We start from the raw sequence: 57,671 nt of genomic DNA on the forward strand, positions 1-57,671 counted from the left end.
TCGTCATATCTGAGCAAGCTCTTCAAATCAGTTGGACCACAAAGCGTTCGACTTGCATGTATTAGGCACGCCGCCAGCGTTCATCCTGAGCCAGGATCAAACTCTCATTTTGTACTTACTCCATAAATGAAGAAAGGTTTCAAAAGCTTGATATTACTCAATTTTTCTTTTTGTTGTTTAACAGATTGTTAAACGAATTTACTAGCGAATTGACTTCGCAAATGTTTGCACCAAATAAATTTGGTGACCCTACACATTTGTTTATATCGAAACGATATTCAGTTTTCAATGATCTACTTTTTCGTTAGACAAGAGGTGTTAACCTCTCACGACCCAACTTGATTAAGTATACTGTATTCAGTAATCAAAGTCAACACTTTTTTAATTTAAATTATCGTGTAACTCTTATCGCTCAAGTAGAGAACTCAGACTATATTACAGAACCCCAGGGGGTTTGTCAATAAAAAAAACAAACAAATTGAATTGTTTGTTTTCGTCGTTTTTAGTCACGTAACGTATAAGGTTGTTTAATCTGATCAAACAACTCTGCCACTGATAATTGATAGAGTTCTTTGAAGAATTCAGCACGTTGACTCTCGTCTTCGGGTGCAGAAAGCACAAAGCTATTTTGTCCATCTTGTTTGGTAACACCAATATAAGCTTTTTGGTTAGTTGTCTCATCCAAAAGGTCAATATGCTTAATATTGAAAATTTGATTAACCGTCAAACGTAGTTGACGTTCTGAAAGGACCGGCGTTAATGTTGCAAACTCCTTGGCATTCAACAATGGTAGATTCATCTTAGCCATTTGTTCATCAAATGTCGTGAAGGCCGCAACAACGGCACGGTGTAATCCAAGCGCATTGACAATTTTTTCAGGTTGCATGGCCTCTAGGATTTTATTTGCGGCGGCCCAGGCAACTGGATATTGGTCCATTAGTTCTGTCTGCTTGGCTTTAATTTGGTTTGGATCAAGCACACTAAACAAAACTTGTGTGTCCAATAGTAACATAATGCGCAATGCAGCCTGGCTTTGCTCATCATCTGGAGTTTCAGGTGTTAGTTCTGCCTCAACGCCCTTAACATAGGCATCAACAACATCATCGGTAATCAAACCATGTTGCTTTTGTTCCTTATAGATGATGGCATGTAAGGCTGGACGATAAAGATAAGTTGACATCACAATCATTTGTTCAGTCAAATCATCATTATCTGCTACCTTCAATTGGAAGAAGACTTGGGGAAACCCGCCTAATCCAAGCATCATATGTAGCAATTCGTGTGTTGCCGTAAAGTCAGGGGCCGTTGCATCAGTGACTTGAATGGCTAGACGTTCTCCTAAGACATCCGTTGTTACTTGTTCATGGTTAATGATACCTGATGCTTCTCCATTACCATGTAAAACAATTGAACCTGGATATAGCTGATTGACTTGATCAAGTAACTTTAATGTATCTGCTGAAAATTGCATAACGTACTACCTCTTCTCTTTTCTGATATTTGCCAATAACGCCTGCGCAGAGGCTTGATTAATTTGTTCTGATTTTTCTAGGGCAGCCACCAGCAATGGGACTTCTGCGACCGTTGCTCCTACCTGTAACGCCAATGACTTAGCTTGCAGCGCCATATGGCCCGCTTGGATACCGCTTGAAACTAGCGCTCTGAGGGCAGCCAAATTTTGGGCCAAAGCGACACCAGCCACGATGGCGCTCAATGTTTGGGCATCTGGATTCCCCATAATTTGTTGGTTTAATTGAACTGCTGGGACAATCCCAATCGATCCACCAACAACTCCTAGCATAAGCGGCATTTTAATACTTCCATTCAAAAATTGACCATCATCCGAAACAGTCCATTGTGCCAGCCCCTTATATTGACCTGACTCCGCCGCATACGCATGCATCCCCGCGTTCACAGCTCGAGTATCATTGCCACTCGCAAGGACTACCGCTTCAACACCGTTCATGATGCCTTTATTTGCTGTAACAGCTCGATATGGGGTGAGTTGCTCCATATAACTCGCTTGCGCAACGCGTTGCGCAACATCTGCTCCAGCCATACCTTGCTTTGTTTTCAAAGCTGCTACTGGAATCGCAACATTTGCTTCAATGAGCGCTTCTGTTGCGTAATTCGACAAGATACCCATTAATATTTCAAAGCCAACTGAGCGTAAATCTTGTGCCACGGCTTCAGCCATGGTATTCACTACATTGGCCCCCATCGCTTCACAAGGATCAACTAGAACATCAACGGCAACTGTTTTTTCATCTAGAGGCTCAATCACAATATCCTTGGCACCACCACCACGCGCTTCCATGCTAGGATGTGCGTGATTGGCTACAGCTAATAATTGAGCTGTATGCTTTTGCACATAATGTTGGAATGCCCCAGTATCATCAAGGTTGATGGCAATGACTTGGCCGCGAATTAGGCGTTGCTTAAAGGCAGCGTGTACACCATCCCCTTGATTCAACATCCGGGCACCATTATTGGCTGCAGCAATGACACTAGGTTCTTCGGTTGCCATTGGCACAGACTTGTGTTCTCCATTAATTTCAATATCAGTTAGCAAACCCATTGGTACGCCAAAATTATACAGATAATTTTCGACCTGTTGATCACCAACTGCACTGTAATTTTCAGCCATCAGCTTAGCTTGCGTTGCATCAATCACATGGTTCTCAACTAAATATTGAATACGGTCTTGCCAATCTAATTTATAGTAACCTGACCATTTCATTTATTCACCCTCTGCTCGTACATGATAATGAACCTTTTCATCTTCATCAATTGACGCCCACAAACGCGTCTGCGCTTCTTCATCAAAAGTTCCTAGATCCACCATAATTTCACCATCGACTTCTTCAATTCCCCGAACAGCATGTCCAATAATCGTATGAATCTTTTTGAACATTTCCAAAATTTCATCGGTCTTAGCCACGGCTGCTTTTAGTGTATAGCCTTCATCCAAAAAATATTTAATTGATTGGACTTTATGAAAAGCTTCATAGTTATAGACACGCGCATCTTGATCCCCCTCCCGTGGTAAGGGTCGGATAATCGCTTTGCTTTCCCAATAACGTAACTGCCGAGTTGAAACACCTGTCATTTTTGATAGCTCCCCGATTCTAAACTTAAAGAGGTCGGGTTTAAATATGCTTTCAATCACTTCTCTTTTATCTAAATATGCCATTGATTCACACCCGTTGTTTCAAATAATTTTACTTACCAAGATTGTTAACCTATTTAACAGGCATGTTCAATTTTACTAAATTCCCATTAAAAAAGCCAACCGACACATGGTCAGCTGGCTTTTTACTTCACCCTTATGGATTAGGCTTATCGTTTCCACCATCAGTGGTATCCCCTTGATCAGGGTTTACTTGCTGAATTCGGGAAGTATTTGATTTAGGCTCATCCTTTTCAGGTGCGTCCGTCTTATACAATGGCTGCGTTGATTTATTCCCGTTAATTGTATACAAGTCACGTGAACTTGATTTACGTTGTTTCTCGAGATTCTTCAACTTCTCCAAGCCGTTCGAATAATTGTATTCCTTCGCATCAACTGGCTTAAAGCCCTTTGGTGTGTAGAAACGCAACAAATCCTTTTGATTGATAGCATCCGATACACGCAGTTGTTCATGCGCAGCATCTGTTGCCTTCTTTTCTTGTTCCAACTGTTTCTTAGTTGGATTATCAATCGGCTTATCAGTCTTATTATCATACATAACTGAATTAATATAGCTATACTGTGGCGTAATAACATCCCCATCACGCATAGCAACAATTTGTTGACGCTTATTACTCAACAAATCTTGTCCCAATTCAACGTATTTCTTGGTATCCGTCACACCTAACAAATGCAACAATGTTGGCATCACATCAATCTCACCACCATACGTATGGTCGATGAAGCCACCTTGGTAACCAGGAATATGAATCATAAATGGCACACGTTGCAATTGTGCATTGTCATTGGCGTTCCAATCATCAGGATTCTTCCCTAAAATCGGCGCTAATGCCTTATTTTCAGAATTAGAAATACCATAATGATCACCGTACATCACAATAATTGAATTGTCGTACAAACCAGAACTCTTCAAATAATCAAAGAATTCATGAATCGACTGATCCATGTAATGGTTCGTTTCAAAGTAACCATCAACGACCTTTGAACCACTATCTGTTGTTTGGAAGTTAGGATCCTTGTCCTCACTATCTAAACTATACGGGAAGTGATTCGTTACTGTGATGTACTTCGCGTAGAACGGCTGTTGGAGACGCTCTAGGTATGGAATTGAATCATAGAATAAGAGCTTATCTTTCAATCCGTAACCTGTGGCTTTGTCTCCAGACGTATCATAGTAACTGGCATCAAAGAAGTACTGGTACCCCATGTTTTTGTACACGTTATTTCGGTTCCAGAAACTGGCAGTGTTCCCATGGAAAACGGCTGAAGAATAACCTTGCGTTTGCTTCAAGATACTTGGCATCGCTTGGAAAGTATGATCACTTCCTTGCGTGGCAAATAATGAACCTTGTGGCAAACCGAATGTTGACGTCTCCAACATATTTTCCGCATCGGACGTTTTCCCTTGTCCAACTTGATTGAAGAAATTATCAAATCCAATGGTACTCTTTGAATGATAAATACTATTCAAGAATGGGGTTACTTCTTGCCCATTAACTTTTAAATCAAGCGAGAACTGCTGAGTTGATTCAAGATGAATCACAAAAACATTACGTCCTTTTGCAATTCCAGCATACTTCGCATTCGCAGGCACATTATGGTTACGAATGTACTTCTGCACTTTTTCAATATCTGATTTCTTAGCGCTACTCTTCAATTCTGAAACTTTTTGGGCGCGCACGGCATCTGAAAAAGTATAACTATCTAATCCCAAATAACGCACCATCATTTTGCTATCAAACTGACGGGTAATTAATTGAGGACGATCCATTTCACTTAACATCAACACGAGCATTGAGCCTAGAATAGCAAAACTTGTGATACTAAACGCTTTGAACTTGGCTACTGCTGGTGCATTTAATCTAATTTTCCTAAAGATAACAAGGACTAGCAGCACGACCAAATCGAGCCAAAAGAAAATATCATGGACATTACTTAAGGCAAATCCGGACGCACCCAGGCCTTGGTTAACCTTGTCGTACCCCAACATAACTGAGACCGACATAAAGTCAGAAAATTCACGATAATAAATAACGTTTAACTGAATTAACGCGATATTTGCAATATATATAATTAATGAAATCGGATAAAATAGTTTAGGTGATTTAAAATATAAAGCAAAACTTAGTAATAATAGTGCAATTGGTATTGGATTCACTAAGAGGGTTATCCATTGAACCGGGGTAGCACCCTGATACAATTTGAAATCCATAATATTGGCCATCTGTGTTTTAGCCCAGAGTAATGCGACTAAAATCATAATAAAGCCAACTCGTGATTTAAACCAATCAGAAAGACGACTCTGCTTCATAGATTATTGGTTCCTTTGTAATTTTTTAACTATTCTCCATTATACGATAAATTCGGACCGTTGTGTCCATCGTTATAACCTATAAATTGTATTAAAAGTAATTTAAACTAGCCATAAGGAGTGTGTTAAACATGTCCAATCGTTTTAATATCCTTTGCAGACGTGGTTTTTCGGACGTTCAAATTGATGCCTTTAACATCCGTCAAACTGTTTTTGTAACAGAACAAAATATTGATGCTTCAGATGAATTTGACTCATTTGACGAATCGGCGTTACATCTTGTCGGTTATTTAGACGCCATTCCGGTTACAACCGTCCGCTTAGTGGTAACTGATTATGTCGTTAACATCCAAAGAGTCGCGACCTTGGCGTCATATCGTGGGCAACATTTTGCGACGCAATTATTGCAGTATGTTCTATCAGCCTTCGACCAACAAGACGACATCAGACAATTCGAGTTAGATGCACAATGCTCAGCTCAATCATTTTATGAAAAGCTCGGGTTTACCCCAGTCGGTCATCCGTTTGAAGAAGTCGGCATCCCCCATATCCATATGTTGAAACTAAAACAATAAAAAAAGCTTATCCAGTCAATTGAACTGAATAAGCTTTTTTATTTTATTCTAAATCATCTTCAGCGCGATCAAGCAATGCTTCTACTTGTTCCGCTTGTGAGTTAACAGCTTCAGCTGGTGCATCAGTGACTTCAACTGCAACTGCTTCGACATCTCCATCGACATCGGCTTCTGCATCAGGTTCTGGATCAACTGTTGTAAACGTTGCAACCTTTGAATCACCATCTAAACGAATCAAACGCACACCTTGCGTTGCTCGGCCAGTTTCAGAAACAGCATCAACACTGAATCGAATCATGACTCCCATGTTAGTTGTCAACATGATGTCTTCATCATTATCAACAACTGCGATTCCAGCAACTGGTCCGTTCTTCTCAGTGATTTGGGCTGTTTTGATTCCCTTACCACCACGACCCTTAATTGGGTATTCGCTGACTGGTGTCTTCTTACCGTAACCATTTTCCGTAATGACCAAAACGTACTTATCATCTTCAAGTGCTTGGGCACCGATAACGTAGTCATCATCACGCAAATTGATTCCACGGACTCCAGCAGCAGTTCGTCCCATTGAACGGACTGCGGTTGAATTAAATGACACGGCGTAACCATTATGCGTACCAATGAGAATGTTACTCTCACCATTGGCAACCAAGACATTAATTAATTCATCTTCATCACGCAAATTAATGGCACGCAATCCGCTCGTGCGGATATTTCCGAAATCAGAAACCGGTGTGCGCTTTACAACACCGTGACGGGTTGTAAAGAAGAGATAATCTTCACTTTCAGATGCATCTCCTTGCACACTAATCACCGTTTGGATTGATTCATCTGAATCAAGACCCAAAAGGTTCACGACTGGAATTCCCTTAGCTGTTCGGCTATATTCAGGAACTTCATAACCCTTCAAGCGGTAAACACGACCTGTGTTCGTAAAGAAAAGCAAAGTATCGTGGGTAGATGATGAAACCATTTGATCAATAAAGTCATCATCGTGCACGCCCATACCTTGGACACCACGACCACCACGGTTTTGTGAACGGAATTCACTTTGTGCCATACGCTTGATGTAACCACCACGCGTTAGTGACACGATGACGTCTTCTTCTTCAATCAAATCTTCATCTTCGATTGATGTGACATCACCAACTTGCAATTCGGTACGACGTTCGTCACCGAACTTATCTTGAATTTCCAATAATTCTTGATAAATAATCGCATCAATACGTTCAGGTTTTGCCAAAATATCCTTAAAGTCCGCAATTTTTGCGACCAATTCTTGATATTCATCCTCAACCTTGTCGCGTTCCAAACCAGTCAAACGAACCAAACGCATATCCAAAATTGCTTGGGCTTGCTTATCTGACAAGGCATAATCTGCCATCAATTGTGTTTTCGCAATTTCAGCAGTTTTTGAACCACGAATAATCGTAATGATGGCATCGATATGATCCAAAGCAATTCGTAATCCCTCAAGAATGTGGGCACGTGCTTCAGCCTTCTTCAAATCAAATTCAGTACGACGGCGAATCACTTCTTGTTGATGTTCAAGATAGGCAACCAAAATCTCTTTTAGACCAAAGAGCTTTGGCGCACCGTTCTGAACAGCCAACATGTTGAAACTAAAGTTTGTTTGCAACAACGTTTGCTTGTACAAGTTGTTCAAAACAACTGAAGCAGATACGTCACGGCGCACATCGATTGCAATTCGATAACCTTCCTTGTCGGATTCATCGTTAACACCGGTGATTCCTTCAATTCGCTTATCACGACCTAAGTCGGCGATACGTTCGATCAAACGCGCCTTGTTAACCATAAATGGCAACTCAGTGACGATGATCCGTTCGTGCCCGGACTTGTCGGTTTCAATATCGACTTTAGCACGCACCGTAATGTGACCTTTTCCAGTCTCATAAGCTTTACGAATTCCAGCCTTTCCCATAACGATTCCACCTGTTGGGAAATCGGGTCCGGGAACTGCTTCCATCAATTCAGCGGTTGTGACATCAGGGTTATCCATCAACATATGGATGGCTGAAATCACTTCCCCCAAATTATGCGGTGGAATATTGGTTGCCATTCCAACCGCAATTCCATTCGTTCCATTAACCAATAAGTTTGGGAAACGAGCTGGCAAAACTTCAGGTTCATGATCAGTTCCATCATAGTTATCGATGAAATTAACTGTATCTTTGTTGATATCACGCAACATTTCAACTGAGATTTTACTCAAACGCGCTTCAGTATAACGCATCGCGGCAGCTGAATCGCCGTCAATTGAACCAAAGTTTCCATGACCATCAACCAACATGTAACGATAACTAAAGTCTTGCGCCATACGAACCATTGATTCGTAAATCGCTGAATCCCCGTGGGGGTGATACTTACCCATGACGTCCCCAACTATACGGGCTGACTTTTTGTGTGGCTTATCTGGTGTCACACCTAATTCGTTCATGCCAAATAAGATTCGACGATGCACGGGTTTCAGTCCATCACGGACGTCTGGTAATGCTCGCGCCACGATAACTGACATTGCATAGTCCAAAAAGGACGTCTGCATCTGTTCGCCAACATTGGCATTGGTTATCCGACTATCATATTGTTCTTCAGACATTCTTGACCCTTTCTATATCTTTTGAAAATACGTCGAGACGGACGTATTAAATATCTAATTCGGCGTATTGCGCATTTTCTTCAATGAATTCACGACGTGGTTCAACCTTGTCACCCATTAACATTGAGAAGATACGATCGGCTTCAACACCATCATCTAATTGCACACGCAATAAGCGACGATTTTCAGGATCCATCGTTGTTTCCCAAAGTTGACTGGCATCCATTTCACCAAGTCCCTTATATCGTTGAATTGCTGGCTTAGGCGAAGCATTTAGCGTCGGCAACAAACGATTAAGTTCTTCTTCTGAATCCAAATACTGCACAAACTTACCTTGGCGTACTTGGTAGAGAGGTGGTTGCGCAATATAAACATATCCCTTTTCAAGGAGTGGACGCATATAACGATAAATCAGCGTTAACAACAATGTTCGAATGTGCGCACCGTCGACATCGGCATCAGTCATGATAATTAACTTGTGGTACTTGGCCTTAGAAACGTCAAATTCATCTCCAAAACCTGTTCCCATCGCAGTAAAGAGTGAACGGATTTCTTCGTTACCCAAAATCTTATCAATGCTTGCCTTTTCAACGTTCAAAATTTTTCCTCTAATTGGCAAAATCGCTTGCGTCAAACGTTCACGTCCCTGCTTAGCTGAACCACCGGCTGAGTCTCCCTCAACAATAAATAATTCAGAAATTTCAGGGTCTTTTGATGTATTGTCAGCTAATTTACCTGGCAAGTTTGAAATTTCAAGACCACTCTTCTTACGCGTTGCTTCACGCGCACGCTTAGCAGCCTTACGTGCCTTGTTGGCCAAGAGACCTTTTTCAACAATTTCGCGAGCTGTTGCTGGGTTTTCCAACATAAAGCGTGAAAATGTTTCAGAGAACATCCGATCAACGGCTGTTCGTGCATCAGAATTCCCAAGCTTTGTCTTGGTTTGCCCTTCAAACTGTGGATCTGGGTGCTTAACAGAAACAATTGCTGTTAGCCCTTCACGAACATCTTCCCCAGAAAGTGACTCATCCCCATCCTTTAACAAGCCGTTCTTACGTGCGTAATCATTAATGACACGCGTTAAAGCAGACTTGAATCCAGTCTCGTGAGTTCCACCTTCATAAGTGTGGATGTTATTGGCGAATGACATCATATTTGTGTGGAAGTCATCAGTATATTGAAGTGACACTTCAACTGCAATCCCATTTTCAGTTCCTTCAACATAGACAGGATCTGCAAACAAAACATCTTTGTTGACGTCAAGGTATTCAACATACTCTTTGATTCCACCTTCATAGTGGAATGATTCAGTTACTGGTTCTTCAGGACGGTTATCGGTAATCGAAATACGTAGTCCCTTATTTAAGAAAGCCAATTCACGAACACGATTTGTCAAAGTCTTGATATCAAATTCCGTTGTTTCCTGGAAAATATCAGGATCTGGCGTGAAATGTACAATTGTTCCACGTGAAACAGCAAGTCCATCTGGTCTCACTTCGTGAATTGTATCCTTCACATGTCCACGTTCAAAGTCCATAGCATAGGCTTTATCATCACGGACGACGATTACATCTAATTCAGTTGATAACGCGTTAACAACTGAGGCACCCACACCGTGAAGTCCTCCAGAAACCTTATAACCGCCGCCGCCGAACTTTCCTCCGGCGTGAAGCACCGTAAAGACTGTTTCAAGTGCAGATTTACCTGTCTTAGCTTGAACGTCAATTGGAATACCACGACCATTGTCAGTTACGGTAATTGAATTATCTTTTTCAACTGTCACAGTAATGTGATCCGCAAAGCCAGCCAAGGCCTCATCGATTCCATTGTCGACAATTTCCCACACTAAATGATGTAGACCTTGACTCGTTGTTGTTCCGATATACATTCCTGGACGCTTACGCACCGCCTCAAGTCCTTCAAGGACTTGAATCTGGCTGGCATCATAATCATCCGCTTGTGTATGCATTTGTGTATCTTCTTCAGCCATTATTTTCCCCTTCTAACATTCATTCATTTTCTTGCAGTGTTCCATTTTGGACATTAAAAATCTTTGGATCTTCGATTAATTGTTTGGCAACATCGCTCAATGAAGGTGTCGTAATAAACGTTTGCACCTTATTTTGCATTGCTTTCAACAAATGTGTTTGTCGACTTGCATCCAATTCAGATAGGACATCATCCAATAGCAGTACTGGATACTCACCGGTTTGCTGTTTCATAAGGTCAATTTCAGCTAGTTTTACTGCCAATGCAGTCGTTCTTTGCTGTCCTTGTGAACCAAATGTTGCCACATCAAATCCATTAACTAAAAAACGTAAATCATCACGGTGTGGGCCAACTTTCGTTACGCCTTCCGCAATCTCACGCTTTTGCACTCGCTCAAACTCTTGCGTTAAAGCTTGTTGTAATTCGGTGGGGTCCATATCGGTGACATCTTTAATTTGTGAAATATATTCAATTTCCAGATGTTCCTGACCCTGTGTAATGGCTTCATGGATTGGTTGGGCAGCCTGATTTAAGTCTTTTAAGAGCTTAATCCGGCGCTCGATTAATTCAGAGGCAAAAATCACGAGTCGTTCCGTTAGGACCTCTAAAAACAATTTATCAGATTGTTTTTGCATTTGTAATTGTTTTAAATATTGATTGCGCTGTTTTAGCGTGGCCCGATATTGATTGGCCACATACAGATATTTGGGGCTCATCTGACTAAATTCACGATCAATAAAGCTACGACGGACAGATGGCGCACCTTTGACCAACTCTAAATCTTCAGGAGCGAACAAAATCACATTCAAGTTCCCAATATAGTTGGCTAGTTTCGGCTGATTCAAATGATTCACCCGCGCCTTCTTACCTTTATTTGTAAACGTTAAAGAAAGTGGTACTTTTCCAGAATTTTTTTCAACAACGCCGGCTACTCTGGCCTCACTCTCCCCCATCATAATCAATTCTTTATCAGAATTCGTTCGATGAGAACGCGTCAACGCCAGCACATAGATAGCCTCAAGCAAATTCGTTTTACCTTGGGCATTTGACCCTAAAAAAACATTCACTCCCGGCGAAAATGTGACATCTAAATCTCTATAATTCCGGAAATTTTTTAACGTTAATTCCGTTAAACGCATTAATCCGTTGCGCCCATCCCGTTAATCACAAAACGTTCACCTGTTGGTACAGCAACAACATCACCAGGATAAAGCTTACGGCCTCGGCGATCATCGGGTTCTTGGTTTACCAAGACTGTGTTTTCACGTAGATACCATTTTGCTTGTCCACCAGTTTCTGTTACGCTGGCCTGCTTTAATAATTGCCCAAGTGTAATGTATGGTGTTTGAATATTAATTTCTTCAGCCAATTGAACCCCTCCTATTTGAAACAAAGTGCTTTTTCTCTACTGTCTATTATACGCTTTCACGACAGTTTTCACAATCTTAAAAAGCCGATATGAGCATTCTGAACAATTTATATCAAATGTGACAAAAAAGCCGAAAACCCCTTTCAAATTCTTAAAAGGCGATTTTCGGCTTTTTATTAGTATGTGCGTACTGGCGTAATCAATTGAATAAAGTTTGTTTCATTATTTGTTGGGACCAATGTAAAGGGATCCAATGGGGTCTTAAATCCAATTTGGATTTCTTCATCACCAAATGACTTTAGGGCTTCCCGCATATAATCTGGATTAAATGAAATCGTTAGTTCATCCCCAGACGTTTGGGCAGCGAAGATTTCTTCTTCCACGCGTCCAACTTCAGGTGAATTTGATGAAATCGTTGAACGACTATCGCTCACCATAAATTGGATGACGTTTGAACGACCTTCGTGACTTAGCAAAGCCGCACGTTCAATCGTTTGCAACAAGTCACGTGCATTAATTGTTAGTGTTGTGCGCTTTTCTGTTGGAATCAACCGTGACGCATCAGGATAGTTTCCTTCTAGTAACCGTGAATAGAAAACTGTGTTTTCACCTAATTGGAAAATCACTTGGTTTTCAGCCACACGCACATCAACAGTTTCAACATCATCAAGCATAGCTTGAAGTTGCGTCAATGACGGTCCAGGAATAATGATGTCAGCATTAACATCTGATTCACCGAAGGTTACTGTACGTTGTGCTAAACGATGACGATCAGTCGCAACTGCTGTTAAGTTTCCGCCAGCAATAATGAAGTGCACCCCAGTCAAAATGGGTTGGCTTAATTGCTTTGAAACGGCAATAACCGTTTGACTGATAACTTCAGTCAAGGTTGCAGCTGGCAAAATCAAATGATTCGTCACTTCAATCTCTGGTAAATGTGGATAGCTTTGGGCATCTTGCCCGTTAATATCAAACTCAGCACTTTCAGAAGTAATTTTTGCTTGCAAACCATCAGTGTTGGTCAGCGTGAACGTTTCACCGGGCAAACGCTTTACGATGTTGGCAAAGAATGATGCTGGTAAAACAAGTGCCCCTGGTTGTGTCTGTTCTAATTTAGCTTGATCATCGCTGAATGGGATTTTTGTTTCAATAGAAATATCTGTATTAGATCCGGTTAAAGTTAACCCTGTCTCATCTAATTCTAATTTAACACCTGTCAAAATTGGCATTGATGTTCGTGAAGAAATAGCTCGACTGACATGGTTCATTGCTTTGATAAATTCTGAACGATTAATTGTAAATTGCATTTGACTCTCCTCATGAACATGTATCAAGCGTTGCTTATGCATGATTTATTTATAAATATAAAAAATAGTAATAGTAATAAGGGGTGTGGATACTGTGGATAACGCTAATACAGTCGATTATACCAATAATTGGTCTATGTGGATGACTGTGTGGATAACTTTCTTGAAACTTTTGACTTATCCACAGGCAGGTTTTGTATTAGTTGGTTAGTTTTTCGCGAATTTCTTCAACCTGACGCTGTAATTGTTCATCTTCGGCAATCTTCTTTTCAATCTTTTCCGTAGAATGCATCACAGTTGTATGATCTTTGCCACCAAAGGTACGTCCAATTTGAGGTAATGAATCCTGTGTTAATTCGCGGGCAAGATACATTGCGATTTGACGTGGAACCACAATTTCCTTATTACGTTTTTTCCCATTCAAGTCATCAATAGTGACATCAAAGTAAGTTGCCACGGTGTCTTGAATAATTGGAACGGTAATGGCTCGTTGGCGCTTAAAGCTCATTTTCTCCAAGATCGAACGGGCAGTTTCAACAGTCACATCAGCTTTACTAAACTTCATCTTCCCAACGACTTGGTTGAAGACCCCTTCCAAATCACGCACGTTGGTATCAACGGCAGCAGCGATTTCATCAATCACATCATTTGGGATATTGAGGTTTTCTTGATCAGACTTGTTGCGCAGAATGGCAACACGCGTTGGTAAGTCAGGTTTTGTGATATTGGCTGAATAGCCTTGTCCAAAACGAGTTACTAAACGCATCTCTAATCCGGGAATTTCTTTAGGTAGCTTATCTGAAGTTAGAACAATTTGGTTATTTTCACGGGTAATGGCGTTAAACGTATTAAAGAATTCTTCTTGGATCTTTTCTTTACCGGCCAAGAATTGGACATCATCGACCATCAGTAAATCAGTGCTACGGTACTCACGTTTGAAGGCTTCGGTAGCTTTAGGTCCGCGACGCAAGGCTTCCGTGAAGTCATTAATGAAATCTTCAGTGGTGATGAATTTAACTTTAGCTTCAGGGGTGCGTTCTAATACGGCATTTCCAATTGACTGCATTAAGTGGGTCTTCCCAAGTCCTACGCCTCCATAAATTAACAATGGATTCCATTGCGTTCCAGGATTATCGGCAACGGCTTGCGCAACTGAATAAGCCTCACGATTTTCGTCTGACGAAACAAATGTGTCAAAACGGAATTCGGGGTTTAATGTCGCTTTTGTGATGAAATTGGAAGCCAAGACAGTTGAATCACCTTCTTCAGGTTCAATGGCATCGGTTGCTGCCGTGTCATTGGGATTCAAATCCAATTGGGTTGGTTTTGGTTCTATATATGTAACGGACGGCATAACATAAGTTGGCTGCCCGTTGAGAGACATGGTTGCCATCATTGCGGATTGGACGAAAGATTGCGTGTAAGCATTACCCTCAGTCTGCCATTCATCAGCGACATTTTCATGATTGCTGGTTAATTGCAAGGTAACGGAATTATTATCATTCTCAATGATAGCGACTGGAGTCAAACTATCAATATAAGTTGCATATGAAAATTCATTGGTTTTCTTTCTTAAATCTTCTTTGATGGCATTCCAAAGTTGGATAGGATCCATTTTGGACGACCTCCTAAAAAAATTAACTGGTGCAGAATAGTTATCCACAGTACAAACTGTGAATAAATCTTATCACGTCACTCATTGTAACAGGGATATATGGAGTTTTCCACAGCTAAAAACGCGCTAGATTGGGAATCTATCCCACTGTAAATAACAAATAGAGATATTCACAGGTTGTGGAAAAAGTTATCCGACTTCCCACAGGGGTGTGATTAAAAAAATCACGAAATTGTGGATATCTGTGGATAACTATCGAAAAAAAGAGTTATCCATAAGCAATTGTGGATAATCGGATGTTACTCTATCAGTATTCAACAGACTTATCCACATATTCACAGGGGCTAGAGAATTTATTTTTACACCACGGTGGATAATGTGGAAAAACTGTGGAAATTGTGGAAAAACGTCATAACGGAGTGTTAGGTAGGGTGTGGTTGTCCACATAACAGAGCGTTAGATTTGGGATAACTTTTTTATTTTGAAATATGTAAATTAATTGACTGGGTTTAAGTTTTTGAAGTCATACATTTGGTATAATAGATAGTAACGTTCCATTAGAAAGCTTTTTTGGCATGCAAAAGTTAGTTTTGCTTGAATTGTATTTCTACAAATGGTATTATGGTAAACGAATTGTGGTTTGGCCTCGCCAACCGCAGGCCAAATCTAACTACGAATGAGAGGTGTTTTCACATGAAGCGTACATATCAACCTAAGAAGCGCCATCGCTCACGTGTGCATGGTTTTCGTAAGCGCATGAGCACTAGCAACGGACGTAAGGTATTAGCCCGTCGCCGTCAAAAGGGCCGTAAGGCATTGTCAGCCTAAGTAGGTCATACCTTCTATAGGAATTACTGATGAATGATGCGCGTGATGCGGCCAGGAATGGTTGCATGGCGCGTTTTCTTTTTGTCTTAATGGAGAAAAAATGAGAAAAAGTTATCGAGTTAAATCAGAAGCTGACTTTCAAAAGGTTTTCGATCAGCATCACTCGGTCGCAAATAAAATGTTTATTGTTTACACGATGCAACGTGATCAACCCACCCACTTTCGTTTAGGAATTTCGATTTCTAAAAAAGTTGGGTTGCGTGGTCATGAGCGCGTTTGGGTAAAACGTCGGATTCGACAAAGTGTTTTAGAATTTAAACCACGCTTACGTCAGGATATGGATATTTTAGTCATTGCGCGTCCAAGTGCACACGATCAAGACATGGCGACCATTAAGAAAAATCTAGAGCACGTCTTTAATTTAGCGCATTTATTTGTTGATACAGATGAACAAACGTATGACGCTAGTTCAACGGAGAAGAATTAATATGAAAGATACCCTAAAGAAGTTTTTGTATATGCGTTCTTTCCCAGTCGCTATTATCGCGTTAATTATTATGGTAATTGCCGGTGTTACCTACAATGGACCAGTTGGTTCAGGGTCAGGATTATGGAGCGGAGTCATTGTTGGCGCTGTTTCACGTTCTATTTTAGGTGTGTCAGCATGGTTGGGGAATAATTATGGTTTAGGAATTATTGCCTTTACTATTTTGATTCGACTATTGATTTTGCCATTGATGGTACATCAAACCGAATCTACCATTAAGATGCAAGAAATTTCACCACAACTGCAAGCTTTGCAAAAGAAGTATAAGTCAAAGGATCAAGATTCTATGATGGCTATGCAAGCTGAGCAAAAAGCGTTGTATAAAGAAGCGGGTGTTAATCCGTTTGCAAGTTTTATTCCATTGATTGTGCAATTACCAATTTTGATGGCCCTATATTCAGCCATTCAAACGACTAAGGTTTTGCAACATGGAACATTCTTGTGGGTGCAATTGGGTGAACGTGATCCATACTTCATTTTGCCAATCTTGGCGGCTGTCTTCACATTCCTTTCTTCATATATTGTGATGATGGGACAACCAGAACGTAATACGATGACAACAACGATGACCTTCGCGATGCCAGTAATGATTTTCGTCTTCGCGATTAATGTGCCATCTGTATTGTCACTTTACTGGGTAGTTTCCAATGCGTTCCAAGTGGCTCAAACTTGGACATTGCAAAACCCAATTAAGTTACGTGAACAACGTGAAGCAAAGAAAGCTGCTGAAAAAGCACGTGAACGGGCCATTAAAAAGGCTAAGCGTTCGAAGAAATAAGCATTAAATCATTACGAAAAAGACTAGTTTTTTAAAAACTAGTCTTTTTTTTAAGGTCTAAAACAGTTGATAGGTCTAATATGTTAGAATGAAGTGATGTAAAGAAGGAGTCACATATGAAAATCATTAAAAGTATTTTATCTTGGATTATTCCGATTGCAGTTGGATTGTTGATTGCATGGGGAGTTACCCACTTTATCGTGAGTTTTGTTCGTGTAGATGGGACCTCTATGGCGCCTAACCTATCCAATAACGAACGAGTTGTTCAATTTGTGAATGGTAAGGTCCGACGTGGTAGCGTCATTGTTTTTGATGCTAAGGGTGAAGATCCTTCTGTAACTGAAAGCAAGAAGTACGTGAAGCGTGTTATTGGTGTTCCTGGTGACACTGTCAGTGCAACAGATGGTGTTGTTAAGGTTAATGGTAAGACAATTAACCAAGACTACATTTCTGAAAGCCAACAATATGCGACAAATAACCCTGGTCCGGTGAATATCGGTAACTGGAGTAATTTGAAGCAATTGGGGACGCGTATGGAATGGCAACAAGCTAAGACGGTTAAGGTCCCTAAGGGCAAGTACTTTGTGCTTGGTGATCACCGTTCTGTCTCAAATGATTCTCGTTACTGGGGCTTTGTGGACGGAAACAAAGTTTCAGGAGTGGTCAAGGTACCATTCTGGGATAATAGCGACAAGAAGGCTGCTATTAACGAACAGTGGAAACATTTTTTTGAATAATCGCTAATAAATAAGACCCACGGTGTCAAACCGCGGGTCTTTTTTTAGACACAGATTGTTTGTTTTTTTGTGGTTCGATCTAGTCAAAAGAAGTAGCAAATCATTTGACCATGTTCGAGGTGAACGCTTGGTCCAAAGAGATTGTCCAGATTAACGCGTTTTGGAATCAACCAAACGATCAGAACGGTGATGGGGATTCTAAGGAGCAGTTCTAATATTTTATTGTGTGTGGTGAAACTAGCAAGCAGCATATAGCAAATAAAAAAGGCGATTATCAAAATATCTAGTTTATACCGTCTCATGAATGCCATAGCTATGCCTCCAAAAAGTCTTTCCTTAATTATAAAAAAAAAACGCCAAACGGCGTCTTTTTTTATAGCTCAGGAACAATTAAACGTTGTCCGGCATGTTCCACAATTGAAAGTGGCAATTTAAAGGTCTCTGACAGTAAAGTTTCGTCCATTAATTCTGTGACACTACCTGTAATCAGTTGTTTATTGGCATCAATTAACCAAATATTTTGGCTGTTACTGAAAGCCTGCGTTAGGTCATGTAAAATCATGAGCACCGTAAAGCCACGTTGGGCCTGTAAGGTGGTTAACGCTTTTAGGAAGATTTGTTGATAGTACAAATCTAAATAGGTTGTGGGTTCGTCTAATAGCAATAAATCCGGCTCTTGATGTAAGACATACCCCAACCAAACTAATTGACGTTGACCACCGGAAAGCTTTTCAATGGGTCGATCTAACAATTGATTAAGTTGTAAGAGATCCAAGACCTCCCTATCAAGTGTGTCACGTTGAATGGTTAATAACTCACGTACAGTCAACGGTTCAAACAATTCATTTTTTTGCGCTAATAAGGCGATTTTATCGGGAATCCCAACAATCTCGCCACTTTGTGGTTTGATAGTTTGGGTAATGAGATTAAAGAGTGTTGATTTTCCGATGCCATTTGGGCCAATCAAACAAGTGATTTCATGATCAATCAATTCAGCACTCGCATCGTTGAAAATCGTTTTGTTGCCAATGGCGTAAGAAACGTGATTTAAGGTCAACATGTTAACGGCCTCCCTTAATTAATAACAAAATGAAGAGTGGTCCGCTGATAGCCAGCAAGACTGCACTAGCAGGTAGTTCAGTCGGTGCAACCACTGTTCGCGCAATGGTATCGGCATTCAACAACAAGAGACTGCCCCATAAACTCGTGGGGACGAAAAGCGCTTGTGCTTTTGCCTGTGGTGCCATTAAACGAGATATCTGGGGTAAGACTGCCCCTAAGAAGAAAATCACGCCTAATAGGCCGGTAACAGCACCAGACCAGAGTCCAACAATCGCTAAGACGAGGTAAAGGATGTGTGATTCAGGGACTTTAAGCAAACGTAATTGTTCTGAGGATAAGGCGAAATACTTAAGGCTTGGCCAAACGAGGATTAAGAGCATTAAACCAATGACGAGCATAACGAGTAATTGCCAAGTTTGTGACCAAGTTACGGTACTCAGTGAAGGCAGAGGCACCCCGAAGCCCGTTGTTGTTAATTGAGTCAGTGACTGGAACGTCATCGCCGTCGCAATTCCGACCAAGATGAGTTGCATTGTTGAGCGTTGTTTTGGAATACAAATGCGCCAAACGAGGAGCAACACCACGCCACAAATTCCAGAAATGACGACATTCGCATTGGTCAAAAATGGTAGCATGACGATGATACACAAGGTCATAAATTGTGATCCATTCATAATTCCCAGAATCGAGGCGTCGACTAAATGATTACGTAGGACAAGTTGAAGCAAAACCCCACTCATCCCAATCATTGCACCACCAACGACAGCGACAATAATGCGCGGAAAACGGTAGTTAATGGCAAGTTGCCAGGCATCAGCATGACCTTGTAGTAAGGCCATGAGTGATAAATGCGTGCTTCCTAACAGCAAAGCCGCCCCGATACTGACGATTAGGGCGGCTGCTAGGATGACATTGTATGCTTTATGCATAACGTGGTCCCCTTTTTAATTTTTTTCTGAATCAGCAAGCCAAGTTTGAATTTGCTTAAATGCCTTAGGCGCATTCATGTTGGCAGTCATGCTGAAGGTTGGTTCCTTAGCTTGGTAAACATGGTTTTCTTTGACGGCCTTAATGTTTTTCCAGCTATCAGACTTGAACTCAGTCTTGAAGCTATCAAACACACTTTGATCCATAGCGTGAGCCATGGTGATGATGACATCAGGTTGTTCCTTAGCAATTTGTTCCGTATTTGGTTGGACATAATCACTCTTAGAACTGCTTGTTGTGACCACTTTTCCACCAGCACGTTCAATCAAATCACCAACATAGCTGTACTTTGTTCCAGCTAAGAATGAACCACCAGGCATCCCCATCAAAAGCAATACCTTAGGGTGCTTCTTGGTTGAGGTATCCTTCAAATCAAGTTCATGCTTCATTTCTGCAGCCTTGATTGGCTTATTGTAGGCTTTACCGAGGCTGGTAATGCTGTTTTGCAAATCAGCGACGGTCTTGAAGTTCAAAATTTCAGTATGAATATTATCGCTTGATAACTTCTTTTGATAATCATCCACTAAAGCTTCGTCGACATAAACGGCATCAGGCTTTAGTGAGACAATCTTCTCAATGTTAGGTGACACGTGGTTACCCACTTGAGGTAAGTTCTTGTAGCGTTTTGGCACACTTTGCTTTTCACCAGGTGTGGCAACCCCAACAACCTGCTTAATGCCCAATTGATCAAAGACCTGGGTTTGTGCATTGGTTGTGGTAACAACACGCTTGTATGATTTTGCATCATCACTGGCATTGCTTTGGCTAAAGGCTAGCCATAACCAACCCCCAGCTAGAATGAGCAAAAGGACAAAACAAAGTGACAATAGACGAATTTGTTTTTTTGACATGCTATTTCTTCCTTGTGGTATACCAGATTGTACCAGCAGCAGCTAAGATACCGATTCCTAAGCCACCAGCAACGACGGCACCCACCTGCTTGAACATGTGGGACTTATCATCTGCGTTGTCGTCGCTTGAGCTAGAAGCATCTGGTTGACTAGATTTGCTTGACTGGCTTGATTTTTGTTCTGAAGAACTGCTGGCCTCACTACTTGCGGCAGAGCTTGAACTACTGCTGTCCGCTTGTGATGATGCTGATGAAGATTTCGCGGGCTCATCTTGCTTGATTGAACTGGCATCTAACTGCAAACCAACATTGTAAGTGTGGTGGTAGTTAATGTTGTTCACATCGACTTTAATGACCGCCGAGTGACGTTCACTTAAATCCTTTGTCTGATATGAGTAGGTAATTGTTTGTGAATCACCATTGTCCGCCTTGCTAACATTGGCTGGACCACCATCAATACTGAGGATTTGCACGGGATAATCCCCGAGCTTTTTACTAGTTGTCACGGTTGAAGTAATGGTATAAATCCCGTTACCGTCAGATGTGACGTTCGCCGAATGCGCGAAATATGAAGCGGCATATGACGTATCATTTGTACCATCTTTTAGCACAGCAAGAGGCACTGTTTGCGTATCCGCCTTCACAGAAATGGGTAATGCGAAGAGTGCAACCAATGCCAAAGCGATGCTGATGATTAATTTTTTATGCATTTAAGTAGCCACCTATCCTCTAAAGATATTCCAACCAAGGGTTGTACCGATATAACCTAAGACAGCAGAGATAATTCCACCGATTGAAAGGAAAGTCTTATTCATATCTGACTGTTCCTTGTCTTTGGCTTGGGCTGTGGCATCAGGATTTTTGATGTTATCAACGTTTTTGGCACCATTCTTCTTAGCATCAGCGGCCTTCTTTGCTGCAGCAATACTATTAGCACTGGCTGCATTCAAGTTTGAAGCTGATCCCATTGGGAAAGCGTTACCACCCATTGCGCTTGCGCCATCGGCTGAAGAACTATCACCACCGGCAGATGGTGTACCACTGAAGCCAGGTGTTAGACGAAGTGAGAATGGTTGTGACTCATGAATGACACCAGGAACGTCGACGTCCACATGCCCAGCAATGACTGACTCAAGTTCAGACTTAGGCAAAGTGACCGTGTAACCATTACCTGAACGACTAGCTGTCTGACCACCAAGAGTCATGTGTGTAATCATATTGGCTGAACTAGCACTATTGGCAAAGACAGTAATGGTGGCATTGTTTCCCTTGATTTCAACATGAGCAGCGTTAAGCATGTATGTAGCCATGACAGAACTCTCACTGGTTCCCTGCTTTAGGAATTGGGCAGAATAGTTGTAGTAACTGTTTTTGGCAACAGCAACACTACCGCCGGAAGATCCGTTGCTTTTGTTGGTACTTGTTGATGGAACTGGCTTTCCAATTGAACCTGAACCCGTATGCAATGAAGAAGAGTCTCCCTTGTGAACTCTGCGATTAGATAAAGTCAATGTGAATTCAGGGTTCTCAGTAAATTGCTTTCCTCTTATCCGAGTTGAAACACTAACTTTTCCAGCAAATGTGATGCTACTATTTTTTTGAATTTCTTTAGTACCGAAGTTAAAGTAAAAATCATTGCCAATTTTCTTAAAATAGCCACGACCATTTAACCGCATATCTTTAATCATATTTGCAGAGTCGGAACTATTTGCACTGATCACAATGTATTGATGTCCACCCTTATAATATAGTTTGGCCTTAGGTGACATATAGTTAGCCATGGTAGATTGTTGACCAGTAGTTTTGTTTTTGTAGTTGGCTGTGTAATCGACGATATCCAGTTTATTAGTGGGATTCCCAGACTTACGATCTTGTTCTCGTTCTTGCGCTCTTTTTTGAGCATCAGCTTTTCTTTGTTGTTCAGCACGACGTTTTTCAGCCTCTTGTCGCTTCTTTTCATCCTGCTTTTGTTGTTCAGCACGACGTTTTTCAGCTTCTTGTTCGGCCTTTTTTTGTTGGTCAGTCTTAGGCTTTTCAGGTTGTGGGGTTGGCTTAGGAGCTACAGCCTTTTTAATATTGCTTGTGTCTATTTTGATATCAACGGGTTGTTTTTCTTCGTGGGGCTTGTTTTTCGCGTCTTTATAGAGAACTTCAACATAGCCCTTTAGTACCTTGTTGATGGTATTGGATGGCATAACCACTTCAAAATTATTTCCTTTACGGACAGTATTTTTACCATTAATCGTAAATTTTTTAAGCATATCAGCTGACTCGCTATCATCAGCGGGTAAAGAAAGGGTTGCGTTGGCACCGTTGATGGTGATGGTTACCATCGGTTTCATGAACTGAGCCATGATTGAAGTCTCTTGTGTACCAGACTTGTGGTATGCCATTGGCGTGTTAGGGTAAACACCATTAGCATATGGTGCGCTTGGATTTACAGCTGCTGGTTGAGCGGCAACCGTTTCCGCTGAGATAGTTGATGTATTTTGGGGAATTGCGATTGCGAGTGTTGAACCTAAAACAGCACTTGAAAATAGCAAGAATAATTTATTTTTTCGTTTCATGGTTCGTTTTCTACTCCTTGTAACGTTCATTTCTAAAATTGAACATATTCATTAATTTGTCATTTATTATTATATGCCAAAAAAGACCAAAATAACAGTGATTTAAGGTGCAATTAAGGCAATGAAATATGTTTTTTGAATTGATTCTGGCAGGATTCGATTAATTTGCGTTTTTCAAACCAGGTTGGTGTTAAAATAAGATAACGTAAATGAAGGTTAAGGAGAAAGCTATGCAACAGACATATGCCATTATTGGCTTGGGACGTTTCGGAAGTTCGCTACTGGAAGCATTGATTAATGCCAATCAAGAAGTATTAGCGATTGATAAAGATCCTGAGCGAGTTGAGGACTACATGGAAGTCGCAACACACGCCGTGATTGCTGACGCGCAAGAAGAAGAAGCACTTGTTGAATTAGATTTGACGAGTTTTGATCACGTGGTGGTATGTATTGGGCACAATCAGCAGGCTTCAATTTTGACGACCATTCTGCTTAAGGATTTGGGCGTGCATAATGTCATCGCCAAAGCCGAAAACAAGTTGCATGCGCGTGTGCTTGATAAGGTTGGTGCTGATCAAGTTGTTCGACCCGAAACAGAAATGGCACAACGCTTGGCGGAACAGTTGATTTCACCAAACGTGTTGAGTTTCGTTGATTTAGGGGATGCAACGGCCTTTGCTGAAATTAAGGTGGCTAATTTGAAGTTCTCAAATCAAACCATTGCTGAATTAGATATTCAAGGAAAATATGGTTTGACAGTGGTTTCAATTAAGTCACAGGGCGATATTACGATATCCCCAGAAGTCGACACAACCGTACAAATCGGGGACATTATCACGGTTATCGGAAAGCATAGCGACGTCCAAAAGTTGGATGAGGCATTGGATAAGACAAAGTAAGCTGTATTGACTTTGTCATGTTTTGCTGATAATATAAATTTTTATTGTGAATAGTCAGTGAACAAAGCGGATTAGTCGGAATTTAATTTAAAGCAACAAGCAGAGAGCTCGGACGGTGGAAAAGAGCAAATTAAAGGACTAAGTGGAACTTTGGGAGATCAAGACAATAATCTCGGAATTAAGTTGCTCAACCTAGGTTGAGAAATAGGGTGGAACCGCGTTATTTAACGTCCCTATGTCAAATTCAAAATTTGGCATAGGGGCTTTTTTTGTCCTTATGCATACGGAGGTATTATGATGGAGCAACAAGAAGACAAGCGTGAGTTATCACGCGGCTTAACATCCCGCCACGTGCAGATGATTGCCATAGGTGGGGCAATTGGAACCGGACTGTTCTTAGGATCAGGAGAGGCGATTCGGACGGCGGGGCCAGCGCTAATTCTGGCGTATGCTGTAACTGGTTTCTTTGCCTACTTGATGATGCGAGCAGTCGGGGAACTACTATTATCAAATACAAAATTACGGTCATTCATTGACTTCGTGCGTGAGTATCTCGGGGAACGATGGGAATTCGCGATTGGATGGGCATATTGGTTGAGTTGGGCCAGTCTGGCGATGGCGGACTTAACCGCGACCGGAATATACATGCGGTTTTGGTTCCCGCAACTACCACAATGGGTGACGCCACTGATTGTGGTGGGAATCCTAATCCTGGCCAATCTGATTAACGTTGGATTGTTCGGAGAGCTCGAATCGGCCTTTGCCAGTGTGAAGATTTTCGCGATTCTGGCACTGATTGTGGTGGGGCTTTGGATGATTGCGACTGGTTTCAAAACACATGGCACCACGGCATCATTTAGTAACTTAGTCAATCACGGCGGATTCTTTGCAACTGGTTGGGGCGGATTCATCATGGCCTTTCCAATGGTTATTTTCGCTTTTACAGGAATTGAAATGGTGGGGCTAACAGCTGGTGAAACAAAGCACCCTGAAGTTGACCTACCAAAGGCCATTCACGCCGTGCCCGTCCGAATTGCGTTATTTTACGTTGGGTCAATGATTGTTATCATGTCAATCTTCCCATGGAACCAATTGAACCCAAGCCAATCACCATTTGTGCAAGTCTTTGCCGGAATTGGTTTGCCTGCAGCAGCGGACTTCGTTAACTTCGTTGTTTTGACTTCAGCGATGTCAGCAGCTAACTCAGCCATCTTCTCAACGTCACGAACTCTGTACATCTTGGGTGAGAACAAGCAAGCGCCAAAGATGTTTGCCAAGCTATCAAAGCAAGACGTTCCCGTGAACGGCATGCTGGCCTCAGCTGGAATTTTCTTGGCTGTGGTTATCTTGAATTTCTTCTTCCCATCTAAGATTTTCGTCTTAATTACGGGAGTTGCCACGATGAGCTTTATCTTTGTTTGGATCATTATTATGGTTACGCACATTAAGTACCGTAAGAGCAAGGATAGTGCTAAGTCATCATACAAAATGCCATTTTTCCCACTTTCAAGTTATGCCACGATCTTATTCTTCGTCGCTGTCTTGGTGGTCATGGTGTTCAACAAATCAACACAGATTTCTGTGATTGCAACAATTATCTACTTTGCTTTGATGCTCGTCGGTTATACCGTCTGGCAAAAGCGTAAAGCTAAAAATTAATAGTGAAAAACCGGAAGCTCCGTTGTGGGGCTTCCGGTTTTTTAATTTAGCTTATTTTAAAACTGCGTAATTCTTTGACAGAGAAAAAAACAACTGCAATGAAAATATATCCCAAACCAAACATAAACATAAATGCTTGCCATCCAACATATTTAGCGAAAAATCCAAATGCTAATGATCCGATTGATAAGGTAGAAATGCTGATGGTTGACTTAGCACTTAATACCTTACCGAGTTGTTCATGTGGAATTTTGGCTTGTAAAATTGGGGTTTGCACGACTTGATTTATACCGAGAAATACGAATGAAAAAATCCAAAGTAACAAAAAAACATATTTATTTGAGATAAATATAACTGGAATAAGTGTTACTCCAAAAATTAAGGCAGAAGACCAAAGGATTTTTCCAACTGGAATATACTTTAAGATTAAACTTGCAAATAGTGTACTCCCGATAAGTGTTCCGATTGAAGTAGCACCTAGTAGTATGCCATAAAATGCAGATCCACCGAAATTTCGACCAATAATTAAAGTATATACATTAAATCCACCAAAGAGAAAATTTGAAAAGGACATGCTTAATGTAAATGCTAGTAATGCATTGTTATGAAAAATCACCTTAAATCCTGAAAAAATATCTGGTTTGACTAATGCATTATTTTTGTCAGTAACTGTTGGTTTTATAACGTTATCATCGATTTTAGAGAAGAAGAAAATTGACGCAATAAAAGTTAAAACATCAACAAACATTAATGACATGGATGACATTATTGATAAAAGAATACCGGATATAGATGTAAATGCGTAATCAGTACCATTATATGCGAAAGACATGTAAATTCCTGTACGAGGTAAATCTTTCTTTTCGACTAATGATGGGATTAGGGCATCTTGAACGGTGTAAGTATTTGTTGCAGCAGTAGCAGCGATGAATACTCCAAGGAAGATTATTATAAGGGAAACTATTTCAAAATGATGGTGTAAATACATTCCAATAATAATAAAAAGTACGGCACTCAGCTGAATCAATTCGAGATAAATGAGGAGTTTCTTCTTGTTGGCACGATCAATAAATTGTCCAAATAGGAAAGAGAACATGTTCGGTAAGAAGATGAGGGCATTAAAAACACCGACTAAAACAGTACTGTGAGTTACTTCTAATATGTACCACGAAATAACTAAGAGGTATATAGAATCACCACAGTTTGAGATGAGTCGACCAATAAAGACATCTTTAAAATTTTTATATGTTGTTAACATTAATAGTACCTATTAAATTCTGATACATTGCTATAATATCTTTTTTAGTAATGCTGTGCATTGTTTGATCTATTGTAAGTGGGCTGATTTGTGTGTCTTGTGGTAAAAAACGTAAAGCATCTTTACCAAAATCGTAGCTGCTTTTGAATAGTTCAAGGAACATCAAGCATGAGTTTAAGCTTTTGGTGAACTGTCCATCAGACATGTTCTTAATATCATCGACTTTAAATAGTTGATGAAGGTTGATTTTTGGAACATTTTGGGAATCAATATTACCACCAATATGGACATCATTACCAAACATGATATGGAATGAGTAACCTAGATATTTATCATGATCTTTTAGATAAGTTTCTTGTAAAATACTTTCATCGGTCATTCCAATAATAAAGGAAAGTAAGTATGTCTCTAAATACTCCTTTAGGGTACTGATTGAAATAATAAAGTCAAAATTTATAAATTGATCATTTCGATGGAAGGATGACATTAAGTAATTGTCTTTTTGATCTATGGGGTTACTACTTAGAATCTTTGTGCCATCACTATTCACCAAACCATAGCGAATATCATTTTTTGCATTGGTTAGTAATCTTTGTATTTCAACCTTGCTAATATATTCATAGTCATAAAGCTCCATGATATTTGCGTGTTCAGACTGGATAAATCCTTCGTATTGAAACCTGGTTTCTTCATCCATGTCAATATATGAAACTTCATCTTTTAATCGTGTGAGTTCCTCTGTTACAAAATCTATGGGAATGTTAGATACAGATTTTTTGGAGATTCTAATTAGGTCAGCTGTTTTCTGAGAATCTAAATAGTACAACTCAATCGTTGCCGAATCTATGAAGGTTTTTGCACTTATGACAATACCATCGATATCTAAGCCTTCTTTTTTTAAATTTGCTTCAAGAGATCGAACAACACTATGTTCCCAAATATGCAAAAAGCTAACTTTGCGAGTTCCTCTGGGCAGCTGAATAAGTAACTCACTAATCATAATATTTCCTCCTAATGGACTACTTTAGCAATGTCATATTTGTTTTCTCCAACAATATAACTAAAATTGGCCAAATCTTGAACATTGTATAAGTCAATGTTTTGAATGATGTTGAACTCGAGTCGTTTAATTGAGGTTAAGTAGTACATTGCATATAGAGCGGAGAAACTTCCAGAAATTGTTGCAACAGGTGATACAATTGCGTTTTCTAAAGGCCAATCGTCAGATTCAGATATTGTTTTAGCTACGTAGCTTTCACTTTTGTCATGATCAATTATTTCCTTAAAAGAAATGCCACTTTCGTTAAATATTCCCTCAGTGACCACAGTGCTTGCATAGTTACCTAAAACCCAAGGGATTTTAGTTTTTTTGGTATATTCAGTAAAAAATTCGCTTACATTAGTGGGTTTATCTATGCAAGATATGACAAGATCGAAATCTGTTCCTAGATCTAGAATATCTTGTGCAGATTCTATCTGGGCTTCTTTAGAAGATACAGTAATGAAAGGATTAATGTCTAATAAATGTCGCATTAGAGTTGGTGCCTTTTTCTTTCCAACATCGGCATATGTAAACTCTTGTCTATTTAAGTTAGATAATTCAACATTATCGAAATCAGATAAGACAATGTTTCCAATTCCTAGTCTAGCAAGATTGACAGCGGCGTGACTTCCAGTCCCGCCACAACCGAGAACTAGGATTTTGGCATTTTTCAATTTTCGTTGAACATCCCAATAATTATAATAAAGTCCTTCTGTGTCTAACCATTCATAAAAATTTAGTGCACGGGAATAGTATTCAATTTCCTCTGAGCTAAAATCGGTGGCTTCGTTTTCAAAAATAATTCCTTGCTGTTGTAGGATATTCAATAAGTCTAATAGTTCAGTTTCGGATAGTTTGAAGGTTTCTTCAATGTCAGATAAACCATGTGTACCATCTAAGTATCTTAATAGTGTGTAAAATTCATGTGCGTCGTCTACGATGATATCTCTAGAAATATTTGCTTGCCACCCTCCGACTCGAATTCCGCTTGCATCTTCATTAATGAAGGGGGCTAACATAGGCTTTACTTTAGGTTTGACGTATTTCATAGATATAAATTCTCCTTTTTATGTATACAATGAGCAATCAACGGTGAATAAAAAATTTTGATTGCTCATTGTGTGGTTACTAGAGCTGCAATTAGTTACCACCTTCACCACGTGTCATTTTCTTTTCTTGAACTTCTTTAACTTCTTTGATCTTCATGATAAGTACCTCCTTTCACCAAATTAAAAATTGGCAGTCTTTGAAATAATGAAATAAGTTTTTTGAGGTGTCATTTAATAGGCATTTTTCGATGTGTTAAACGGCCGTCGCTTGCTTGTTTCTAATTAAATACTAACAATTCTTTTTTATATTTTATTTTTTGCTTCATTTTTGCACATTTTCTTATTAATAAGAGGTATAATAAGAGTGAAATTTGGTGATTTAGCCTGCGTGAACCCAAATTAGAATTGTTGTCATTAGACTTGGTATATAACCTTGCATCGCTGTATCCTCCTGTGTTTTACCTAAATTACATCGTAGTTAGAAGGTAACACCAAATGTCTTGGTTGAATGCAAATGTATCATAAGTGCACATGAAGGGATTATTATGAATTTTGGTGAATTAATTAGAAAAATTCGACTAGATAGGAATATTAAACAAATAGATTTGGTTACTGACAATATCTCAAGATCCACAATTTCGAGGATTGAAAATGGTACACAACAATCAAGTTTTGATAACGCAAGTATGTTAATTGCGAATCTTGGAATTAGCTTGTCTGACTTTGAACGGCTTTATCATCCTGAAACTAGTTTATATAAATTAGAGCTATTGTTTTCAACTTGGTCTGATACAACGGCTTCATTTACCTCAATCCAGGAAATCAAGCAACTTGCTTTAAAGGTATATGAGAAAACAAAAAACCCTACCGCTCAGGCAATGTTTGTCCTTTTTGATACATATGAAAATTATTATCATTCTGATTTCGATGAATTGAAGGAACGCGTTCGTCCGATTTGGGACTATTTCGAGAAAATAGATACTTGGACGGAGTTAGATTTGTACATAGTGAATGGAATTCTTTATTACTTTGATATTGATACAGTTGATAATATTGTTGTACGAGCACTAAACATGATTGATGAAAATTATCCTGAACTTCAACGTCTTAAAAATTCGTTTTTGATAAACTATAGTTATTTATTAATGCTAAATAAAAAAGCTGATGTAGCTAGACACTATTTAAATCTTGCAATTGAACAGTCTAAAAATACTTCTAGGTATGATTTGCTATTGTTATGTCGAATTCGTTTGGCAGTAATTGATGGAGATACTAAACAAGTACACGTTAATTTAAATTTGTTAAAGAGCATCGGAGCCGATGAAATGGCCAAGGGGGCTATGGATGAGATAGAGGAATTTAAAGTGGCAGTTGAATAGGTGTATGTATTGGTGATTTAAATAGATGGAATCATTGATATCAGTCGAGTCTAAAAATCCGTCAAGGATAAAAATGTTGTTTTTAAGGCTAAGAGCAATAATTTTTCATTAGGTAAATAATATGGAATCGAAAAACTGGCTTTAATCTATACGAAACTTCATATAAAGGGATTAATGATTCTAGAAATGGAATGAAATTTTTGATTTTACCTAATTGAAATTGTCAATTATCTGGTGTAATCGGTTATTTCGATGCACAGGTGATTAATGGTATTCGTACTGTTTGCCACATTACATGGAAAGGTGCACCGTTTTCTACAAAAATTAAGCAACTTAGAGCAGATGATAATTACATATAGCGCAATAACTCTATTGGTTGTAATGCAGAAAATTGTAATCATCAGTTCGTTGGCACAGGGGATTTATATAGTTTTACTGATTCGGTTGTTAAATATTGACTGTAAATTAAGAATATGACGCTCTAATCGTTCAAAAAAATCCACAACTGCATTTATAGCAGCTGTGGATTTTTTTACTTATGATAGGGTGATCCTTCATTAATCATGAAGGCACGATAAATTTGTTCAGTCAGTACCAAACGCATCAACTGGTGCGGAAGTGTGAAACGCCCAAAACTAATTTGCGTGTTCGCACGCTTCAAGACAGCGGGGGCTAGTCCAAGTGACCCACCGATGACAAATGTGATGTCAGAGGTCCCATGAACGGCCAAATCGGCGATTTCAGCAGCAAGGCCTTCACTCGTACGTTCCTTACCGAGAATGGCTAAGGCAAAGACATACTCGCGATCCTTGATTTTGCTCAAGATACGTTCCCCTTCTTTTTCCATAACTTGATCCATTTGTGCCTGCGACAATTGTTCGGGCGCTTTTTCGTCTGGAACTTCTACGATTTCAAATTTTCCGAACTTTTGTAAGCGTTTGGCGTATTCATCGATACCCGCTTTCAAATATTTCTCTTTTAACTTTCCAACGCATACAATTTTAATATTCATGTAGGACCTCGTCTTATAAAAATTTTTATACTTTTTTTGCTTTGTTAATAAATGTGGATAACTTGTTAATAATTGTGATTTAAACACTTTTTCCACACGAACAAACGATTGTCATAAAGTGCAATAAATGTTTATATGTCAACGTTTATCGCGTTCGCCTGTGTGTATCTAAATGAGTTATGCACAATTGTTTTGAATTCTGTGGATAAACGGGTGAAAAGTGATTAAATACGTACTTATAGCTTACCATAATTTAAAGAGTTGCCAACAATTTTGCCACTTATTAACAGTTATCCACAGCATAAATTTGCTAGGCAGAAGCTAACACCAAAAATGGATCATCATTCTTCAGTGAACGTTCGGTTATCGTTGTTTAAAACAGAAATGCATTATGAAAAATGACATACAATCAACCTAAATCCGAACATACATCGTTATTTTTCTAAGAAAATAGATTTATACACAAATTATGTTAGTTTTAAGCTAATCAATAGAATTCAAAGCTGATACTGCGGGCATTTTGCAAAGTACAAGAGTTTTCTACGACTTATCCACAGCTGAATTATCCCCATCTTTGAACGGGTCTGGGGTATAACTCGGCTATTTATCAACAAGATTTCCACAGGGTAAACCACAAGAATTTACTTTTCCACAAGTTTTCCCCAAATCGTGTGTATAACTTTGGGAAAACTTCGGTATAATGAATGAGGAAGTAGGGAGTAACTTAACCATGAAAAAATTTATTGATAAACTTGCACCACCTCAAATTCTAACATTCGGATTTTTGGTCATTATTGCCACTGGGGCACTCTTACTGATGACGCCAATGGCTCACAAACAGGGTGTGAGCGTGTCATTTATTGATGCTTTGTTCACCGCTGTGTCAGCGACAGCCATCACCGGACTGACAACCCTGAACACCGCCCATACTTGGTCCTATTTCGGCCAAATCGTGATTCTGGTCATGATTGAAGTGGGGGCGCTAGGGTTCATGACCTTCACCGTGCTCTTGCTGACCATCACGCGTCAAAAAATTGATTTAAAAGCGCGCTTGCTCATGCAAGATGCCTTGAACCTACGAAACTTAGCTGATGTTAAAGTTATGCTGACGTATGTGTTCTCGCTATCTGCAATTATTCAAATCGTCGGAGCTGTGCTCCTCTCTTTTGACTTTATTCCAAGGTTTGGGGTGGGGAAAGGGATTTATTTTAGTATTGCGCACTCAATTTCCGCATTTGGAAATGCGGGGTTCACATTCTTCGCGCAACCAGTATCCATGTTCAAAAATGATCCGTACGTTCTAATTGTATGGATGTTGTTGATTCTAGCTGGATCGCTGGGATTCTTAGTTTGGCGTGACCTCTTATCATACGGAAAGCATCACCGCCGTTTGAGTTTGCATACACGGCTTTCTTTGGTCACCTCAGGCTGGTTGATTCTGTTCGGATTTATTGGATTTATGATTACAGAACGGTGTTTGAGCCATTTGACAGGCGTTAATCTGGGTAATCGTATTCTGGATACCTTGTTCCTATCAATCGTGCCACGTACGGCCGGATTTGAAGTTATTCCAATGTCGACAATCTCGACGGGTGGATTGATTATCTTGATGATTCTTATGTTCATTGGTGGAACGCCTGGATCAACATCTGGTGGAATTAAGACGACCACTTTGGGAATTCTATGGTTGCAATCAGTTGCAACATTGCGTGGTGAAGACCATGTGAACTTCCGTGATCGTCAAATTAGCCAAAAGAACGTGATTAAAGCGTTGATGTTAGCCGTTGTCTCAATCGGTTTCGTGTTGTTAGCTTCATTAGTTTTGACGCAAACGGAAACGATTCCACACGGGTTTGGGATTGAGTACATTACCTTTGAAGTGATTGCCGCGTTCTCAACGGCAGGATTCTCACTCGGCCTCACACCACACTTAACGCTCTTTGGTAAAATTATTATCATGTTCGTTATGTTTATCGGTCGTGTTGGAATTTATACGGTCATGTTCTCAGTTTTGAACATTCACCAACAACCTATGCATCACGAATATCCAACTGAAGAAATTATGATTGGTTAAAAAAATACGATTAGACCCCGGTCCATTGCGATCGGGGCCTTTTTTTGCACCATCATGATCTGCATTTCACAAGCGATAGCGCCCAAAAGTTAAGCTCGCTTAGTTTTTTGTTCGCCTCTTAAAAAGTCGAACAAACATCACGGGATATCCGCCAAGACACCTGTATGTTTATTCACAATCTATTCAAAATAAAAAGTCCCGCCTAAAGACGGGACTGTATTGCAAGTTTAGAGGGCATCCATAGCATCGTTTAGTAATTGGTCCACCAGGATGTTACCCTGACTGGTAGCATGGCCTTTTACCCAGATAAACGCTAAACGATCACCTAGTTGTTGGACCAATTCGTAAATTTGTTGCCAAGCCGTTAAATTGGCAATTTCGCCGCTTTGTTTCTTCCAACCGCTGGCTTGCCAGTTGTACATCCAGTTGGTAACCCCATCTAAGACGTACTTTGAGTCACTGACAATCGTGACGGGTGTTTCGGTTCTTTGCGCTTGTAAGAGGGCATTAATTAAGGCGAGTAGTTCCATTTCGTTGTTGGTACGTCCAAAATAGCCTTTTGCATCTGTATAGACAGCGTTCTTTAAATCAGCGCCGGCATAGATGGCAATTGCCCACGCCGCTTTATCGGTGTCTTTAACATGACCACCAGCATGATTACCGGTATTACGGTTACCACCATCGGTGAAAATGTAGAAACGGCTGGGATCTGCTTTGAAAGCACCATCGTAGGCTGTATCATATTGCCGATTAGTCTGACGTTGGGCGTCTAGCCAGGCTTGTGCTTCTTGCTTAGTCGCAAAGCCTTTAAACTTTGGGGCAGGTTTTGTTTGGGTGAGGGGTTGAACCTTGGACCAAGGTTCAGTGTAAAGCCCTTCATTTTTATTTCCATAAATCGCATATGTTTTCATGTGTCACTCCTTTAAGCAATAAAAAAGAATCCATCGTTAAACGGATTCAACAACTTGATTACAATTCTTTGCGGTGGACAAGATGTGGGATTAACCACTTATCGGCACGTGAAATCACAAAGCCTTGGCAGAAGAATGAGAACAACGTTCCAATGTTAATGGCCACCAACTTATGCGTGAAGAGCCAAATTAACAATGAAATGGTCATTGGGACAGCGAAATTAATCGTTTGTGCCACAACAACATTGCCATGGAAGTACTTGAAACGGGTCACGTTGGTTAAATCATCTAGTGGATGAAGGAACTTTGCCAAACGTTGTGTAATTGAGATACCCATTCCAATCATTGTGATACCCACGATATCAAGGATCAAGCGAGGCCAATAGTGTAGGTGTCCAATGCCCATATACTTGAATCCGGCTGCAGTTGCACCAATCACCACACTGAAGATGAAGACAAAGGCCAAATTTCTAAAGAAACGCCCTGCATCAAAATCATGTAGAATAAAGATAACAGCAACGGCAGCGATGAAGCCAAAGCCAAACAAAAAGATGTCGATGGGTAAATTGGTGACGTTCGCTAAATTGGCAGCGGCTGCGGTCCATGGAGCTGACCCCATGTTTGTAGCAACGGTTAGTCCGTTTCCAATCGCGTTTAATAGTAGACCGGCCAATAAGAATGTAATACTTTGAATACTTGTTAATTCTACGGTTTTACCGTCTTCATTGTACATATATCATTTCTCCTAGTCCTTATATTCTAACAAATATATGCCAATATGTTAGGTCTAATTTCACAAAGTATGTTCTTTTATGATTATTTAAAGCTTAAATGATGATACTCAAATAAACAATGGAGGCGAGTGGATGACCTTAAAAACAAAGCGTAAAATTGTTAATTATATTTCATATGCTGGGTTGATCATCATGGTCATTCTTGCCATTTGGCTCTACCGTATTGGTGCTTTCACGGATCCAAAGGTATTGAGACATTTGGTAGAAAGTTGTGGTATCTGGGCACCCATTGTCTTTGTGATCATTCAAATCATTCAAGTGGTGATTCCCATTATTCCTGGAGGGATTTCACTAGCAGCAGGGGTTGTGATTTTTGGCCCGCTTTGGGGCTTTGTCTATAACTATGTCGGGATTGTAGTCGGCTCATTGATGCTATTTGGATTAGGCCGACGCTATGGTCATAAAATCATTGATATTTTTGTGAATGAAAAGACCCTTGATAAGTATATGGATAAACTTGATGGTAAGGGCTGGCACATTACCTTTTCCCTACTTATCTTAGCGCCTGCGGCCCCTGACGATGCCCTGGTACTACTAACGAGTCTCACGAAGATGAGTTGGCGTGAGTTTACGTTAATCATCTTACTATGTAAGCCAGCGACGATTATTGCCTACAGTGCAGCCCTGGTTTATGGTGCAGACTGGCTTACCAAATTTTTATCATAACATAGCTATAAAAAAGCCCACATGTCCATGGACATGTGGGTTTTTAAGTGCGCAAATTTTGCAAAAGAAACCGGTAGAGCCGGCTCGTTTAATTTATTTGAAAATAAGCAATAGGATCAAGAGTAGAACTAGCACAGCTAGGACAATGTTTAAAATGCGAGCATGCTGTAGTTGTTCAGTTACCGATGTGTGTGACACAGCAGCTGACATTGTTTCACGTGGAACAGGGGCATTCACAGGTGAATGTTCATCAGTAATCTCACGAATAAACGTTTGTTGTGCGGATTTACCACTTGGAACATCGTGCTTGAAGTAACGACCATCAAGGTTCAAGAAGGATCCGTCGACGTCGTCTTGGCTATAAATTTCAATGATGTTCAACAATTGTTGGCGAATTGTGGTGTCCAAAATTGGTGCCGCTAATTCTACACGGTTATCCATGTTGCGCGTCATTAAATCGGCTGACGAAATCCACAAACTTGGCTCTTCATCTGAGAAGAAGGCATAGATGCGGTTATGCTCAAGCAATTCTCCAATAATACTTGTAACGGTAATATCTTCCTTATCCCCACAAACACCAAGTTTCAAACAACAAGCTCCACGAACAATGATGCGGAATGGCACACCGACTTTAGCAGCGTCGTAAATCGCTTCAATCACTTCTTGATCGGTTAAGGCATTTGTCTTTAAGAAGACGTGTCCTTGACCAGTAGCTTGGTAACGTTCTGTAACATGTTTAATGTTTTGGATCACCATATCTTCAATGCGGTGAGGGGATGCCGCCACTGTTTCGTAATGAGGTGGTTGGGCATCATCTGTTTCAAGATAATTGAAGAATCGTGCTAGATCTTTGACATAGGCGGGGTTACTTGAGAAGAGGTTCAAATCAACGAATTGACCAGCCGTCTTTTCATTATAGTTACCCGTACCAATGTGTACGTAACCCGTAGGATGCTCACTATCATTCTTCAAAACTAAACACGTTTTACTGTGAACCTTCATGTGTTCCTTACCGAAGTAGACGAAACATCCAGCATCTTCTAGTTCTTCAACGATGTCGAGGTTATGTTCTTCGTCAAAACGGGCACGTAGCTCAACAATGACTGAAACGTGGATTCCCTTTGCCGCTGCTTCCTTCAATAATTCAACAACCTTTGAATTATCTGCAACACGATAAATCGTTTGCTTAATGGTTACGGTATGCGGATCATTCACGGCCTCTTGAAGGAAAGTTAGGAATTGATCGAAGTGATCATAAGGGTACTGTAAGAGTAAGTCGTGATGATTGAGGTAATCAAGCATAGGCTTATTTTGCGTCCATTCACGTCCCGTAAATGGGGCGTAAGTTAATTCAGGATGCTTTTTTCCATAAATCTTGGCGAATTGGAACAAGAACGTCAAATCAAGTGGCCCGGGAATGTTGTAAATCCCAGTCTCACGAACGTGCGTGAGTTTTACCAATTGTTGGAACAAGTGGTCTTGTGGACTCGATTCATGCGCTTCGATTTCAATTCGGGTAGTATTACCACGTTCACGGGCTGCCAAATAACGTTCCATGTTCGCAATGGTGCCTTCAGAATTTTCATCATCCATATCAATTTCCATGTCGACATCTTTATCACGTGTAATACGGAAGGTTAATGCTTCGGTGACTTCATGGTCTGGGAAAATTTCTGCAAAGTTATGGCGAATGAGATCTTCAATGAGAATAAACTGGTCAAGTTCAGTATGTTGGAGACGAACTAAACGGCTGAGCTTTGGTGGAATCGGGATCAAACGAATTGCATTGAGATCTGTATCAGCTAAATGGACACCAATAATTAATGTACCATCTTTAATTTCAGGACGACTATGCAATTTATCATAGGTAACCACATTTAAGAACGGCAAGATACGTTGGTGGAAGTAGTGATTAGCATCAGCTTGCTCCTCATCGCTTAATTGATCATAAGGATTTAAACTAAATAATTTATGCTCATTAAAAATGGACAGAATTTGATACAAACTATCATACTGCTGTGAAATATTTTTACTATTACGGACGTGGATTTGCGTCAACAATTCTTGTGGGGTCAGACCCGACTTTGGATCAATCCCATCACGGCCTAAGCTAATTTGGTCTTCAATGCTGGGGATGCGGACGTTATAGAACTCATCCAAATTATTTGATCCGATTGCTAGAAAGTTCAACCGTTCGAGCAATGGTGTATCGGGATTTGTCGATAAATTAATCACTCGACGATTGAAAAGTAACCAACTCAAATCTCGATTGTAGAATTGGCCTGCATAAATATCTTTCATAATTTATTCCTCAGTAAACGTTTCATAATCGTATTCAACTTGTTGGAGGTAATTATTAGCAAAATCAACGAACGATTGGCTCATCCAATCGTGACTTTGTAAGTAGCCAATAATCATTGGGAAAGTTGGTGATTGGCTGTGGGCACGTGCGAGCAAGATGACACAAATCAAAATGTAATCTTGATAAGATGACCAGTCGAGCTTTTCAAGTTTAATTGATCCCTTCATATCCTTGAATTGTCGGACATAAAAGCTATGTTCATCAGTATCAAAAAAACCTAAGAAAGTATCAGAAGCACTTTGTAGAATTAACTGGCTATCAACGATGTTTTCTCCTTGCGTATGATGATGGCTACGATAAATATTAGAGTCTTGATAGATTGGGAGTGCCTGTTTGATTTGAAGCACCAAATGATTGTTATCGGCGTCCTCAAGGAGCATCAAGTAACAAAGTGTTCCAACGCTCCCTACACCAACACTATGACGCACAACATCAATGATATGAAAATCTTCCAAGAAGAGACGTACATCACTCCGCGCATTGTTACGGTAGTTCAGATAACCATCGGTTAGGTGTTGGTAATCAGTTGGATCAATGTGAATGGTAACGGGCGCATTTTCAATAAAGCGACGAGTTCCGTCATCACGAATTTCAGTATATTTTTTAACGGCATAATCAGAATCGCTGCGCAAAGCCTTTTTGACACTCTTTTGCACTAGCTTATCAAAGGATTCTTCAAAACTTTCCGAAGATTCTTCCAACTTACCGAAAATTTGGGTAAGGTTATCAAGTGTACTTGGCAAATAAAACTTTTGAAGAGCAGGTAGCTCTGACATGTGAATCAACGTATCGCGATACGTATCAACGACCTTGATTAGGAACTTATTGACTTTCTTCATATCAAGCTTTTGTTGTTTAGCCACAAGCAGACAGCTTACAAGGAAACGCTTAAGGTCATATTCCCAAAAACCGATGCGTGATTCATCAAAATCATTCATATCAAAGAGTAATTGACCCTCTGGAGAACCATAGAATCCAAAATTACCTAAGTGAGCATCACCACCGATTAAGACGTGAATATTACTATTTGGATGCTTGTCCAAATCATAATTCATAATATCAACCGTACCACGGAAGAAAGCGAAGTCTGAAGCCGACATGCGTTCTCGCTTCGTTTGCAGTAGCTCCTTCACAAGCAATGTGTTTCGGACATCCATAATTTGCTTCACATCACGCTTTTCAGCTGTGAAATCACTAATATCAGTTCGAGCTACATTAATACCCATGTTTTTCCCAATCTGAATTAAGCTGCCATTATCAACAGCGACATCAGTATTTTTAAAGTTATAGGGTGAATTTGGTTTACGTGCCATAATCGGTTTCCTTTCACGTTATGCTTTACTGAAATTGTACTATATTATAATGGATATGTATTCAAATCGAGTTTTTTAACGCACTAAATTAAGGAAAGAAGTTTGAAAATGACAAAGAAAGTGTACTATAACCAAGTTGACTATTTGGACCATAATTATGTGATAGCTTCTACCGATGTCGGCCTGGCCTTTGTCGGTTCGCCAAATGCCGGCCTCGATGAACTGGTAAACTTCTATCCAACGGCTACCTTGGTCGCCGATGAACAGAAGAATAAGACTGTTATGCAGCAAATGAAACATTATATAGATGGAAACAAAGATTTAGCATCTGTTCGACTTGATATTTCGGGGACACCATTTCAAGAAGCGGTGTGGACAGCATTGCGAAATGTCCCGTATGGTACGTTGATTACCTATCAGGATCTAGCAAATCAAATTGGAAGACCACAGGCAGCCCAAGCAGTCGGAAATGCGGTGGGCAAAAATCCAGCTTTAATTGCTGTACCGTGTCATCGTGTGGTGGCTAAAAACAATCGTGGCTCAGGATATCGCGGCGGACTTCCTATGAAAGAATGGTTGAATGCGCATGAACAAAAACATCTCGCAATGAAAAAATAGCCCAATTGTTGGATGGAGGATGGTGATGTGCACCATAATTTGTCAAAAAGATAACTTTCTTCTATATAAAGGCAGAAACTTCATATCTGGATTTAAGCAGATAATGCTGTTTTTTGATCATCATCATAACTTTTTAGCCAAATAAGGCCAAAATAGACGAAATAAGTTAAGAAAACAGTCGGTTTGTAACGTAACGCTGTTGCGTTGTTGTAATTAAAACTGTAAAAATAGTCGAATATACCCCCGAACAAATCTTTTTTAAAAATGATTTGTTTTTTTTTAGCCAAATTCCTTGATTTATATTACAGATGTGAAAGGTACATCTGAACAGGTTTTGAAACGTTTTACCTGATTTATATGTCGTAACTACGCAACATTTGTAACGAAACGTTATATGTATGATATTCTACAGGGCTTTAATCACGGTATAGTATTCCTTGTCGTTAAGAGCGACCAACAAAAACTAAAATATAAATTATAAACATTCAAAACACAGAGGAGATTTATTTCGATGAATATCAAACAAACAATTATTATGACAACTGCTGCTGCTGCCGGATTATTGGGTGCTACTGGAATTGCTTCTGCTGATCAAGTTACTGTTAAGTCAGGTGATACACTTGCTTCAATCGCACAAGCTCACAACACAACTGTTGATAGCTTGGCATCAATCAACGATATCAAGAACATCCACATGATCTATGCTGGTGATGTTCTTGAAACTGAAGGACAAGCAACTGCTGTTGCTGCTGCACCTGCACAAGCTCCTGTACAACAAGCTGCTGCTCCAGCCGTACAAGCTGCACCTGCACAACAAGCACCTGTACAAGCTGCTGCTCCTAAGCAAGTTGCTGCACCTGCACAACAAGCTGCTGCTCCAGCCGCTTCAGGTTCAACTTACGCACAATTCATCGCCAATGGTGGAACTGATGCAATGTGGAACACAATCGTTCGCCCAGAATCAGGTGGAAACCCTAACGCCGTTTCACCAAACGGTTACCGTGGATTAGGTCAAACTAAGGAAGGTTGGGGAACTGGTTCAGTTGCACAACAAACTAAGGGTATGGTTAACTACGCAACTTCACGTTACGGTTCAGTTTCAAACGCCATCTCATTCCGTCAAGCTAATGGTTGGTGGTAAGATTTAACCTCATATAAAATAAAAACTGTTTCCGATTTTTCGGGAACAGTTTTTTTGTGTTTTTATTAATTACGGATTAGCAACAATCGGAATTGATACTGTTGTGAGATACTCAGAAGAATTAGATACAGCTAAATTGGTTTAGTTCATACGTTCGATTTCCAAGATTTAGGTTGTTTTCAATATCAAAGTGACAAATCAATGTATGTGGGCTAATTTAATAAATATCCCAATCATAGCTGACATTATCGAAGTTCCGTTGTTTTAGATCCTCTTCCGTGATAAAAAAGTGGACTAAAACGTCATCTTGCCACGTTATGTTATAAACATCAGACACAATTTGTAGCAATAATTTGTTATAAGGCGATGATTTGGCCCGGGAATCTTCTTGTGTAAAGAAGGGGTATCCACCAATTTTTAATCTGCTGGGTGCGTAACGCTGGTATAAGTAATCTCCAACCTCGGATGAGGCAGTATCGAATTTTTCGTACAGAAAACTCTCAAAATCCATACCAAAGTAATTTTCAAATTCGATTGCATTAAAAGGGAAGGCATCTGGCGTTAATGTACCCGATAATTTTATTTCACCATCAGAAATGGGATACTGTTCATCATCGTCATATTGATCAAAAAGTGCATTCACTTCGGTGGTATTATGGTAGGGCTCATCGGTATTTTCAAAATAAACGACTTTGAATCCAGAGCGGTCCGCTGGGTTATATTCATCATAACCGCGATTTTCATCAAAGCAGTCAATATAGAAACCTAAAATCCCCGTAGTGGGATAATTTTCTAAATTGGGCATCTCATCAAAGTTAATTTGTGCTAGAAGCGAGAGTGGCTGTCCGTGTGAATTAGTGGGATAGGGCTGTGATTTTGGAATATACCCAAAACCGCTATATTTAGTGGTTTTAGGGGTTAAAAAACCAGATACAGGGTAATCTAATGTAATCATTTCTGTTTTCATTTTCTCGAGTTCAGAAATGAGGTTGCTTTGTGCCACGATTTTTTTAGGATTTACCATAGATATAAATTCTCCTTATTTAGGAGTATAGAAAGTATACAATAAAAAGTAAACTACATTTATATAATAAAAAGCGCAGGGTCATTGACCTTGCGCTTTTTGTTTATGATTATTCCCACTCAACAGTTGCTGGTGGCTTAGCTGTAATATCGTAGACGACGCGGTTAATGTGGTCGACTTCGTTGACGATTCGACGAGAAATCTCATTCAAGATGTCCCATGGAATGCGTGCAAATTCAGCAGTCATACCATCAACAGATGTGATGGCACGGATAGCAATGGTGTAATCGTAAGTACGAATATCACCCATGACACCAACTGAACGAACGCCAGTTAGCACCGTGAAGTATTGCCAAATTTCGTCTTCAAGACCATGCTTAGCAACTTCTTCGCGCAAGATGGCATCAGATTCACGGACAATTTCTAACTTGTCTTCTGTGATGTCACCAAGGACACGAATACCAAGTCCAGGACCTGGGAATGGTTGACGCCAAACAAGTTCATGTGGGATACCAAGCTTTTCACCAAGTTCACGCACTTCATCCTTGAAGAGTGTGTTCAATGGTTCGATAAGTTGGAATTGCATGTCTTCTGGCAAACCACCCACGTTGTGGTGTGACTTGATTGTTTGCGCTGTATCAGTACCAGATTCAATAACGTCAGTGTACAAAGTACCTTGCGCCAAGAAATCAATACCATCAAGCTTGGTAGCTTCTTCGTCGAAGACTTCGATGAATTCGTTACCGATAATCTTACGCTTGTCTTCAGGGTCAGAAACGCCTGAAAGCTTGTCTAGGAAACGATCTTGAGCGTCAACCTTAATGATGTTAAGGCCGAACTTACCCCCAAGGGCTTCCATCACTTCGTTTGCTTCATTCTTACGGAGCAAACCGTGATCAACGAAGATTGAAACTAATTGGTCACCAATGGCACGTTGCAACAAAACACCGACAACAGATGAGTCAACCCCACCTGATAGACCTAGAAGCACCTTCTTGTCGCCGACCTTTTCACGGATAGCTTGGACTTGTTCTTCGATAAAGTCGTCCATTGACCAGTTACGATTAGCATGAACAGCATTTTCGATGAAGTTTTCAAGAATCTTCATCCCGTTTTCAGTTTGGCGCACTTCAGGGTGGAATTGAACTCCGTAGAAGTTGTGCTCGCGGTCTTCCATAGCTGCAAATGGTGTTTGCTCAGAAGTTGCGGCAACGGTAAAGCCATCAGGAATTGCTTCGATTTTGTCACCGTGTGACATCAAAACGGTTTGTTCCTCAGGTGTATTGGCAAAGAGCAAAGTCTCAGGATCAGTTACCTTAATGGTTGTTTCACCATATTCAGCAGTGTTGTCCGCAGCAATAACTTTACCACCTGGAAGCATGTGGGCCATTAATTGCATACCATAACATACCCCTAGAATAGGTAGTCCGAGATTGAAAATCTCAGGATCGATGGTGAAGGCATCTTCAGCGTAAACTGAGTTCGGTCCACCAGAGAAAATAATTCCCTTAGGATTAATTTCTTTGATTTGTTCCGCAGTCAAAGTATGTGGCTTAAGTTCTGAATACACACCCAATTCACGAATGCGTCGTGAAATCAGTTGGTTGTATTGTGAACCAAAATCCAATACGAGAATGGTGTCGTGTTGTTGTTCGTTCGCCATGGTGGCCTCCTTTTTAATAATTGTCTTTATTATACGGGAATGACGCAAATAATCAATGTTGATTTTTGCGATAGTTAGGCGGTTTATAGCAATTTTGTTTTAAGTTTGTCTTGGTTTTAATATAATGAATGATGATAGCGAATTGCTGATGAATTGAATTATGATTTTTATCGCACGCTGTACGTTATTTTGTAAAAGCGAAAAGAGGAAATACAATGCTAGGTGTTGAAAGGCAACAAGCCATTAAAACTGAATTAATTGCAGCAGAGGCGCCCATAAGCGCGAATACATTTGCCAAAAAATTTGGGGTATCACGTCAAACAATCGTGGGAGATATTGCCTTGTTGCGTGCAACCGGTGAAGAAATCGTCTCAACCACACAAGGATATCGCTACCAGCCGGGCTATGCATACAGTCAAATCGTTGTGGTACAACATGATGCCGAACAAATGGAAGCCGAATTGATGGCATTAGTTGATGCGGGTGTCACGGTGCAAGACGTTCAAGTAGAGCATCCTCTTTATGGGCTACTCAAGGGTGAATTAGCCCTGGACTCACGCGAGACGGTTGAACACTTCTTGAATCAATACCACACCAGCCAAGGTGCGTTATTATCGTCGTTGACGAGTGGACTCCACATGCATACGTTAAAGTACGATCAACCCGAGCAATTAGCTGATGCCAAAAAGCACTTAGCCGAATTAGGCATGCTTTACCAAAACTAGGTTGACAAGACACCCCCGTTCTTGCTATTATTTTTCCTGTTGTTAGGGTGTCTTGACACCTAAAAATGGGAGCTAATTTAGGAGTAGGGTAATGAATAAAAGAATTGGGAAATTGCTGTCAGTAACCGGATGTGCCTGGTTATTTGATGCAATGGACGTCGGACTGTTGTCATTTATTTTAGTGGCAGTTCAAAAAGATTGGGGATTATCTCAAGTTCAAGTGGGTTGGATTGGTTCAGTCAATTCAATCGGGTTGGCGATTGGGGCAGTTGTCTTTGGTGCCTTAGCTGACACTAAGGGACGTAAGCTAATGTTAATGGTGACATTGCTGACTTTTTCCATTGCGACAGGGTTGTCGGCGTTTGCGACCGGCTATATCATGTTCATGATCTTACGTTTCTTCGTTGGATTAGGACTTGGTGGAGAATTACCAGTTGCATCAACTTTGGTAGCCGAACGCGTACCGAATAATATTCGCGGACGTGTGATTGTGTTGCTTGAAAGTTTTTGGGCTGTGGGGTGGTTAGTAGCCAGTTTGCTAGCGTACTTCGTAATCCCTAAGTATGGATGGCGCATTACGTTGATTATTGCATCATTAACAGCCTTTTATGTGTTAGTTTTGCGACGTCATCTGCCTGATGATGAAGATAGCGTTAAAGAAACAACGCATGCGGATAGCATTAGTATTGCACAACGCTTTAAGATGCTCTTCCAAGGTGAATATCGTAAGCAAACCATCATGTTGTGGATTGTATGGTTCATGATTATGTTCTCATACTACGGTATCTTCCTTTGGCTACCTAACGTCTTGATTGGTAAGGGCTTCAGCATGGTGAATAGTTTCGGTTATGTTGTTATCATGACCTTGGCACAATTACCAGGGTACTTTACCGCAGCTTGGTTAGTTGAAAAGTGGGGGCGTAAGTCTGTTTTGGCGTTGTTCTTAACTGGAACTGCCATTAGTGCTTTCGCATTTGGGTTTGCAACAACACTTCCAATGGTTTTGATCTCTGGAATGTTACTTTCATTCTTTAACTTGGGAGCATGGGGTGTTCTTTACGCTTACACACCAGAACTTTATCCAGCATCAGTTCGTGCAACAGCGAATGGGGCGGCCGAAGGATTCGGTCGTTTAGGTGGTATTCTTGGACCGCTAGCAATCGGAATCTTCTTGAGTCACAACATGTCTTTCGTAGGCATCTTCAGTGTCTTCAGTATTGCGATTGTGATTGCGGTAATTGCCATCCTAACTTTGGGACACGAAACACGCGGTGTCGAATTAGATTAAATTAAAAAAGCAGCGATGTTCTAGTTTGAACGTCGCTGCTTTTTATTTGGCTTTAATTTGGCTTTACAAGACCGTGTTGAATATCAGTTTTAGTTGCTTGGGTGTACTGACTCTCGGAAATCTCGCCATTATTGAACATTGAAAGTAACACAATGTTCCGCCGTTCCTTAACGGTGCTTGGATTCGTATACAAGTTGTAAATAGCGGGGCTTTGTCCCAATCCCGCTATGGTTGCTTGTTGATCTAAGCTAAGGGCTTTCAGTGGCTTTTGGTAGTAGAACTGTGAAATTGTTTCAGCGCCATAGCGATTATAACCTTCATAAATTTTATTCACGTAGAATTCAAAAATTTGATTCTTTGGATAAACTTGGTTGAGGTGATAAGCCAGATAGAGTTCTTGAATCTTACGTTTTGGTGTTGGCTCTGCGTCATTTTTAAAGGCGGTCAATTTAACCAGCTGTTGGGTAATTGATGAGCCACCACGGCCAACTCCCTGACCAAAGGCGGCCTTAATATTACTTTCAATTAATGCTTTAACCCCATCAGAATTAATCCCATTATTGGTTTCAAAGGTCGCATCTTCAGTTGATACCACGGCTTGTCGGTAACGTTGTGGAATGTCAGCTGATTTAATATAGATTTGTTCACCCTCGGGGTTGGCTTTTTCTTTTAGTTGAGCGGTTGTAATCGTGGGTGCATCATCAATCGTAATCCAAACATAGATTCCGCCGGCAACGATTGCTAAAACGAAAAGTAAGAGTAGTAATTTAAATAGTCGTTTAATCATCCGCATGGTGAAATCCCTTCATTTTTAATCGATAATTTGCTTACAATTTATCATAACTTTTTTGTTCGACATTTTAAAGGGAAAACCTATGTTAGAATAGGACTTAACAAATATGTAAGAAAGTGAATTTTTTGTAGAACGAATGCCAGAGTATAAAAAGAAAACATACAGTCAAAATCAACGAAATGCTAAGTCAAACCAAAAGCAAAACCAAGACGTGCAAGTGGAGGTGGGTGACAAACTCCTCATTACCATTAAGCGTCTCGGTATCAATGGGGAAGGTATCGGATATTATAAGCGTAAGATTACATTTATCCCCAATGCTTTGCCTGGTGAAGTGGTTGATGTTGTCGTAACCGCGGTGAATCCTAAGTTTATTGAAGCTAAGATTCGCAAGTTTAAACAAAAGTCACCTGATCGGATCGAACCGCTAGATAACCAGGAAGTGGGCGGGACTGAGTTAGGTCACTTACGTTATGAAAAACAACTAGAATTTAAGCAAGATGTGATTCGCCAAGCCTTGGAAAAATACCGCCCACGCGGTTATGAGGATTATGATTTGCGTCCAACAATCGGTATGGACGATCCAACGGGATACCGAAATAAGGCGCAGTTCCCAATTCGCCAACAAGGTGATCACCTTGCTGTAGGGATGTATAAGCCTAATTCACACGAATTAGTTGATCTTCCTGAGATTTCAACGCAACATCCTGCAACCTTGAAAGTTGTGCGGACAGTTCGTGATATCTTAGAAGAGTTAGAAGTGCCCATCTATGATGAAAAGCAAAATTCTGGAATCGTGAAGACTTTGATTGCACGAGTTTCTGAATCAACGGGGGATGTGCAATTAACGCTCGTTACAAATTCACAAAAGCTACCAAAAGCACGTCAAATCATTGAACGCATTAATGCAGAATTACCTGAAGTGGTTTCTATTGACCAAAATATCAATAAGGGTAAGACATCATTGGTTTGGGGTGAAGAGACAAAGCATTTGTGGGGTGCCGATTATATTACGGAGACCATCAATGGTAAGCAATTTATGCTTTCACCACGTGCCTTTTTGCAATTGAACCCAAAGCAAACAGAACGCCTTTACCAAGAAGCCATTAAGGCGCTTGATTTGACGCATGCTGATAAGTTGGTCGACGCGTATTCAGGTGTTGGAACAATTGGACTATCATTAGCGGACCAAGCTGGTGAAGTACGCGGCATGGATACAGTCGCTGATGCCGTGTATGATGCCAATGAAAATGCTGAAGCGAACGAAATTGAAAATGCTGACTATTTCGTTGGAGAAGCTGAAGTTTTGATTCCCGAATGGGCAGATCAAGGTTGGGTTGCAGATGCTATGGTCGTTGATCCACCACGTACTGGACTTGGTGAAGCTTTGCGTGACACCATTTTGGATACTGAACCAGAAAAGTTGGTCTACATCTCATGTAACGCCTCAACATTGGCACGAGACCTGGAAGATTTGACTGAAGTTTATGATGTGGATTACATTCAATCAATTGATATGTTCCCACAAACAGCACGTTGGGAAGGAATTGTTAAATTCACCCGACGTTAATGTTCCATGTGAAACAAAAACCGCAGACGTTGTACATAAACGTCTGCGGTTTTTACTGTCTTATTGACGCAACCACTCTGTGATGTCAGTTGTAATTTGCGTGACAGGTACATTATTTTGGAGGGGATGCACAGGTTCTTGATTAATAACAAAGATGTGTTCCAATTGTTTGGCCCACAAAGTAAGTTGGTTCACGGGTGAAACGTTTAGCCGCGTGCCCACGACGATGACATTTTTGGCGGATTGCATCCAAGTTAATGCTTGGTCCATACCTTTAACGTTTTCGCCATAGAAGACAATATCAGGCCGAATCATCGGATTATCCGGAGTATGTGGGAGATGTTGATATTCAGTTTCTGTCATGGCGACGGGGTTTCCAGCACGATCAATAAATCGATCAATTGAGCCATGAATTTTTAAAAGATGATCTTCTTCAATGTGGGCTTGTTCCAAAAGATTATCAATATTTTGACTGATGACTCGTACACCTATCTGATGGCTTAAATCTGCAATCCACGCATGTCCTAAATTTGGTTGGGCGTTCTGATTCATTAAATATTTAGCCATGAAGTCATGTTGTTCCCAAAAATGTTGATAATAAGCCTCATGACTGAGCAGAGCAGTTGTATCGAATTTCTTTTGTAGACTAGCGAAATCTTGAATCCCTGAAGCTGTTGAAAGACCAGCTCCAACGATAAAGACAGTCGGATTGTTCTTGATGATTGCTTCCATTTCATTGCGTTGCATAACGGAACCCCACTTTTTTATAATTGATGTGAATTGTTTCACTAAAGGTGTTGAAGTTTTTAAAATACGGCGTTAACATAGTAAATGGAATTGATAATGTTTTCACAATATCAAAAGAGGAATGAATTTATTCATACTAACGCTTTAAATTAATCATAACACTAAAATATTGGAGGATTGGGAAATGACATATCAAAACGTTACTGTAGTTGGTGGAGGAACCCTTGGTTCTCAAATTGCATTTATGACTGCTTTTGCGGGTAAGGATACGAAGATTTGGGGTCGTTCAGAAGGTTCACTTGATCGCGCCAAGACACGTGTTGCACGTTGGGAAGAAGAAGTGAAGGACTATTACCAAGCATCAGATGCTGAAATTGAAGCGACCCGTGAACACCTAACTTATACAACTTCATTGAAAGATGCTTTAGCTGGTGCTGATTTGGTCATTGAAGCCCTACCAGAAAACGAAGCAACGAAGGATGACTTCTACGAGAAGTTTGCGAAGTTGGCTGATCCTGACACAGTGATTGTGACAAATTCATCAACGATGATGCCTTCACAATTTGCTGATAAGACTGGTCGCCCAGATAAGTTCTTAGGTTACCACTTTGCTAATGAAATTTGGAAGAAGAACACAGCCGAAGTGATGTCAGGTCCTGAAACCGATCCAGCATTGCCTGAGACACTGGAAGAATTCTCACGTGAAATCAAGATGGTGCCAATCATGGTTAAGAAGGAACAACCAGGTTATGTTTTGAATTCATTGCTTGTGCCTTTTTTGGATGCCGCAACAGATCTATTTGTTAAGGATGTTGCAGATCCAGAAACGGTTGATAAGACTTGGATGATTGCTACGGGGGCACCAATGGGTCCATTTGCCATCATGGACTTAGTTGGTTTGAATACGATGTATGAAATTAACAATGGCCGTCCTGATGAAAAGAGTCAACTTGCGGCTAAGAAGATCAAAGAGCGTATTGACCAAGGTCTCATTGGACAAGAATCTGGCAAGGGATTCTACACGTATCCAAATCCAGCCTACCTTGAAGAAGACTTTTTGAATTAATCGAAACAAAAGAAGTTGAGACAACCATGAGTGTTGTTTCATCTTTTTTTATGCTATTATATTGTTTGGGAGCATAGTTATATATTTTCGTTAATATTTAATTGTATGAAAACGGGGTGTTTTTGGTATATGTCCAAGGTTAATCAGGTACAGATTTTTCAGGCGGCACGTGAAGTGTTAGATGAGAAAGGGTACGAAAAAGCGCGCTTAGCAGATGTTGCACGTAAGTTAGATATTTCATCCGCTGCGCTGTACAAACATTTTAAAAATAAAGAAGATTTGTTTGAGGGAACATTGATTGATTGGTTAAATATGATTGATGAACCATTGTTTGCGGCAAACGAACGTGCGAAACCGGCTGAACGTGATCGCGCCCTCCATGATTGGATGTGGCTCCTATCGTCACGCCGTCAGGAATATTTTTTTGAAGAGCCTGAGCTCACCAAACTATATAAAGAAGTTCTAGAACGTAATCATGAATTGTTAAATCCGCGATTGGTGGCTTTTTCTGAAGTCGTTGAGAATATTATGGCGTGGGATACGTTCCGTCATCAACGTGGGGCAACGATTATGCAGACGTTCGCCATGTTTTATCATCCATATTTCGTCAATATGTGGAAAGATCCATTACTTAAAACCTTATTTGAATCGACTTGGTTGGAAATTAATCCAATTTTAGCTGATACGCAAACTGAAACATAAGTAAAACCGGTGTCAGAATAACTGATGCCGGTTTTTGTGATAAAATGGATGCAAAAGCACGGAACTTTTTACGGTAATTTGAGATTGAAGACACATTTAAACGTAATGCTGACCAAAGAAGTGAGGAAAACAATGACTAAACCAAAACTATTCTTGGATATGGATAATGTTCTTGTAGACACATTACCAGTGTTAAATGCACAAAATATGAAGACAGAAATGGTGGCTAAGCCGGATCAAATCCCAGGGATTTTTAAAAACCTACCACCAGTTGATGGTGCAGTTGAAGCGGTTAAAGTTTTATCTGAAGACTATGAGATGTATATCTTATCAACGGCCCCTTGGAATAATCCGAGTGCGTGGCAAGATAAACTCATTTGGTTGCAAAAGTATTTTGGGATGGATGAAACAAATCCATTCTATAAGCGTGTTGTGATGGCCCATGATAAAGGGCTAGTGCATGGGACGGGTGGTATTCTAGTTGATGATCGTCCATATCATGGGGCTAGTGCATGGGATGATGAGAGCACGGATAGTTTTTGGTTGCAGTATGGTTTTGATGCCAAGTTAGTTTGGTCAAATGAATTGGTGCATTTCTTACAAGCGGTGGCACAAGCATACACGGATACGCAAAATATTCGCGCGGCTATTGAAGAAGTGAACCAACAAACCCAATATCACTTGCACGGTGATAAAGAATCATTTGAAAAAGCAAGTTGGGAAAAATAGTCAAAATAAAAACCACTTATGCAGATGCATAAGTGGTTTTTTTAGGTTTAAAGTTTCACGTGAAACTTTTTATTTTTGGCGGAGAATCCGCATTGAATTCAAAACGGCTAAGACAGTGACTCCGACATCGGCGAAAACAGCTTCCCACATGTTGGCTAGGCCGAAAGCACCTAGGAACAAGAAGATGGTTTTGATTGTAAGGGCGAAGATAATGTTTTGAAGCACAATCTTACGTGTGTACTTGGCAATATTAATGGTCGTCGAAATTCGGCTAGGCTTATCGTCCATGATAATCATATCTGCAGCTTCAACAGCAGCATCAGAACCAAGAGCACCCATAGCCATACCGACATCAGCTTGGACAAGTACTGGCGCATCATTGATACCATCTCCAACGAAAGCAACCTTTTGTGGCTTACCGTTGTTATATTGAATATCAGTAATTTGCGTTACCTTGTCTGCAGGTAAGAGGTTTGTAACAGCTTTATCAATGCCTAATTCATTGGCAACGGTTGTTCCAACGGCGTGATTATCACCCGTAAGCATAACAGTCTCTAACCCAAGATCATGAAGTTGGCTAATCGCCTTTTTGGCATCTGCCTTCGGTTCATCAGCAACGATAATGCTACCCCAGAATTTACCATCAACCGCAACAAGAATTGTGGTTCCAGTTGGATCAAGTTCGACGTTATCAATATTTAAATCAGCCATCGCTTTTTCATTACCAACACTAACGTGATGTCCGTTAACGGTGGCTTGAATACCACGACCTGATGTTTCAGTGCTGTCAGAAATGTGGTATTGACTTAAATCGCCAGTGCAGCTATTAACAATTGAACGTGCGATTGGATGCGTTGAGTTTTGTTCAACGGCAGCAGTATAACCAAGTAGGTCAGCCTTATTAACGCCATCAGCTGGAATTAATTTGGTCACTGAGAAGCTTCCCTTAGTCAAAGTACCCGTCTTATCAAAGACAACCGTTTTAACATCGTTTAGGGCTTCTAAGTAATTACTTCCTTTAATGAGGACACCGTTCTTTGATGTTGCACCAAGCCCCGCAAAGAAGGCCAATGGTACTGAAAGCACAAGCGCACAAGGACATGAGATAACTAGGAAGACTAAGGCACGTTGGACCCAAGTGCTCCAGTCTTGACTAAAGAAGAGGGGTGGGATAATCGCAAGTAAGACGGCAACCAAGACAATGATTGGGGTATAGATGCGCGCAAACTTCGTGATAAACTTTTCTGTTTCAGCTTTGTGTGTATCTGAGTTTTCAACCAAGTCTAGGATCTTGGCAACAGTTGAATCAGTGTACGCATTGGTCACCTCAACTGTTAGGGTTCCATCGATATTAATTGAACCACTGAGAACGTCATCACCAACTGCAACACTACGGGGCAATGATTCACCAGTCAGCGCAGCTGTGTTCAAACTTGATTGACCATCGGTAACGACACTATCAACCGGAATCTTTTCACCGGGCTTGATGAGTAGCGTGTCACCGACTTTAACTTCTTCAGGAGCAACTTGCTTGAACGTATCACCATCTTTGACGTTGGCATATTCAGGTTTAATCGCAACAAGTTCACTAATTGAACGCTTTGAACGATCAACAGCAGTCGCTTCAATCAATTCTCCAATTTCAAAGAACAACATTACCGCAATTGCTTCAGGATATTGTCCCAAAATAAGCGCACCAATTGTGGCGATACTCATTAAGGTGTTTTCATCAAAGAAATCACCATGCAAACAGCTTTGGACAGCATGCCAAAGTACGCTTCCGCCGGCTAATAGGTAAGCCACTAAGAATAGGGCAATTTGTAAATAGCCACTTGGTAAGATGTAAGCAATAATCCCAAGGACAACACTGGCACCTAGTAGAAGGGCTTTCTTTTTTTGCTCAGCAGTTAAATGAAATGATGATTGAGGCTTTGTACTTTTTGTATTTTCCATAGGGGGACCTCTTTTATAATGATAGTTTTATATATGAATATTTGTTCATGTGTAAAGTTTATCATGTGTTAAATCGCTTTGCAACACTGATTGTGCTAATCTTTTGTTAGTGTGTTAAGATAGATTTATTGATTTCAAAAGGAGAAATGTGATGCCAGAAGATGTTAATTTAATTCGTGCCGCTGATTTAGATGCAGCCCATGATATTTTTAAATTGCTGAGTAATCCAACGCGTTTACAAATTCTCTACATATTAGAACAGCGTTCATTGAATGTGAGTGAAATTGTCAGTCTCTTGGGGATGGAGCAATCAGCAATCTCACATCAACTTGCTCTTTTACGTGAAGGACATTTGATTCGGACAGAGCGCTCTGGAAAGTCGATCTACTATCGGCTTGATGATCCGCACGTTTTGGATATTATTAATGAAACCCTTGAGCACGTTGGACATATTGCCAAAGGGGAACCTTGGCAGGCCGATAACGCATAGACGTTTTAGTTGGGGTTGCTTTAATGTTGTAACAAAAAAACTGTTAATTTGTGTTTAGCCAAGGCCGGCGAACAGCAAATTAACAGTTTTTTTCAATTTGGTTGCATTAAATTTTATAAGCATTAAGGAAACGATTAATTCGTTCAGTAGGGTGATTAAAGAATTCATCAGGCGTACCATCGAATTTAATTGCACCATCTTCAAGAAAGAGCATCCGATCGGCGGCATTTTTGGCGAATTCCATGTTGTGGGTCACAATAATCATTGAGGCCTGTTGCTCAGCCAAACGCTTTAAGATGCGGAGCACTTGTGCTTCGATTTCAGGGTCAAGCGCAGACGTTGGTTCATCTAATAGGAGATAATCGGGATGCATGGCCAAGGCACGAGCAATGGCGATTCGTTGCGTTTGTCCACCAGAAAGTTGGTAAGGGTAACGGTCAGCCATCTCATCAAGCCCAACTTGTTTGAGTAAGTCATGCGCATTGGCTTTGGCATCCGCCTTACTTTGTTTGAGCACATGCACCGGCGCTTCAACCATATTCCCCATAACCGTTAAATGGTCAAACATACGGGGTTGTTGGAAAACCATACCGGTTTTGCGACGAATCCACAACAATGTCTCCTTCGTAATCGGTTGGCTGAAATCGATTTTACGGTCATCAATGGTATATTCACCAACTTCAGGATGTTCCAAAAGATTTAGGGAGCGCAACAAAGTTGATTTCCCAGAACCTGATGGGCCGACGATAACGGTGGTTTCGCCAGGGTTAAAGGTCACATTAATATCATCTAATGCTTGGTGTTCTGTATAGGTCTTATTAACATTTTCTAGTTTTAACATCATGAACCTCGCTTATTTGACGAAACGATCAGCCCAACGTTGGATGTAACGTTGTGGAATCGAAAGGATAGTAACAAAGATGGCGTAGATGGCAGCTACGAGCAAGTACATTTGCAATGGCTCAAACGTTGCAGCAGCCAATTGCTGTGAAAGGTAGAACATTTCAACAATCGTCACGGTTGAGGCTAATGAAGTATCTTTGATTAATGAAATGAATGAGTTGGCAAGCGTTGGAATTGAAATACGTGCAGCTTGGGGCAAGATGATACGCGCGAACGTTTGACTATCCGTCATTCCGAGTGCTTCGGCAGCTTCACGTTGTGTGTCTGGGATTGAAGAGATGGCGGCGCGAATGGCTTCACTCGCGTAAGCACCTGAATTCAATGACAAAACGGCAATGGCAGCGGTCCATGCTGATGGTTGGAGCCAAGCAATGCCAAGTTTAGGTAGGCCATAGAAAACAACGAAGAGTTGTACCAACATAGGCGTTGAACGGAATGCCCAAACATAGAAAGCGAGGAGTTGGTCGAGCGTGAACCAGAGACCGCGCTTTACACCTGTTACTTGTGGTTTGTATGAACGAAGCACACCGACAAAGGCGGCGATGACCAATGCAATCACAAATGAGATTAAGGCAAGGGGAATTGTGTACTTAATTCCAGCTACGATTAGCTGTGGTGCATAAGTTTTAATGAATTCAAACATGAATAAGTCCTTTCGACGGTACATGAGCAAAAGAAAAAGCGCCTAAGAATCCGGTAGTCGGTCTTAGCGCGCTTGTTACGTTATATCGAATTGTTCACCAAAACGACCTAACGCAAGACGCGCGTTAGGCAGATGCAAGCAGCTTGATTGTTAATGTTTGTATGCATCATGGTTTTGGATCTCCTCAAAAATTTAAAAATAAGTTGTCTTAATTATATTTAAATTACTAACGAAAAGCAAGTGTAAACCAGGATGAATTGCCACGGTATGAAATTATTAACTTTTTATTAGTGAGTTTAGACACTGGTATGAGTGGGCTTTTAGCGTAAGAAAAACAAAATAGTCAAAATTGAGGGTTTGACAGTTTAAAAAAAGGTGGTTATGATTTGGGCATAATCTAAATTTGAAGCGAGAAAAAATCATGACAATTTTAAGGGACCGATGTTGATTTTCCATTCTAATTATATATTTCGTATTAAATTAACGACGTAATTCAGAAAAAGGAAAAGGTATTAAATCATGAATAAAGTATTGAAAGCATCAATGGCAATTGCAGCAACTGGGCTAGTTGGTCTAGGATTGGCAACTTCAAATGTATCCGCTGATTCATATAAGTCGGAGCTTAAGCATAAGGGTGAGTTAACCGTTGGACTTGAGGGGACGTATGCGCCATTTTCTTATAAGGATAAACATGGCAAGTTGGTCGGGTACGATGTTGAGGTAGCTAAGGCTGTCGCAAAGAAGCTTGATTTAAAGCCTGTCTTTGTTCAAACCAAGTTTGATTCCCTTGTTGCCGGTTTAGACTCAAATAAATATGACGTTGTTTATAATGACATGGCGCCAACCAAAGAGCGTAAGCAACATTATGCATTTGGTGGGACTTATTTGAATTCACAGGCAGTTATCATTGTGAAGAAGGGTTCTGACATTAAGACAGTTAAGGACTTGAAGGGTAAGAAGGCGGCCCAAACGACATCATCAAATTACGGAAAAGCTGCCCAAAAGGCGAAAGCCCAAATTGTTAGTGCACCTGGTTTTGCCGAAGCGTTAGATTTGGTTAGCTCTGGTAAAGCAGATGCAACTCTGAATGCGGATGATGCATGGAGTGTCTACAAGAAGCAACACCCCAAGACCAATTTGAAGGCTATTCCAACCGACGATCTTGATTCATCTGGTGCAGCACCAATGTTGAGCAAGAAAGATAAGAAGTTAGCTAAGAAGATTACCAAGGCTCAAAATGAGTTGAAGAAGGATGGTACTTTGACGAAACTTTCAAAGGAATACTTTGGCAAAGATTTATCAGGTAGTAAAAAATAATTCATATAGATAGGTATATAAAAAGTCGACTTCAGTTGAGGTTGGCTTTTCTTTTGTTTAAAAAAAGGGCAACTGACACGACAAGGCTTGTCATCGAGCGGGTAAGTAGTGCATAATTTGTAACGAAATTGATTTGGAAAGAGGATGTGCAAACGTGAAAAATTTATTGAAGCTTGTGGAAATCCAATCACTTGTGGCAAGTGCCTTGCCCTTGATGTTGGGATACCTATATACATTGAATGCCTATGATACTTTTAATTGGGTCAATGCATTGGTATTTGCGTTAATTGCGTTTGCTTTGCAAATGGCGGTTAATGTTTGGAATAATTTACAGGACTACCGGGTTGCAAGTAGTGATACTTGGAAAAATGGGGTTAACAACATTGTTGGATCAGCCGGATATACACTTCGTCAAGTTTGGCTCGTATTGCTTATCTTAGTTGGGTTTGCAGGTGTACTCGGATTATGGTTAGTAACACAAACGGGTTGGCCATTACTTATAATGGGGTTAATTGGTGTGTTTGTTGCGTACTGGTATGCGGGAACACCACTGCC

At 40.4% G+C, this 57,671-nt stretch carries 51 protein-coding genes and 1 rRNA gene (1 of these 52 running past the window's edge); 21 read left to right on the forward strand and 31 right to left on the reverse strand.

The genetic code is table 11. The annotated features are described in order from the left end of the window. The 5 genes from D3P96_RS00005 to D3P96_RS00025 all read right to left on the reverse strand — a co-directional run. A 16S ribosomal RNA gene (locus D3P96_RS00005) occupies positions 1 to 112 on the reverse strand; the annotation flags it as partial. A gap of 390 nt (positions 113 to 502) precedes the next feature. Next, on the reverse strand, positions 503 to 1,471 hold the full coding sequence (locus D3P96_RS00010; protein ID WP_124942393.1) for an IpaB/EvcA family protein: 969 nt from the start codon (positions 1,469 to 1,471) through the stop codon (positions 503 to 505). Positions 1,472 to 1,477: 6 nt separating this feature from the next. Next, on the reverse strand, positions 1,478 to 2,740 hold the full coding sequence (locus D3P96_RS00015) for a hydroxymethylglutaryl-CoA reductase, degradative (protein WP_124942394.1): 1,263 nt from the start codon (positions 2,738 to 2,740) through the stop codon (positions 1,478 to 1,480). Further along, positions 2,741 to 3,193, reverse strand: coding sequence for a MerR family transcriptional regulator (locus D3P96_RS00020; protein WP_124942395.1), 453 nt, complete (start codon positions 3,191 to 3,193; stop codon positions 2,741 to 2,743). Positions 3,194 to 3,326: 133 nt separating this feature from the next. Beyond that, entirely contained in the window at positions 3,327 to 5,501 is a 2,175-nt protein-coding gene (locus D3P96_RS00025; RefSeq protein WP_244919039.1) for an LTA synthase family protein, read from the reverse strand. Positions 5,502 to 5,632: 131 nt separating this feature from the next. On the opposite strand from D3P96_RS00025, the gene D3P96_RS00030 reads away from it, so the two are divergent. Further along, complete coding sequence (locus tag D3P96_RS00030) at positions 5,633 to 6,076, forward strand: GNAT family N-acetyltransferase (protein ID WP_124942396.1); 444 nt, start codon at positions 5,633 to 5,635, stop codon at positions 6,074 to 6,076. Between the two features lie 43 nt (positions 6,077 to 6,119). Here D3P96_RS00030 and gyrA read toward each other — a convergent pair whose 3' ends face one another. The 6 genes from gyrA to dnaA all read right to left on the reverse strand — a co-directional run bounded on the left by gyrA (position 6,120) and on the right by dnaA (position 14,973). Beyond that, positions 6,120 to 8,693, reverse strand: a complete 2,574-nt coding sequence (gene gyrA, locus D3P96_RS00035) for a DNA gyrase subunit A (RefSeq protein WP_124942397.1) — start codon at positions 8,691 to 8,693, stop codon at positions 6,120 to 6,122. Between the two features lie 46 nt (positions 8,694 to 8,739). Continuing rightward, complete coding sequence (gyrB, locus tag D3P96_RS00040; RefSeq protein ID WP_124942398.1) at positions 8,740 to 10,683, reverse strand: DNA topoisomerase (ATP-hydrolyzing) subunit B; 1,944 nt, start codon at positions 10,681 to 10,683, stop codon at positions 8,740 to 8,742. Between the two features lie 19 nt (positions 10,684 to 10,702). Then, positions 10,703 to 11,821: a DNA replication/repair protein RecF gene (gene recF / locus D3P96_RS00045; RefSeq protein ID WP_124942399.1), complete on the reverse strand. Its 1,119-nt coding sequence runs from the start codon at positions 11,819 to 11,821 to the stop codon at positions 10,703 to 10,705. Next, on the reverse strand, positions 11,821 to 12,051 hold the full coding sequence (gene yaaA, locus D3P96_RS00050) for a S4 domain-containing protein YaaA (protein WP_124942400.1): 231 nt from the start codon (positions 12,049 to 12,051) through the stop codon (positions 11,821 to 11,823). The genes recF and yaaA overlap by 1 nt, the downstream gene beginning before the upstream one ends. Positions 12,052 to 12,227: 176 nt before the next feature. Further along, positions 12,228 to 13,358: a DNA polymerase III subunit beta gene (gene dnaN, locus D3P96_RS00055; RefSeq protein WP_124942401.1), complete on the reverse strand. Its 1,131-nt coding sequence runs from the start codon at positions 13,356 to 13,358 to the stop codon at positions 12,228 to 12,230. A gap of 199 nt (positions 13,359 to 13,557) precedes the next feature. Further along, positions 13,558 to 14,973 carry a chromosomal replication initiator protein DnaA gene (gene dnaA, locus D3P96_RS00060; protein WP_124942402.1) on the reverse strand — a complete coding sequence of 472 codons (1,416 nt, stop codon included), beginning with the start codon at positions 14,971 to 14,973 and terminating at the stop codon, positions 13,558 to 13,560. 693 nt (positions 14,974 to 15,666) lie between these two features. On the opposite strand from dnaA, the gene rpmH reads away from it, so the two are divergent. The 4 genes from rpmH to lepB all read left to right on the forward strand — a co-directional run bounded on the left by rpmH (position 15,667) and on the right by lepB (position 17,863). Further along, entirely contained in the window at positions 15,667 to 15,801 is a 135-nt protein-coding gene (gene rpmH, locus D3P96_RS00065) for a 50S ribosomal protein L34 (protein ID WP_057744688.1), read from the forward strand. Between the two features lie 100 nt (positions 15,802 to 15,901). Beyond that, positions 15,902 to 16,288 carry a ribonuclease P protein component gene (gene rnpA / locus D3P96_RS00070; RefSeq protein ID WP_124942403.1) on the forward strand — a complete coding sequence of 129 codons (387 nt, stop codon included), beginning with the start codon at positions 15,902 to 15,904 and terminating at the stop codon, positions 16,286 to 16,288. Between the two features lies 1 nt (position 16,289). Further along, positions 16,290 to 17,126: a membrane protein insertase YidC gene (yidC, locus tag D3P96_RS00075; protein ID WP_185696032.1), complete on the forward strand. Its 837-nt coding sequence runs from the start codon at positions 16,290 to 16,292 to the stop codon at positions 17,124 to 17,126. 116 nt (positions 17,127 to 17,242) lie between these two features. After that, complete coding sequence (lepB, locus tag D3P96_RS00080) at positions 17,243 to 17,863, forward strand: signal peptidase I (RefSeq protein ID WP_124942404.1); 621 nt, start codon at positions 17,243 to 17,245, stop codon at positions 17,861 to 17,863. Between the two features lie 373 nt (positions 17,864 to 18,236). On the opposite strand, the gene D3P96_RS00085 is transcribed toward lepB, so the two are convergent. Genes D3P96_RS00085 through D3P96_RS00105 form a run of 5 tightly spaced genes read right to left on the reverse strand, consistent with a single transcriptional unit; the run spans position 18,237 to position 23,329 of the window. Beyond that, on the reverse strand, positions 18,237 to 18,923 hold the full coding sequence (locus tag D3P96_RS00085) for an ABC transporter ATP-binding protein (RefSeq protein WP_124942405.1): 687 nt from the start codon (positions 18,921 to 18,923) through the stop codon (positions 18,237 to 18,239). Position 18,924: 1 nt separating this feature from the next. Then, positions 18,925 to 19,854 (reverse strand): FecCD family ABC transporter permease, encoded by a 930-nt coding sequence (locus D3P96_RS00090; RefSeq protein ID WP_124942406.1) that lies wholly within the window; start codon positions 19,852 to 19,854, stop codon positions 18,925 to 18,927. A gap of 15 nt (positions 19,855 to 19,869) precedes the next feature. Beyond that, positions 19,870 to 20,763, reverse strand: coding sequence for an ABC transporter substrate-binding protein (locus tag D3P96_RS00095; RefSeq protein ID WP_124942407.1), 894 nt, complete (start codon positions 20,761 to 20,763; stop codon positions 19,870 to 19,872). Position 20,764: 1 nt separating this feature from the next. Next, positions 20,765 to 21,472 (reverse strand): NEAT domain-containing protein, encoded by a 708-nt coding sequence (locus tag D3P96_RS00100; RefSeq protein ID WP_124942408.1) that lies wholly within the window; start codon positions 21,470 to 21,472, stop codon positions 20,765 to 20,767. A 12-nt stretch (positions 21,473 to 21,484) separates the two neighbouring features. Then, positions 21,485 to 23,329, reverse strand: a complete 1,845-nt coding sequence (locus tag D3P96_RS00105) for a hypothetical protein (RefSeq protein WP_124942409.1) — start codon at positions 23,327 to 23,329, stop codon at positions 21,485 to 21,487. A 230-nt stretch (positions 23,330 to 23,559) separates the two neighbouring features. On the opposite strand from D3P96_RS00105, the gene D3P96_RS00110 reads away from it, so the two are divergent. After that, on the forward strand, positions 23,560 to 24,228 hold the full coding sequence (locus D3P96_RS00110; protein WP_124942410.1) for a potassium channel family protein: 669 nt from the start codon (positions 23,560 to 23,562) through the stop codon (positions 24,226 to 24,228). 297 nt (positions 24,229 to 24,525) lie between these two features. Continuing rightward, positions 24,526 to 25,887, forward strand: coding sequence for an amino acid permease (locus tag D3P96_RS00115; protein ID WP_124942819.1), 1,362 nt, complete (start codon positions 24,526 to 24,528; stop codon positions 25,885 to 25,887). A 46-nt stretch (positions 25,888 to 25,933) separates the two neighbouring features. On the opposite strand, the gene D3P96_RS00120 is transcribed toward D3P96_RS00115, so the two are convergent. Genes D3P96_RS00120 through D3P96_RS00130 form a run of 3 tightly spaced genes read right to left on the reverse strand, consistent with a single transcriptional unit; the run spans position 25,934 to position 29,236 of the window. Beyond that, positions 25,934 to 27,145 carry an MFS transporter gene (locus D3P96_RS00120; protein ID WP_124942411.1) on the reverse strand — a complete coding sequence of 404 codons (1,212 nt, stop codon included), beginning with the start codon at positions 27,143 to 27,145 and terminating at the stop codon, positions 25,934 to 25,936. Further along, a complete protein-coding gene (locus D3P96_RS00125) occupies positions 27,129 to 28,145 on the reverse strand; it encodes a hypothetical protein (RefSeq protein ID WP_124942412.1) in 1,017 nt (338 codons plus the stop codon). The genes D3P96_RS00120 and D3P96_RS00125 overlap by 17 nt, the downstream gene beginning before the upstream one ends. Before the next feature lie 11 nt (positions 28,146 to 28,156). Then, positions 28,157 to 29,236: a HesA/MoeB/ThiF family protein gene (locus D3P96_RS00130; RefSeq protein WP_124942413.1), complete on the reverse strand. Its 1,080-nt coding sequence runs from the start codon at positions 29,234 to 29,236 to the stop codon at positions 28,157 to 28,159. 545 nt (positions 29,237 to 29,781) lie between these two features. On the opposite strand from D3P96_RS00130, the gene D3P96_RS00135 reads away from it, so the two are divergent. Next, on the forward strand, positions 29,782 to 30,615 hold the full coding sequence (locus D3P96_RS00135) for a helix-turn-helix domain-containing protein (RefSeq protein WP_124942414.1): 834 nt from the start codon (positions 29,782 to 29,784) through the stop codon (positions 30,613 to 30,615). Between the two features lie 532 nt (positions 30,616 to 31,147). Here D3P96_RS00135 and rlmH read toward each other — a convergent pair. After that, complete coding sequence (gene rlmH, locus D3P96_RS00140) at positions 31,148 to 31,627, reverse strand: 23S rRNA (pseudouridine(1915)-N(3))-methyltransferase RlmH (protein ID WP_124942415.1); 480 nt, start codon at positions 31,625 to 31,627, stop codon at positions 31,148 to 31,150. A 730-nt stretch (positions 31,628 to 32,357) separates the two neighbouring features. Here rlmH and D3P96_RS00145 point away from each other — a divergent pair. Continuing rightward, the gene (locus D3P96_RS00145) at positions 32,358 to 33,701 is read left to right on the forward strand and encodes a TrkH family potassium uptake protein (protein ID WP_124942416.1); all 1,344 of its coding nucleotides are present in this window, start codon (positions 32,358 to 32,360) and stop codon (positions 33,699 to 33,701) included. Between the two features lie 227 nt (positions 33,702 to 33,928). Here the strand turns inward: D3P96_RS00145 and D3P96_RS00150 are convergent, their stop codons facing one another. Continuing rightward, positions 33,929 to 34,612 carry a viroplasmin family protein gene (locus D3P96_RS00150; RefSeq protein WP_124942417.1) on the reverse strand — a complete coding sequence of 228 codons (684 nt, stop codon included), beginning with the start codon at positions 34,610 to 34,612 and terminating at the stop codon, positions 33,929 to 33,931. A gap of 58 nt (positions 34,613 to 34,670) precedes the next feature. Further along, on the reverse strand, positions 34,671 to 35,345 hold the full coding sequence (locus D3P96_RS00155; RefSeq protein ID WP_124942418.1) for a hypothetical protein: 675 nt from the start codon (positions 35,343 to 35,345) through the stop codon (positions 34,671 to 34,673). A gap of 133 nt (positions 35,346 to 35,478) precedes the next feature. On the opposite strand from D3P96_RS00155, the gene D3P96_RS00160 reads away from it, so the two are divergent. Next, positions 35,479 to 36,072 (forward strand): TVP38/TMEM64 family protein, encoded by a 594-nt coding sequence (locus tag D3P96_RS00160; protein WP_124942419.1) that lies wholly within the window; start codon positions 35,479 to 35,481, stop codon positions 36,070 to 36,072. Positions 36,073 to 36,165: 93 nt separating this feature from the next. On the opposite strand, the gene ppk1 is transcribed toward D3P96_RS00160, so the two are convergent. Beyond that, positions 36,166 to 38,373 carry a polyphosphate kinase 1 gene (gene ppk1, locus D3P96_RS00165; RefSeq protein ID WP_124942420.1) on the reverse strand — a complete coding sequence of 736 codons (2,208 nt, stop codon included), beginning with the start codon at positions 38,371 to 38,373 and terminating at the stop codon, positions 36,166 to 36,168. Between the two features lie 3 nt (positions 38,374 to 38,376). Continuing rightward, complete coding sequence (locus tag D3P96_RS00170) at positions 38,377 to 39,747, reverse strand: DUF2252 domain-containing protein (protein ID WP_124942421.1); 1,371 nt, start codon at positions 39,745 to 39,747, stop codon at positions 38,377 to 38,379. Positions 39,748 to 39,855: 108 nt separating this feature from the next. Between D3P96_RS00170 and D3P96_RS00175 the strand changes: the two genes are divergently transcribed. Both D3P96_RS00175 and D3P96_RS00180 read left to right on the forward strand, forming a co-directional pair. Beyond that, the gene (locus D3P96_RS00175) at positions 39,856 to 40,365 is read left to right on the forward strand and encodes a methylated-DNA--[protein]-cysteine S-methyltransferase (RefSeq protein WP_124942422.1); all 510 of its coding nucleotides are present in this window, start codon (positions 39,856 to 39,858) and stop codon (positions 40,363 to 40,365) included. Between the two features lie 511 nt (positions 40,366 to 40,876). Then, complete coding sequence (locus D3P96_RS00180; protein WP_124942423.1) at positions 40,877 to 41,506, forward strand: LysM peptidoglycan-binding domain-containing protein; 630 nt, start codon at positions 40,877 to 40,879, stop codon at positions 41,504 to 41,506. 217 nt (positions 41,507 to 41,723) lie between these two features. On the opposite strand, the gene D3P96_RS00185 is transcribed toward D3P96_RS00180, so the two are convergent. Together D3P96_RS00185 and guaA are read right to left on the reverse strand one after the other, a co-directional pair. Beyond that, a complete protein-coding gene (locus tag D3P96_RS00185) occupies positions 41,724 to 42,530 on the reverse strand; it encodes a YwqG family protein (protein WP_124942424.1) in 807 nt (268 codons plus the stop codon). 109 nt (positions 42,531 to 42,639) lie between these two features. After that, positions 42,640 to 44,193, reverse strand: coding sequence for a glutamine-hydrolyzing GMP synthase (gene guaA / locus D3P96_RS00190; RefSeq protein WP_124942425.1), 1,554 nt, complete (start codon positions 44,191 to 44,193; stop codon positions 42,640 to 42,642). A 215-nt stretch (positions 44,194 to 44,408) separates the two neighbouring features. Here guaA and D3P96_RS00195 point away from each other — a divergent pair, with 215 nt between their 5' ends. Further along, complete coding sequence (locus tag D3P96_RS00195; RefSeq protein WP_124942426.1) at positions 44,409 to 44,918, forward strand: transcription repressor NadR; 510 nt, start codon at positions 44,409 to 44,411, stop codon at positions 44,916 to 44,918. Between the two features lie 91 nt (positions 44,919 to 45,009). Continuing rightward, the gene (locus D3P96_RS00200; protein WP_124942427.1) at positions 45,010 to 46,206 is read left to right on the forward strand and encodes an MFS transporter; all 1,197 of its coding nucleotides are present in this window, start codon (positions 45,010 to 45,012) and stop codon (positions 46,204 to 46,206) included. Positions 46,207 to 46,258: 52 nt separating this feature from the next. Here D3P96_RS00200 and D3P96_RS00205 read toward each other — a convergent pair whose 3' ends face one another. Next, positions 46,259 to 46,999 (reverse strand): biosynthetic peptidoglycan transglycosylase, encoded by a 741-nt coding sequence (locus D3P96_RS00205; protein WP_124942428.1) that lies wholly within the window; start codon positions 46,997 to 46,999, stop codon positions 46,259 to 46,261. Positions 47,000 to 47,135: 136 nt separating this feature from the next. Here D3P96_RS00205 and rlmD point away from each other — a divergent pair, with 136 nt between their 5' ends. Further along, the gene (gene rlmD, locus D3P96_RS00210) at positions 47,136 to 48,566 is read left to right on the forward strand and encodes a 23S rRNA (uracil(1939)-C(5))-methyltransferase RlmD (RefSeq protein WP_124942429.1); all 1,431 of its coding nucleotides are present in this window, start codon (positions 47,136 to 47,138) and stop codon (positions 48,564 to 48,566) included. 60 nt (positions 48,567 to 48,626) lie between these two features. Here rlmD and D3P96_RS00215 read toward each other — a convergent pair whose 3' ends face one another. Continuing rightward, complete coding sequence (locus D3P96_RS00215) at positions 48,627 to 49,313, reverse strand: Sir2 family NAD-dependent protein deacetylase (RefSeq protein WP_124942430.1); 687 nt, start codon at positions 49,311 to 49,313, stop codon at positions 48,627 to 48,629. Between the two features lie 184 nt (positions 49,314 to 49,497). Between D3P96_RS00215 and D3P96_RS00220 the strand changes: the two genes are divergently transcribed. From D3P96_RS00220 to D3P96_RS00230, 3 genes are all read left to right on the forward strand, one after another. Continuing rightward, positions 49,498 to 50,379, forward strand: coding sequence for a 3-hydroxyacyl-CoA dehydrogenase (locus tag D3P96_RS00220; RefSeq protein ID WP_124942431.1), 882 nt, complete (start codon positions 49,498 to 49,500; stop codon positions 50,377 to 50,379). Between the two features lie 129 nt (positions 50,380 to 50,508). Then, a complete protein-coding gene (locus D3P96_RS00225; protein ID WP_124942432.1) occupies positions 50,509 to 51,081 on the forward strand; it encodes a TetR/AcrR family transcriptional regulator in 573 nt (190 codons plus the stop codon). Positions 51,082 to 51,213: 132 nt separating this feature from the next. Continuing rightward, on the forward strand, positions 51,214 to 51,810 hold the full coding sequence (locus tag D3P96_RS00230) for a 5' nucleotidase, NT5C type (RefSeq protein WP_124942433.1): 597 nt from the start codon (positions 51,214 to 51,216) through the stop codon (positions 51,808 to 51,810). Positions 51,811 to 51,879: 69 nt separating this feature from the next. On the opposite strand, the gene D3P96_RS00235 is transcribed toward D3P96_RS00230, so the two are convergent. After that, positions 51,880 to 53,763 carry a heavy metal translocating P-type ATPase gene (locus tag D3P96_RS00235; RefSeq protein WP_124942434.1) on the reverse strand — a complete coding sequence of 628 codons (1,884 nt, stop codon included), beginning with the start codon at positions 53,761 to 53,763 and terminating at the stop codon, positions 51,880 to 51,882. Positions 53,764 to 53,914: 151 nt separating this feature from the next. On the opposite strand from D3P96_RS00235, the gene D3P96_RS00240 reads away from it, so the two are divergent. Then, positions 53,915 to 54,253: an ArsR/SmtB family transcription factor gene (locus tag D3P96_RS00240; RefSeq protein ID WP_124942435.1), complete on the forward strand. Its 339-nt coding sequence runs from the start codon at positions 53,915 to 53,917 to the stop codon at positions 54,251 to 54,253. A gap of 106 nt (positions 54,254 to 54,359) precedes the next feature. Here D3P96_RS00240 and D3P96_RS00245 read toward each other — a convergent pair whose 3' ends face one another. After that, positions 54,360 to 55,094, reverse strand: a complete 735-nt coding sequence (locus D3P96_RS00245; RefSeq protein ID WP_124942436.1) for an amino acid ABC transporter ATP-binding protein — start codon at positions 55,092 to 55,094, stop codon at positions 54,360 to 54,362. 12 nt (positions 55,095 to 55,106) lie between these two features. Continuing rightward, on the reverse strand, positions 55,107 to 55,799 hold the full coding sequence (locus D3P96_RS00250; RefSeq protein ID WP_124942437.1) for an amino acid ABC transporter permease: 693 nt from the start codon (positions 55,797 to 55,799) through the stop codon (positions 55,107 to 55,109). 519 nt (positions 55,800 to 56,318) lie between these two features. Here D3P96_RS00250 and D3P96_RS00255 point away from each other — a divergent pair. Then, complete coding sequence (locus D3P96_RS00255; protein WP_124942438.1) at positions 56,319 to 57,116, forward strand: transporter substrate-binding domain-containing protein; 798 nt, start codon at positions 56,319 to 56,321, stop codon at positions 57,114 to 57,116. 154 nt (positions 57,117 to 57,270) lie between these two features. Next, positions 57,271 to 57,671 carry the beginning of a UbiA family prenyltransferase gene (locus D3P96_RS00260; RefSeq protein WP_244919040.1) on the forward strand. It continues 487 nt past the right edge of the window, so the window shows 401 of its 888 coding nt (coding positions 1-401); its start codon is at positions 57,271 to 57,273; the stop codon falls past the right edge of the window.

Source organism: Weissella viridescens (assembly GCF_003862435.1).
Taxonomy (GTDB): Bacteria; Bacillota; Bacilli; order Lactobacillales; family Lactobacillaceae; genus Weissella; species Weissella viridescens_A.

Bases quoted from the DNA above. Each gene is read 5' to 3' on its own strand.
- D3P96_RS00010 (WP_124942393.1), bottom strand. From the start codon at position 1,471: ATGCAATTTTCAGCAGATACATTAAAGTTACTTGATCAAGTCAATCAG.
- D3P96_RS00015 (WP_124942394.1), bottom strand. From the start codon at position 2,740: ATGAAATGGTCAGGTTACTATAAATTAGATTGGCAAGACCGTATTCAA.
- D3P96_RS00020 (WP_124942395.1), bottom strand. From the start codon at position 3,193: ATGGCATATTTAGATAAAAGAGAAGTGATTGAAAGCATATTTAAACCC.
- D3P96_RS00025 (WP_244919039.1), bottom strand. From the start codon at position 5,501: ATGAAGCAGAGTCGTCTTTCTGATTGGTTTAAATCACGAGTTGGCTTT.
- D3P96_RS00030 (WP_124942396.1), top strand. From the start codon at position 5,633: ATGTCCAATCGTTTTAATATCCTTTGCAGACGTGGTTTTTCGGACGTT.
- gyrA (WP_124942397.1), bottom strand. From the start codon at position 8,693: ATGTCTGAAGAACAATATGATAGTCGGATAACCAATGCCAATGTTGGC.
- gyrB (WP_124942398.1), bottom strand. From the start codon at position 10,683: ATGGCTGAAGAAGATACACAAATGCATACACAAGCGGATGATTATGAT.
- recF (WP_124942399.1), bottom strand. From the start codon at position 11,821: ATGCGTTTAACGGAATTAACGTTAAAAAATTTCCGGAATTATAGAGAT.
- dnaN (WP_124942401.1), bottom strand. From the start codon at position 13,358: ATGCAATTTACAATTAATCGTTCAGAATTTATCAAAGCAATGAACCAT.
- dnaA (WP_124942402.1), bottom strand. From the start codon at position 14,973: ATGGATCCTATCCAACTTTGGAATGCCATCAAAGAAGATTTAAGAAAG.
- rpmH (WP_057744688.1), top strand. From the start codon at position 15,667: ATGAAGCGTACATATCAACCTAAGAAGCGCCATCGCTCACGTGTGCAT.
- rnpA (WP_124942403.1), top strand. From the start codon at position 15,902: ATGAGAAAAAGTTATCGAGTTAAATCAGAAGCTGACTTTCAAAAGGTT.
- yidC (WP_185696032.1), top strand. From the start codon at position 16,290: ATGAAAGATACCCTAAAGAAGTTTTTGTATATGCGTTCTTTCCCAGTC.
- lepB (WP_124942404.1), top strand. From the start codon at position 17,243: ATGAAAATCATTAAAAGTATTTTATCTTGGATTATTCCGATTGCAGTT.
- D3P96_RS00085 (WP_124942405.1), bottom strand. From the start codon at position 18,923: ATGTTGACCTTAAATCACGTTTCTTACGCCATTGGCAACAAAACGATT.
- D3P96_RS00090 (WP_124942406.1), bottom strand. From the start codon at position 19,854: ATGCATAAAGCATACAATGTCATCCTAGCAGCCGCCCTAATCGTCAGT.
- D3P96_RS00095 (WP_124942407.1), bottom strand. From the start codon at position 20,763: ATGTCAAAAAAACAAATTCGTCTATTGTCACTTTGTTTTGTCCTTTTG.
- D3P96_RS00100 (WP_124942408.1), bottom strand. From the start codon at position 21,472: ATGCATAAAAAATTAATCATCAGCATCGCTTTGGCATTGGTTGCACTC.
- D3P96_RS00105 (WP_124942409.1), bottom strand. From the start codon at position 23,329: ATGAAACGAAAAAATAAATTATTCTTGCTATTTTCAAGTGCTGTTTTA.
- D3P96_RS00110 (WP_124942410.1), top strand. From the start codon at position 23,560: ATGCAACAGACATATGCCATTATTGGCTTGGGACGTTTCGGAAGTTCG.
- D3P96_RS00115 (WP_124942819.1), top strand. From the start codon at position 24,526: ATGGAGCAACAAGAAGACAAGCGTGAGTTATCACGCGGCTTAACATCC.
- D3P96_RS00120 (WP_124942411.1), bottom strand. From the start codon at position 27,145: ATGTTAACAACATATAAAAATTTTAAAGATGTCTTTATTGGTCGACTC.
- D3P96_RS00125 (WP_124942412.1), bottom strand. From the start codon at position 28,145: ATGATTAGTGAGTTACTTATTCAGCTGCCCAGAGGAACTCGCAAAGTT.
- D3P96_RS00130 (WP_124942413.1), bottom strand. From the start codon at position 29,236: ATGAAATACGTCAAACCTAAAGTAAAGCCTATGTTAGCCCCCTTCATT.
- D3P96_RS00135 (WP_124942414.1), top strand. From the start codon at position 29,782: ATGAATTTTGGTGAATTAATTAGAAAAATTCGACTAGATAGGAATATT.
- rlmH (WP_124942415.1), bottom strand. From the start codon at position 31,627: ATGAATATTAAAATTGTATGCGTTGGAAAGTTAAAAGAGAAATATTTG.
- D3P96_RS00145 (WP_124942416.1), top strand. From the start codon at position 32,358: ATGAAAAAATTTATTGATAAACTTGCACCACCTCAAATTCTAACATTC.
- D3P96_RS00150 (WP_124942417.1), bottom strand. From the start codon at position 34,612: ATGAAAACATATGCGATTTATGGAAATAAAAATGAAGGGCTTTACACT.
- D3P96_RS00155 (WP_124942418.1), bottom strand. From the start codon at position 35,345: ATGTACAATGAAGACGGTAAAACCGTAGAATTAACAAGTATTCAAAGT.
- D3P96_RS00160 (WP_124942419.1), top strand. From the start codon at position 35,479: ATGACCTTAAAAACAAAGCGTAAAATTGTTAATTATATTTCATATGCT.
- ppk1 (WP_124942420.1), bottom strand. From the start codon at position 38,373: ATGAAAGATATTTATGCAGGCCAATTCTACAATCGAGATTTGAGTTGG.
- D3P96_RS00170 (WP_124942421.1), bottom strand. From the start codon at position 39,747: ATGGCACGTAAACCAAATTCACCCTATAACTTTAAAAATACTGATGTC.
- D3P96_RS00175 (WP_124942422.1), top strand. From the start codon at position 39,856: ATGACAAAGAAAGTGTACTATAACCAAGTTGACTATTTGGACCATAAT.
- D3P96_RS00180 (WP_124942423.1), top strand. From the start codon at position 40,877: ATGAATATCAAACAAACAATTATTATGACAACTGCTGCTGCTGCCGGA.
- D3P96_RS00185 (WP_124942424.1), bottom strand. From the start codon at position 42,530: ATGGTAAATCCTAAAAAAATCGTGGCACAAAGCAACCTCATTTCTGAA.
- guaA (WP_124942425.1), bottom strand. From the start codon at position 44,193: ATGGCGAACGAACAACAACACGACACCATTCTCGTATTGGATTTTGGT.
- D3P96_RS00195 (WP_124942426.1), top strand. From the start codon at position 44,409: ATGCTAGGTGTTGAAAGGCAACAAGCCATTAAAACTGAATTAATTGCA.
- D3P96_RS00200 (WP_124942427.1), top strand. From the start codon at position 45,010: ATGAATAAAAGAATTGGGAAATTGCTGTCAGTAACCGGATGTGCCTGG.
- D3P96_RS00205 (WP_124942428.1), bottom strand. From the start codon at position 46,999: ATGCGGATGATTAAACGACTATTTAAATTACTACTCTTACTTTTCGTT.
- rlmD (WP_124942429.1), top strand. From the start codon at position 47,136: ATGCCAGAGTATAAAAAGAAAACATACAGTCAAAATCAACGAAATGCT.
- D3P96_RS00215 (WP_124942430.1), bottom strand. From the start codon at position 49,313: ATGCAACGCAATGAAATGGAAGCAATCATCAAGAACAATCCGACTGTC.
- D3P96_RS00220 (WP_124942431.1), top strand. From the start codon at position 49,498: ATGACATATCAAAACGTTACTGTAGTTGGTGGAGGAACCCTTGGTTCT.
- D3P96_RS00225 (WP_124942432.1), top strand. From the start codon at position 50,509: ATGTCCAAGGTTAATCAGGTACAGATTTTTCAGGCGGCACGTGAAGTG.
- D3P96_RS00230 (WP_124942433.1), top strand. From the start codon at position 51,214: ATGACTAAACCAAAACTATTCTTGGATATGGATAATGTTCTTGTAGAC.
- D3P96_RS00235 (WP_124942434.1), bottom strand. From the start codon at position 53,763: ATGGAAAATACAAAAAGTACAAAGCCTCAATCATCATTTCATTTAACT.
- D3P96_RS00240 (WP_124942435.1), top strand. From the start codon at position 53,915: ATGCCAGAAGATGTTAATTTAATTCGTGCCGCTGATTTAGATGCAGCC.
- D3P96_RS00245 (WP_124942436.1), bottom strand. From the start codon at position 55,094: ATGTTAAAACTAGAAAATGTTAATAAGACCTATACAGAACACCAAGCA.
- D3P96_RS00250 (WP_124942437.1), bottom strand. From the start codon at position 55,799: ATGTTTGAATTCATTAAAACTTATGCACCACAGCTAATCGTAGCTGGA.
- D3P96_RS00255 (WP_124942438.1), top strand. From the start codon at position 56,319: ATGAATAAAGTATTGAAAGCATCAATGGCAATTGCAGCAACTGGGCTA.